The organism is Streptomyces sp. NPDC058685 (assembly GCF_042714725.1).
Taxonomy (GTDB): Bacteria; Actinomycetota; Actinomycetes; order Streptomycetales; family Streptomycetaceae; genus Streptomyces.
Window position 1 is genome coordinate 1 of the sequence record NZ_JBHXSL010000037.1, and the last position, 57,671, is coordinate 57,671.

41 protein-coding genes and 1 pseudogene (1 of these 42 running past the window's edge) are annotated in these 57,671 nt (G+C 71.5%); 22 read left to right on the forward strand and 20 right to left on the reverse strand.

All coding sequences use genetic code 11. The features are described from left to right. Positions 1-133: 133 nt before the first annotated feature. Positions 134-601, reverse strand: a complete 468-nt coding sequence (locus ACFWU3_RS25585; protein WP_384442006.1) for an RDD family protein — start codon at positions 599-601, stop codon at positions 134-136. Between the two features lie 231 nt (positions 602-832). Between ACFWU3_RS25585 and glnA the strand changes: the two genes are divergently transcribed. Next, complete coding sequence (glnA, locus tag ACFWU3_RS25590) at positions 833-2,242, forward strand: type I glutamate--ammonia ligase (protein ID WP_313946752.1); 1,410 nt, start codon at positions 833-835, stop codon at positions 2,240-2,242. A 240-nt stretch (positions 2,243-2,482) separates the two neighbouring features. On the opposite strand, the gene ACFWU3_RS25595 is transcribed toward glnA, so the two are convergent. The 5 genes from ACFWU3_RS25595 to ACFWU3_RS25615 form a co-directional block, all read right to left on the reverse strand. Further along, positions 2,483-4,321: a CHAT domain-containing protein gene (locus ACFWU3_RS25595; RefSeq protein ID WP_384442009.1), complete on the reverse strand. Its 1,839-nt coding sequence runs from the start codon at positions 4,319-4,321 to the stop codon at positions 2,483-2,485. Between the two features lies 1 nt (position 4,322). Continuing rightward, positions 4,323-4,745, reverse strand: a complete 423-nt coding sequence (locus ACFWU3_RS25600) for a hypothetical protein (protein ID WP_384442012.1) — start codon at positions 4,743-4,745, stop codon at positions 4,323-4,325. A gap of 176 nt (positions 4,746-4,921) precedes the next feature. Continuing rightward, complete coding sequence (locus ACFWU3_RS25605) at positions 4,922-6,748, reverse strand: choline/carnitine O-acyltransferase (RefSeq protein ID WP_384442015.1); 1,827 nt, start codon at positions 6,746-6,748, stop codon at positions 4,922-4,924. A 13-nt stretch (positions 6,749-6,761) separates the two neighbouring features. Next, complete coding sequence (locus ACFWU3_RS25610) at positions 6,762-7,619, reverse strand: class I SAM-dependent methyltransferase (protein WP_384442018.1); 858 nt, start codon at positions 7,617-7,619, stop codon at positions 6,762-6,764. 113 nt (positions 7,620-7,732) lie between these two features. Continuing rightward, a complete protein-coding gene (locus ACFWU3_RS25615) occupies positions 7,733-8,602 on the reverse strand; it encodes an arpA protein (protein WP_384442021.1) in 870 nt (289 codons plus the stop codon). Positions 8,603-8,786: 184 nt separating this feature from the next. Here ACFWU3_RS25615 and hemC point away from each other — a divergent pair, with 184 nt between their 5' ends. Then, on the forward strand, positions 8,787-9,722 hold the full coding sequence (gene hemC, locus ACFWU3_RS25620; protein WP_384442024.1) for a hydroxymethylbilane synthase: 936 nt from the start codon (positions 8,787-8,789) through the stop codon (positions 9,720-9,722). A gap of 92 nt (positions 9,723-9,814) precedes the next feature. On the opposite strand, the gene ACFWU3_RS25625 is transcribed toward hemC, so the two are convergent. After that, positions 9,815-10,963 carry a serine hydrolase domain-containing protein gene (locus tag ACFWU3_RS25625; RefSeq protein WP_384442027.1) on the reverse strand — a complete coding sequence of 383 codons (1,149 nt, stop codon included), beginning with the start codon at positions 10,961-10,963 and terminating at the stop codon, positions 9,815-9,817. Positions 10,964-11,116: 153 nt separating this feature from the next. On the opposite strand from ACFWU3_RS25625, the gene ACFWU3_RS25630 reads away from it, so the two are divergent. From ACFWU3_RS25630 to ACFWU3_RS25640, 3 genes are all read left to right on the forward strand, one after another. Next, entirely contained in the window at positions 11,117-11,710 is a 594-nt protein-coding gene (locus tag ACFWU3_RS25630) for a GNAT family N-acetyltransferase (RefSeq protein ID WP_384442030.1), read from the forward strand. 204 nt (positions 11,711-11,914) lie between these two features. Then, entirely contained in the window at positions 11,915-13,381 is a 1,467-nt protein-coding gene (gene rox, locus ACFWU3_RS25635) for a rifampin monooxygenase (protein ID WP_384442033.1), read from the forward strand. An 87-nt stretch (positions 13,382-13,468) separates the two neighbouring features. After that, positions 13,469-14,311 carry an MOSC domain-containing protein gene (locus ACFWU3_RS25640; protein ID WP_384442036.1) on the forward strand — a complete coding sequence of 281 codons (843 nt, stop codon included), beginning with the start codon at positions 13,469-13,471 and terminating at the stop codon, positions 14,309-14,311. A gap of 22 nt (positions 14,312-14,333) precedes the next feature. Here ACFWU3_RS25640 and ACFWU3_RS25645 read toward each other — a convergent pair whose 3' ends face one another. Together ACFWU3_RS25645 and ACFWU3_RS25650 are read right to left on the reverse strand one after the other, a co-directional pair. Then, the gene (locus ACFWU3_RS25645) at positions 14,334-15,680 is read right to left on the reverse strand and encodes a glycoside hydrolase domain-containing protein (protein WP_384442039.1); all 1,347 of its coding nucleotides are present in this window, start codon (positions 15,678-15,680) and stop codon (positions 14,334-14,336) included. Positions 15,681-15,875: 195 nt separating this feature from the next. Continuing rightward, complete coding sequence (locus tag ACFWU3_RS25650; protein ID WP_384442042.1) at positions 15,876-16,154, reverse strand: hypothetical protein; 279 nt, start codon at positions 16,152-16,154, stop codon at positions 15,876-15,878. Between the two features lie 121 nt (positions 16,155-16,275). Here ACFWU3_RS25650 and ACFWU3_RS25655 point away from each other — a divergent pair, with 121 nt between their 5' ends. Continuing rightward, complete coding sequence (locus ACFWU3_RS25655) at positions 16,276-16,641, forward strand: arsenate reductase family protein (RefSeq protein WP_384442045.1); 366 nt, start codon at positions 16,276-16,278, stop codon at positions 16,639-16,641. 193 nt (positions 16,642-16,834) lie between these two features. Here the strand turns inward: ACFWU3_RS25655 and ACFWU3_RS25660 are convergent, their stop codons facing one another. Then, positions 16,835-17,308: a carboxymuconolactone decarboxylase family protein gene (locus ACFWU3_RS25660; protein WP_340472711.1), complete on the reverse strand. Its 474-nt coding sequence runs from the start codon at positions 17,306-17,308 to the stop codon at positions 16,835-16,837. 47 nt (positions 17,309-17,355) lie between these two features. On the opposite strand from ACFWU3_RS25660, the gene ACFWU3_RS25665 reads away from it, so the two are divergent. After that, positions 17,356-18,771: a PLP-dependent aminotransferase family protein gene (locus tag ACFWU3_RS25665; RefSeq protein WP_384442048.1), complete on the forward strand. Its 1,416-nt coding sequence runs from the start codon at positions 17,356-17,358 to the stop codon at positions 18,769-18,771. A 159-nt stretch (positions 18,772-18,930) separates the two neighbouring features. Beyond that, positions 18,931-19,608 (forward strand): hypothetical protein, encoded by a 678-nt coding sequence (locus ACFWU3_RS25670; protein ID WP_384442051.1) that lies wholly within the window; start codon positions 18,931-18,933, stop codon positions 19,606-19,608. 266 nt (positions 19,609-19,874) lie between these two features. Here the strand turns inward: ACFWU3_RS25670 and ACFWU3_RS25675 are convergent, their stop codons facing one another. Then, positions 19,875-20,807 carry a Gfo/Idh/MocA family protein gene (locus ACFWU3_RS25675; protein ID WP_384442054.1) on the reverse strand — a complete coding sequence of 311 codons (933 nt, stop codon included), beginning with the start codon at positions 20,805-20,807 and terminating at the stop codon, positions 19,875-19,877. A gap of 184 nt (positions 20,808-20,991) precedes the next feature. Between ACFWU3_RS25675 and ACFWU3_RS25680 the strand changes: the two genes are divergently transcribed. The 5 genes from ACFWU3_RS25680 to ACFWU3_RS25700 all read left to right on the forward strand — a co-directional run bounded on the left by ACFWU3_RS25680 (position 20,992) and on the right by ACFWU3_RS25700 (position 27,642). Beyond that, entirely contained in the window at positions 20,992-22,431 is a 1,440-nt protein-coding gene (locus tag ACFWU3_RS25680) for a hypothetical protein (RefSeq protein ID WP_384442057.1), read from the forward strand. Further along, positions 22,428-23,567: a hypothetical protein gene (locus ACFWU3_RS25685; RefSeq protein ID WP_384442061.1), complete on the forward strand. Its 1,140-nt coding sequence runs from the start codon at positions 22,428-22,430 to the stop codon at positions 23,565-23,567. The genes ACFWU3_RS25680 and ACFWU3_RS25685 overlap by 4 nt, the downstream gene beginning before the upstream one ends. Before the next feature lie 70 nt (positions 23,568-23,637). Then, the gene (locus tag ACFWU3_RS25690) at positions 23,638-25,521 is read left to right on the forward strand and encodes a TIR domain-containing protein (protein ID WP_384442064.1); all 1,884 of its coding nucleotides are present in this window, start codon (positions 23,638-23,640) and stop codon (positions 25,519-25,521) included. Positions 25,522-25,651: 130 nt separating this feature from the next. Beyond that, positions 25,652-26,674, forward strand: coding sequence for a glutamine synthetase (glnII, locus tag ACFWU3_RS25695; protein ID WP_384442067.1), 1,023 nt, complete (start codon positions 25,652-25,654; stop codon positions 26,672-26,674). 359 nt (positions 26,675-27,033) lie between these two features. Then, positions 27,034-27,642: a winged helix-turn-helix domain-containing protein gene (locus tag ACFWU3_RS25700; protein ID WP_384442070.1), complete on the forward strand. Its 609-nt coding sequence runs from the start codon at positions 27,034-27,036 to the stop codon at positions 27,640-27,642. An 86-nt stretch (positions 27,643-27,728) separates the two neighbouring features. On the opposite strand, the gene ACFWU3_RS25705 is transcribed toward ACFWU3_RS25700, so the two are convergent. Both ACFWU3_RS25705 and ACFWU3_RS25710 read right to left on the reverse strand, forming a co-directional pair. Further along, entirely contained in the window at positions 27,729-29,141 is a 1,413-nt protein-coding gene (locus tag ACFWU3_RS25705; RefSeq protein ID WP_384442073.1) for a PepSY-associated TM helix domain-containing protein, read from the reverse strand. Between the two features lie 46 nt (positions 29,142-29,187). Next, complete coding sequence (locus ACFWU3_RS25710) at positions 29,188-29,871, reverse strand: hypothetical protein (protein ID WP_384442076.1); 684 nt, start codon at positions 29,869-29,871, stop codon at positions 29,188-29,190. A 199-nt stretch (positions 29,872-30,070) separates the two neighbouring features. Between ACFWU3_RS25710 and ACFWU3_RS25715 the strand changes: the two genes are divergently transcribed. Continuing rightward, positions 30,071-31,066 carry an NAD-dependent epimerase/dehydratase family protein gene (locus ACFWU3_RS25715; protein WP_384442079.1) on the forward strand — a complete coding sequence of 332 codons (996 nt, stop codon included), beginning with the start codon at positions 30,071-30,073 and terminating at the stop codon, positions 31,064-31,066. A gap of 759 nt (positions 31,067-31,825) precedes the next feature. Here ACFWU3_RS25715 and ACFWU3_RS25720 read toward each other — a convergent pair. Further along, the gene (locus ACFWU3_RS25720; RefSeq protein ID WP_384442082.1) at positions 31,826-33,982 is read right to left on the reverse strand and encodes an MMPL family transporter; all 2,157 of its coding nucleotides are present in this window, start codon (positions 33,980-33,982) and stop codon (positions 31,826-31,828) included. Positions 33,983-34,252: 270 nt separating this feature from the next. Here ACFWU3_RS25720 and ACFWU3_RS25725 point away from each other — a divergent pair, with 270 nt between their 5' ends. From ACFWU3_RS25725 to ACFWU3_RS25735, 3 genes are all read left to right on the forward strand, one after another. Further along, positions 34,253-35,521, forward strand: coding sequence for a sensor histidine kinase (locus ACFWU3_RS25725; RefSeq protein WP_384442085.1), 1,269 nt, complete (start codon positions 34,253-34,255; stop codon positions 35,519-35,521). Beyond that, positions 35,506-36,153: a response regulator transcription factor gene (locus ACFWU3_RS25730; RefSeq protein WP_313946726.1), complete on the forward strand. Its 648-nt coding sequence runs from the start codon at positions 35,506-35,508 to the stop codon at positions 36,151-36,153. Before ACFWU3_RS25725 ends, ACFWU3_RS25730 begins: the two co-directional genes overlap by 16 nt. A 167-nt stretch (positions 36,154-36,320) precedes the next feature. Beyond that, positions 36,321-37,862 (forward strand): DUF1996 domain-containing protein, encoded by a 1,542-nt coding sequence (locus ACFWU3_RS25735; RefSeq protein ID WP_384442088.1) that lies wholly within the window; start codon positions 36,321-36,323, stop codon positions 37,860-37,862. A 105-nt stretch (positions 37,863-37,967) separates the two neighbouring features. Here ACFWU3_RS25735 and ACFWU3_RS25740 read toward each other — a convergent pair whose 3' ends face one another. Then, positions 37,968-38,453, reverse strand: coding sequence for a hypothetical protein (locus ACFWU3_RS25740; RefSeq protein WP_384442091.1), 486 nt, complete (start codon positions 38,451-38,453; stop codon positions 37,968-37,970). Positions 38,454-38,555: 102 nt separating this feature from the next. Between ACFWU3_RS25740 and ACFWU3_RS25745 the strand changes: the two genes are divergently transcribed. The 5 genes from ACFWU3_RS25745 to ACFWU3_RS25765 all read left to right on the forward strand — a co-directional run bounded on the left by ACFWU3_RS25745 (position 38,556) and on the right by ACFWU3_RS25765 (position 46,549). After that, on the forward strand, positions 38,556-41,654 hold the full coding sequence (locus ACFWU3_RS25745) for an alpha-N-acetylglucosaminidase TIM-barrel domain-containing protein (protein ID WP_384442094.1): 3,099 nt from the start codon (positions 38,556-38,558) through the stop codon (positions 41,652-41,654). 55 nt (positions 41,655-41,709) lie between these two features. After that, positions 41,710-43,668 carry a hypothetical protein gene (locus tag ACFWU3_RS25750; RefSeq protein WP_384442097.1) on the forward strand — a complete coding sequence of 653 codons (1,959 nt, stop codon included), beginning with the start codon at positions 41,710-41,712 and terminating at the stop codon, positions 43,666-43,668. A gap of 124 nt (positions 43,669-43,792) precedes the next feature. After that, a complete protein-coding gene (locus ACFWU3_RS25755) occupies positions 43,793-44,677 on the forward strand; it encodes a metal-dependent hydrolase (RefSeq protein WP_384442100.1) in 885 nt (294 codons plus the stop codon). Position 44,678: 1 nt separating this feature from the next. After that, a complete protein-coding gene (locus tag ACFWU3_RS25760; RefSeq protein ID WP_384442103.1) occupies positions 44,679-45,740 on the forward strand; it encodes a PDR/VanB family oxidoreductase in 1,062 nt (353 codons plus the stop codon). An 83-nt stretch (positions 45,741-45,823) separates the two neighbouring features. Next, positions 45,824-46,549: a TetR/AcrR family transcriptional regulator gene (locus ACFWU3_RS25765; protein ID WP_384442105.1), complete on the forward strand. Its 726-nt coding sequence runs from the start codon at positions 45,824-45,826 to the stop codon at positions 46,547-46,549. Positions 46,550-46,597: 48 nt separating this feature from the next. Here ACFWU3_RS25765 and ACFWU3_RS25770 read toward each other — a convergent pair whose 3' ends face one another. The 5 genes and pseudogenes from ACFWU3_RS25770 to ACFWU3_RS25790 all read right to left on the reverse strand — a co-directional run. Beyond that, positions 46,598-48,193 (reverse strand): SpoIIE family protein phosphatase, encoded by a 1,596-nt coding sequence (locus ACFWU3_RS25770; RefSeq protein WP_384442108.1) that lies wholly within the window; start codon positions 48,191-48,193, stop codon positions 46,598-46,600. A gap of 69 nt (positions 48,194-48,262) precedes the next feature. Further along, positions 48,263-53,587: a pullulanase-type alpha-1,6-glucosidase gene (pulA, locus tag ACFWU3_RS25775; protein ID WP_384442111.1), complete on the reverse strand. Its 5,325-nt coding sequence runs from the start codon at positions 53,585-53,587 to the stop codon at positions 48,263-48,265. A 154-nt stretch (positions 53,588-53,741) separates the two neighbouring features. Next, positions 53,742-55,121: pseudogene (locus ACFWU3_RS25780) on the reverse strand (alpha-amylase family protein); the annotation flags it as partial. Between the two features lie 379 nt (positions 55,122-55,500). Then, entirely contained in the window at positions 55,501-56,574 is a 1,074-nt protein-coding gene (locus tag ACFWU3_RS25785) for a LacI family DNA-binding transcriptional regulator (RefSeq protein ID WP_384442168.1), read from the reverse strand. After that, positions 56,559-57,671: the 3' portion of a glycoside hydrolase family 13 protein gene (locus ACFWU3_RS25790; protein ID WP_384442114.1), read on the reverse strand. 558 nt of this gene lie beyond the right edge of the window; the window shows 1,113 of its 1,671 coding nt (coding positions 559-1,671); its start codon lies beyond the right edge, outside the window — the gene reads right to left on this strand; it ends in the stop codon at positions 56,559-56,561. Before ACFWU3_RS25790 ends, ACFWU3_RS25785 begins: the two co-directional genes overlap by 16 nt.

Genomic DNA, 57,671 nt, shown 5'->3' on the forward strand with positions numbered 1-57,671 from the left:
GCCGGGACATGTGTCCCGGCCGCCCCTTCTCGCCTGCTCCGCCGCCTGCGCCTGCTCCCCTGCTCTGCCGCCCGTGCCTGCTCGGTGTGCGCTTTTCAGTGCCGCGACAGGGCAGAGCCTGCCGGGAGCGGCACTAGATCCGGACCTGGACGGCGCGGGCCAGGCGGTCGTGCAGTCCACGGCCGTCCCGGTCCCAGATGAGAGCCGGGATCGCGAGGCAGAGCAGTACGGTCCGCACGGCGACCCGGACGAAGCCCAGCCGGCCGCCCTCCTCGGACACGACACGCAGCCCGAGCAGCCGCTTGCCGGGGGTGAACCCGACCGTGCCCACGGTCAGCAGCCCCAGGGCGAGGAAGATGCCGAGGGCCCAGTTGCCGGCCGCCTGCCGGTCACCCTGGGCAAAGAGTCCGTATGCGATCAGGAGGCAGAGCCCCCAGTCGACGAAAAGGGCGCCGAAGCGCCGCCCGAGCGGGGCGATGGAACCCGGCCCCGACTCCGGCAGACCGAGTCGCCGGCCCCGGTGTCCGAAGTCGGCGCCCATGTCCTCGGCCGCCGCGCGGGGGCCGGACAGCCACGATCCGATTGCTTGCCTGTTGTCCACCCGTCCACGGTACTGCGCCCGCATTCACGCCTTTCCGCCCGGGCCCCCGGCCGTTCCGCGCGCGCATGTCACTCTCTCGATCCACCCCGCCCGGTTAACTTGGGCGAAACAAATGGGTCATGCTGGAGAAATCCCGTCTGCCTAAGGTCGGGTCCCAGCGTGTGCCACCGCACTGGCCGCACAACCGAGCTGCAACCCCGCCCCTCCCGGGTCGGGAGTAGGAGGAGTTGGATGTTCCAGAACGCCGACGACGCGAAGAAGTTCATCGCTGACGAAGATGTCAAGTTCATCGATGTCCGGTTCTGCGACCTGCCGGGCGTGATGCAGCACTTCACGATCCCCGCAGCGGCGTTCGACCCGGACGACGAGCTTGCCTTCGACGGCTCGTCGATCCGCGGCTTCCAGGCCATCCACGAGTCCGACATGGCGCTCCGCGCGGACCTGTCGACCGCCCGGGTCGACCCCTTCCGCCGCGACAAGACCGTCAACATCAACTTCTTCATCCACGACCCGATCACGGGCGAGCAGTACAGCCGCGACCCGCGCAACATCGCCAAGAAGGCCGAGGCCTACCTCGCCTCGACCGGCATCGCGGACACCGCGTACTTCGGCCCGGAGGCCGAGTTCTACGTCTTCGACAACGTCCGCTTCCAGACGTCGGCGAACGAGAGCTTCTACCACATCGACTCCGAGGCCGGCGCCTGGAACACCGGTGCGCTCGAGAACAACCGTGGCTACAAGGTCCGCTACAAGGGCGGCTACTTCCCGGCCCCGCCGGTCGACCACTTCGCCGACCTGCGTGCCGAGATCTCCCTGGAGCTGGACAAGAACGGCCTCCAGGTCGAGCGCCAGCACCACGAGGTGGGCACCGCCGGCCAGGCCGAGATCAACTACAAGTTCAACACGCTGCTGGCCGCGGCCGACGACCTGATGCTCTTCAAGTACATCGTGAAGAACGTCGCCTGGCGCAACGGCAAGACCGCGACCTTCATGCCGAAGCCGATCTTCGGCGACAACGGCTCGGGCATGCACGTCCACCAGTCGCTGTGGCAGGGCGGCGTGCCGCTGTTCTACGACGAGCAGGGCTACGCGGGCCTGTCGGACACCGCCCGCTACTACATCGGCGGCATCCTCAAGCACGCGCCGTCGCTGCTGGCCTTCACCAACCCGACGGTGAACTCCTACCACCGCCTGGTCCCGGGCTTCGAGGCGCCTGTCAACCTGGTGTACTCGCAGCGCAACCGCTCGGCTGCGATGCGTATCCCGATCACGGGCTCGAACCCGAAGGCGAAGCGCGTCGAGTTCCGCGCCCCGGACCCGTCCTCGAACCCGTACCTGGCGTTCTCGGCCCTGCTGCTCGCGGGCCTGGACGGCGTCAAGAACAAGATCGAGCCGGCGGAGCCGATCGACAAGGACCTCTACGAGCTGGCCCCCGAGGAGCACGCGGGCGTCCCGCAGGTCCCGACCTCGCTCCCGGCGGTGCTGGACGCGCTGGAGGCGGACAACGAGTACCTCCAGGCGGGTGGCGTGTTCACGTCCGACCTGATCGAGACGTGGATCGACTACAAGCGGACGAACGAGATCGCCCCGATCCAGCTGCGGCCGCACCCGCACGAGTTCGAGCTGTACTTCGACATCTAGGAAGACCCCGGGTCGGAGCGGGTTTCCGCTCGTCCGGGCCGTGTGTGGGCCGTCGGCCGTGCACTTCCCTCACGGGGAGGCGCGGCCGGCGGCCTTTCGCCTTCCGCCGGGGAGCCCCGCAACCGGGCCGCGCCTCGGAGCCACCCGCGGACCGGACTGTCCCGCACGCCCTACGGGCATGACCTCAATCGCCGGACGGGCCGGCAGTGCGGCCCATTGAGACGCCGCGCCCCCGTGCGTTCACGCGCCGAAGTGTGTGAACGACGCCCACACCGACGCAGGGACGCCCAGCTCGTGCGATCGCCGTATCGCCTGGCCGAGCGCGAGCGTCGCCGACGTGTGCGACAGCGCGCGATGCGTGTCGACCATCAGGTCCACCGTCTCGTCCTCGTCCGGCACCGGCCACAGCGCGCCGATCACCGAGCGGGCGCCCATCGCCAACAGCGCGGCCGGGAAGCCGAGCTGCTCGTCCGGGAGGTCACCGGCGATGCTTCCCAGTTCACAGGCGGACAGGACCACGGTCGCTCCCGGACGCAGGTCCCGCTCCAACAGGCTCGACAAGGGCAACCGGTCGTCGAGGAGCAGCGACGAGGTGAGCGGCTCGTCCGACTGAAGATCGCCGTGGCAGGCGAGATGGATCAACGACGCCTCGGACATGCGCCTGACGATGTCTTCCGGCACGCCACCGCTGCCGCCCGGGCCGGTCCCCGCGCCCGCCCCGCGAAACGTTCGCAACGGGTCTCCACCCGTGCGTGCCCGGTCTCCGGGCACGGTCTCCCCCGGCTCCCGGGACAGTCGCGGTTCGACACCGTGCGCCGCCGCGACTTCTCGTGCCTCGGGAACCGTCCGTGGAATCTCTCCCGCGCCGTACCAGGGATCCGCCGCCACGAATGCGTCCTTGCCGGCCGGGAGCGGCCACGTGGATGCCAGGAACAGAGCCCTGCCGGAGGGGACCACGGTCACATCCAGCAGGCCGCAGGCAGGCGTTCCGTCCACCGGGGAGAGAGGGGACGCGTACAACGGAAGCAGCGCGGAGTGCCCCAGCGGTACGAGAGCGATCCTGGCGTCCCGGAGATCCGGCCAGCCGCTGAGCATCGGCTCCCAGAACGCCGAGGCCACGCCGTCGAGGACGCTGCGGATCACCCTGGCGAGTGCCTTCCTGCCGATGCTTCCGCTCTGCGCCCCGGCGTACGCCTCCCGGATCCGATGCACCTGGCCGCGCACGGCGTCGATGTCCAGGCCGGGGAGTTCGACGCTTTCGCACATCTCCCGTTGGGCATCGGGAGGATTGATCCGCAGTGCGGCGCCGCTCCTGGGACCTGGGGCGAGATACACGAGGGTCCGCCCGCTGGAGGCTGCGGCCCGCACCGAGGCGACGGCAAAGGGTGAGGTGACCAACCCCTGTCTTCCGGCCGGTGCCTCCCGGGCCAACCAGTCCCGTTCGAACGTCTGCTGCATGATCTCCGGCATGCCGAGACCGGACTCCTTGGCCCGCTTCGCCGCTCTGCGGGTCTGACGGAAGGAGACATCCGGTTGCCGCACAAGCGCGTCCAGGAGCTGCTGGAGCGCCTCGGGCCCCTCGTCTTCGACGGTGGCCGTCAGCTCTCTCGCCACCATCCGGTCGCCGAGCGACAGCGAAGTGATCGCCTCGGCCACCATGACGCCCACGAGAGGCGCCCCGCAGCGATGCCCCGCGTAGGCGGCGAGCATGGCCACGCCGCGCATCTCGCCGAGAAGATCACGCGGCATGGATTCACCACGACGGCCGAAGAACGCCTCCGCGGACGCACATGCCGTGGCGAAGGCGAGTCCGGAGGTGGTGGCGCGAACCCAGTCCACGCCGGTGCTGCACTCGATCTGGAACGACAGGCGCGCGGCAGATTGCAGCGGCCCGGCGACGGCCGTGGACGGTGCGTCTCTGGCCAACTCCATGACCAGCTTCATCTGGAGATCCCAGACGTCGTCCCTGACGTCCTCCAGCCCCGTTCCGCCCGCCATCGCCGCGTTGAAGCGGTCCTGGATCTCTTTGTAGGCCCGCGCCGAGGCCAGGTACCGCGATTTCTCGGATCGGCCGAGCACCTCAGGCTGTCCGGTCCTCGCTGCGGCTTCCGCTCATCGCCGAGGCCAGCAGCCTGGCCAACGCCTCGGTGTCCGGTTCCGCCGCACTGTCGGCCGGTCCTGTGCGGGTGATGGTGACCCGGGACTCCGTGTCGCCCACTCGGACGGTGAGCTCGGCCGCGAACCCCCCGAGCGGCTCCGCTGCCCGCCGTCGGCCGCTCCAGGTCCGCACCTGCTCGACGAATGACGCGATGGCGTCCCGGCCCAGGATCACCGTGACCAGATTCGCCCCCACCCCCAAGCCCTGGTCCGCGACGGTGATGACTCCCTGTGCCACCTGCGCCCACTGGTCCGGGCTGCGGAAGGAATCGACTGAGTCGAAGTCCTCACGGTCCAGGAACTCCCAAAGATCCGCGGGCACTTGGACGTGCATCTGGTTCCCCATGGGCCGAAGCTAGCAGCCGTCGTCGCACCGACAGGGGCGAATGACAAACTGCCCACCGCCGCCGACAAGGGGCAGAGGCCGTGAAAGACGCATCGATGCTTCGATACCCGATGATCACGCGAGGGGGCCGCCACCCCCTTCGGGATGGCGGCCCCCTCGTCACCGGCCGATGCGTGTCAGCGCTCCGAACCCTCCGGTGACAGAAGCTCCCTCAGCTCCGCCACCACTCCCCGGAGCTCCTCCGCGAACGTCTCCATCTGGTCCGCCACCGCCCGTGGTGTGCTCAGGTAGAGGTTGAAGCGCTCCGGGAGCAGCACGTACGCGATGCCGATGCAGCGGCTGCTCGTCGAGCCGAAACCGAAGTACTGGATGTTGGCCGAGGGGGCCGAACTCGTGCTGAGGTAGTCGTCGCGCATCGTCAGCCAGCCCGGAGTGCGGTACAGCCCGGGCTGTACCGGTACGCCCAGTTCCGCGCCCCGGCGGCGCTGGATCAGTTCCAGCTCCCACAGGTGCTGTTCGGGGACCTGGCCCGCCTGGGACTCCTTCGCGCGGGTCACATGCGCCCGGGCAGCGGCGTGGAAGGCCGCGCGGCGGGTCGCGGTGTCCGTCGACGGGTCTTCCATCGTGTCCGTGAAGGTGACCATCTCGGGGGTGACGACCCGCATCGCCTCGGTGCGCCCGTACCGGTACTGCCGGGTGGCGATCGACTCGTACGTGGCGCCCAGGTGCCCCTTCGCGCGCCGGTGGGCGAGCTGGTAGGCGACCTGGACGAAGGCGTCCGGCGACACCCCGAGCGCTTTCGCCGCGCTGCTGCCGAAGTCCTCGAAGGACACGGTCCTGGTGGCCGTGTCGGCCCCGTACGCGGCGAACGCCTCGGCGGCCGCCCGGGCCCGGTCGCGCTGCGCCTCGTCCAGTTCGAAGACGATGGGCTCCAGGGCCGGCATGCCCTGCGGGCGGGCGCCCGACCGCCGGGACTGTTCCTCCGCCGGGGTGTTCAGCAGCGCGTCGACGAAGCTGAGGATGGTCGTCCCGTCCAGTTCGCAGTGCTCCACGTTGATACCGGCCCGGCCGTCCGCGAACACGATCAGGGACACGGCCTTGTCGAACCAGCGGTTGCCGCGGTCGCCGTACAGCAGTTCGTCACAGGCCTCCTGGATGCCCGCCGGGGCGAAGTCCTCCAGAGCGACGCAGAACAGCGCGGTCTCGATGTCCTCGATGGCCGCCGCGTTGACCGGGTGGCCGGTGATCAGGGACTCACGGGTGGCCGCCCACTCCGCGCGGGCCATGGTGGTGAAGTGCCCCGCCGAGGTGTCGGCGGAGGGCTCTCCCCCGGCCTTCATGACGGCGCACAGGCCCGCTTCGAGGTCCTCCAGGCTGTGCGGCGCCCCGTCCGGTCCGAGCACGTCCAGCCGGAACATCGCGCCGCGGAAGAAGACGACGATGTGCCGGGCCGGGGACGGCCCCGGGCAGGCGTCGGTGTACGGGGCGCGGACGGAGTCGAGTTGCGCCCCGGGGATACGGGTGGTGGAGAACAGGAAGGCGTTCTGCACCATCGACTGGGGTACGCCCCGCTGCACCACCGGCTCGATCAGCCCCTGGTCGAGCCGGCTCTTGTAGTCGAGGGCCCCGGCGATGAGCCCGGCCGCGCGTTCCACCTGCGGCTGGTCGGAGTCCTGGAAGAGGAAGAAGAAGTTGGCGTTGAGCGCGATCCGGTCCCGGCGGCCCAGGTAGCGGTACGGCCAGAAGGTGTCGAGCCAGCTGTGCACGCCCTCGGTGGCGTCGTACTCCTCCAGCGCGCCGTGCAGGACCCGGCCGGGGCCGTCCGGGCGGAGGAACTCGGCCACCTCCGCCCGCGTCGCCTCCAGTTCGCCGGCGGACAGCAGCGGCGCGCACCAGGTGAGGAACCGCTCGCAGCTCGCCTCGAGGGCGGGCAGCGGTACCCGCGGCAGGCTCTCCTCCTGGGCGAAGGTCGCATTGCCTGCTGCTTCCTGACTGATCTTCACTTCTGTACTCGATTCAGATCGTGGTGGGCACGGGTGGTGTGTCCTGCGGCCGGGAGAGATAGAGCTGTGCGTGGAGCCAGCCTTCCGCCTCCAGGCCCCGCGCATCCACCCCCGCGGCCGACATGCCGTCGAGGACGAGGGCCTGCTCCTCCGGGGAGGCGAAACGGCGCTGTTTGAAGACCTCGTCGACGAGGATCGTCCGGTAGCCGAGGCCCTCCAGGGCGCGTTCGACGGAGTCGAAGGGGAACATCCGCAGCACGAAGTGGGCCATCCACGGCCGGCCGCCCTCCTGCGCCTCGACGACGCGCAGCAGGGTGCGCTCGGTGACATAGCCGAGGCAGCCGGTCGAGATCACCAGGTCGGTCCCGGCGAACTGGGCTCGCTGGCGAGGGGTGGGCTCGTTCCGTTCGAGGTCGGCGTGGACGGCGTCGTCGAGGAAGCCGGTCTCCCGGGCGTAGTCGAGCGCGGGCGCCGAGGTGTCGAGACCGACCACGCGCAGGCCGTTGGCGGGCCGCCGCGACCGGGACAGCCCGCGGTCCCGTGCCACCAGTTCCTCCCGCGACCGTGTGTCCTCCTCGGCACGGGCCCGGTCCTCGTCGCCGCAGTAGCGGGCGTACAACTCGTCCATGGTGGCGTCGTACTTGAGCAGGGCGGCGTTGATGCCGTACGAACAGCCGATGTCCAGTACCTGGGGCACCTCGACGTGCCGGGCCTCCCGGTACTCCTTGATCAGCTTCTCGAAATAGGGCTTGGCCTGCTGGGGAACGCAGTAGCCGAGCGGGCGCAGCACGCTGAAGTAGGCGCGCGGGTCCGGCTGTGTGTAGATGTGGTCGAGCGTGACTTTTCCGGTCGCGTCGAAACGCACAGGCATGACTCCTCGATGGGTCGCCAGGGGGAAATGCGCCGGGGAAACGGCGGCGGGTCACCGCGCGCCGGGGCCGTACGCCGGCCGATCGGCTGCTCGGCCGGCATCCGGGCCGTACGTCAGTCGAGCAGCCGGTCGCCGCGGACCGCCCGGCCCTCCGCCTCGATGTGGTCGGGCAGCACCCGACCGAAGAGCTGGCGGGTCCTCGCCACACTCCCGATGACGCCGGGCCGCTCGCTGTACGCGAAGATCGCGGAGTGGCGGGCGAGGCCGCCGCGGACGGGGCTGACGCGGTGCAGCGAATAGCGGCCCTTGAACAGCTGGAGGTCGCCGGGTTGCAGCGGCAGCCGGCGGACGAGCCGTTCGCCCCGCCCCTCCAGCACGTCCCGTACGTCGTCGAAGCGTTCATCCTCGGCGGACCTGATGCCGGGGCAGTACTCGAAGACGCCGCCCGCCTCGGCCTGCTGGGTCAGCATGCTCACGGTGAACTCGTTCGTGTCGAAGTGCCAGGGGTGTTCCATACCGGGCTCGACGACATTGAGTACGAGACCGGACAGCGGGTCGGCCAGTTCGTGCAGTTCGGGCAGGCCGAAGCAGCGGGCGACGAAGGACTGGACGTCGGGATGGGTGTACAGCCGGCTGATGAGGGAGGCTTCGGGGACCCGGTCGCGGGCGACGAAGGCGTTGCCGCGCCGGAACGTCGTCCGGCCGGGGTGTCCGTCCGGGAGGTCGGAGTCGACGGCGATGTTGTAGACGTTGACGGTCTCGACGTCGAAGTGGGCGCGAGGGGCGATGTCCGCGCACTCCTGCCGGAGCACCTCGCGCAGGTCGGCACGGATGAAGTCCGTCAGTACGGTGCAGCCGGTGGCGGCGAGTTCGCGACGCGCGCGGGACACGACCGCCTGTCCTGCGGCGCCTTCGAGGTCGGACAGGGGGTAGCGGGCGGTGTCGACCACATGGTCGAGTGGCAGGGCTTCCAGGGTGCTCATTCGATCAGTCCCTCATCCTTGATCTCAACTCACCTGAAGAGCAGCAGAGTTGAAGCTCCCACAGCACCGCCGGGTTGTCTGTGACTCGTCACACTGCGCAGAGGGGTGTGGCCGGGCGGTGAACGCGCCGGGAGTCCGCCGGGAGTGGAACGATCGTCGAGCGGGACGCTCTATGGTGGTCGGCATGTCTGCGCCCGATCTCATCCGTATCGTCTCCCGCTCGTCGCCCATGGCACTCGCCCAGGTCGAGCGCGTCCGCGCCGAACTGACCTCGCTGCACCCCGGAATCCGTACGGAGGTCGTGCCCGTCACCACCTCCGGGGACCGCTGGATGGGGGACCTGGCCAAGCTTGGCGGAAAGGGCGCGTTCACCAAGGAGGTGGATGCGGCGCTGATCGCCGGGGAGGCGGATCTGGCGGTGCACTGCGTCAAGGACGTGCCCGCGGACCGGCCGCTGCCGGCCGGGACGACCTTCGCCGCCTTCCTGGAGCGGGACGACATCCGGGACGCCCTGATCCACCCCGAGGGACTCACCCTGGACGAGCTGCCGGCCGGGACCCGGGTCGGTACCTCTTCGGTGCGCAGGATCGCGCAACTGGCCGCCTCGCACCCGGAGCTGGAGTGCGTGCCGATGCGGGGCAACGCCAACCGGCGGCTGGAGAAACTCGCGGCCGGGGACGCGGACGCGCTGCTGCTCGCGGTGTCCGGTCTGGAGCGCATCGGGCGTGCGGACGTGATCAGCGAGGTCCTGTCCGTCGAGACGATGTGCCCGCCGATCGGTGCGGGAATCCTCGCGCTCCAGTGCCGCGAGGACGACACCGCGACGATCGACGCGGTGAGCGGTCTCGGCGATCCGGCCGCCCACCGGGAGGCGACGGCCGAGCGGATGTTCCTCCACGTCCTCCAGGGCCACTGCAATTCGCCGATCGCCGGGTACGCGCGGGCGGAGCGCTCCGGGGACCTGTCGCTGCGGGCGCGGGTCTTCACGCCCGACGGCAAGCGGGTGCTGAACGCGCACGAGTGGGCGGGCCCGCTGGACCCGGCGACACTCGGGACGTCGGTGGCGGTCGCGCTGCTGCGGCAGGGTGCACGGGAGCTGATCGACGGGATCGCGCACTGAGGTCCCACCGGGGCGCGTGACGGAGGCGTACGCGCGGGGCCCGGCGCCACGGCCCGTACGGCGCCGGGCGCCCCGCCCCGAACGGCCGCGGCTCAGGCGTCGGCCGCGTACCGCCAGAACTCGCGCATCAGGGCCGGCGGGGTCGGCCCGCCCATCTCCCGCTGGGTCAGCAGGATCGAGACCGTGCCGGTGGACGGCGTGATGTGCGCCGCCGTCCCGGTGCCGCCGACCCAGCCGTAGCGGCCCGGTACGTTCCAGGGATCGACCGGTGCGACGTCGACCGATCCGCCGAACCCCCAGCCCTGACCCTCCAGGAACAGGTGGCTGTCCGCGCGCTGGGACGCCGTCAGATGGTCGGTGGTCATCTGCCGCACCGACGCTGCCGACAGCAGCCTGCGGCCGTCGACGGTCCCTCCGGCGAGGAGCATGCGGCCGAAGGCGAGCCAGTCGTCGGCGGTCGAGACCAGCCCGCCCGCACCGGAGGGGAACGCGGGCGGGGTGCTCCACTGCCCGTCGGGGGCGTCGATCAGGTCGAGGCCGCCCGACTGCCCCTCCCGGTAGGCGGAGGTGAAGCGGTCGAGTTCGCCGGCCGGGACGGCGAAGGCGGTGTCCCTCATGCCGAGCGGGTCGAACAGCCGCGTGTGGAGGAACTCGGGCAGCGGCCGGCCGGACGCGCGGGCGATCAGTACACCGAGGATGTCGGAGCAGGTGTTGTACAGCCAGGTGTCGCCCGGCTGGTGCAGCATCGGGATACGGGACAGGGCCGCCATCCACGCGTCCGGCCCGGCGACGGTCTGCGGCTGCGGCGGGCCCTGCTTGAGATCGCCGAACAGCGGGGCGACCGCCGGCAGGGAGAAGTCGGACGGGAAGCCGTATCCGGCGCGGAAGGTGAGCAGGTCGAAGAGGGTGATCGGCCGGGCGGCGGGGACCACGTCGTCGACCGGGGCGTCCGGGGTACGCACGACGACCGGTGACGCCAGCTCCGGGAGCCACGCACTGACCGGCTCGTCGAGCGCGACGAGGCCGTCGTCGACGAGCATCATTGCCGCGGCCGCGACGACGGGCTTGGTGATCGAGGCGATGCGGAAGATCGAGTCCCGGGCCATCGGGGCGGTGCCCTCGGCGTCGAGGGACCCGGCGGTCCCGACCTCGACCCGGTCGCCGCGGGCCACCAGAGCCACGGCTCCGGGCACCGATCCCTTGTCGACCTGGTCCTTCAGGATGTCGTGCAGGCTGGTCATCGCTCCGCCTTCTGCTCGCCGGGTGCCGTCGCAGAGACAGACTTCCACCGCGCCGGAGAATCATCGGCGGGCGCGTCGTCACACCTTCCCGCATTTTGCACTAGTGCGATCACATGTTGCGGCTAGTACATAATCCGGCTAGCGTCGGTGCGCATGCCTGCCACGATGCCCGCGCCCGTCACGCTGACCGGCCACCATGTACGCCTCGAACCGCTCACCACGGCCCACCTCCCCGACCTGTTCGCCGCGGGCGGCGGTGACGACGAGGTCTGGCGCTGGCAGGGCGGGCCGACACCGCACACCCAGGACGCCCTGGGCGAGAAGCTCGACGCTCTGCTCGACAGCGCCGCGCGCGGCACGTACATCCCCTTCGCAGTCGTCCACCGCCCCACCGGCCGGGCGGTCGGCTGGACCACGTACATGGACATCGACGTGGAGAACGAGCGCCTGGAGATCGGCTGGACCTGGTACGGCCGCGCCTTCTGGCGTACGGCGGTCAACACCGAGACGAAGCTGCTGCTCCTCACCCACGCCTTCGAGGAACTGGGCATGGGCCGCGTCCAGTTGAAGACCGACCACATGAACCTCCGCTCCCAGAAGGCGATCGCGCGCCTCGGGGCCCAGCGGGAGGGAGTCCTGCGCCGTCACCGGCTGCGCCCGGACGGCACCTGGCGGGACACGGTCTACTTCTCGATCCTGGCCGACGAGTGGCCGACGGTGAGGAAGGGGCTCGCGGCCCGCCTCTGAATCGATCGAAGGACGCCCGGAGACGACGAAGGGCAAGGAGGGTTCGACTCCTTGCCACTCTCAACGTATAGCGCACCGGGGGGCTTGCGGCAAGGCCCCGGTCGTCCCGCAGAATGATCCGCCGAAGCCAGGACCTGCGGAAACAGCAGATGCGCGCTCAGCGCGCGGACGGCCGGAATCCAGTCTCGTTGAATGGGCGTTTCGATGATTGACGTGATCGTGGTCGGCGGCGGACCGACCGGTTTGATGCTGGCCTGCGAGTTGCGGCTGCACGGCGTGCAGGTGGTCGTGCTGGAGAAGCTGAACGAGCGCACCGGGGAGTCCCGCGGGCAGGGTCTGCACGCGCGCAGTGTCGAGGTCATGGACCAGCGCGGCCTGTTGGACCGGTTCCTCGCGGTCAGTGAGAAGTTCCGGGTCGGCGGTCTCTTCGGCGGCATCATGAAGCCGTGGCCGGAGCGGCTGGACACGGCGCATCCGTACGGTGTCGCCACCCCGCAGCCGGTCACCGAGCGGCTGCTGGAGGAGCGCGCCGTCGAGCTCGGCACCGAGATCCGGCGTGGCTGCGAGGTCGTCGGGCTGAGCCAGGACGAGCACGGGGTGCGTGTCGAGCTGGCGAGTGGGGGCGCCCCCGCCCATGAGGGCGTAGCCGGCGGGGGACGCACGCACCTGCGCTCGCGCTATGCCGTCGGGTGCGACGGCGGCCGCAGTGCCGTGCGCAAGCTGCTCGGCGTCGGTTTCCCCGGCGAGCCGTCGAGGGTCGAGACGCTGCTCGGCGAGATGGAAGTGGCCGAGGACCCGGCGACGATCGCTGCCGTCGTCGAGGAAGTCCGCAAGACCCAGCTCCGCTTCGGCGTCGCCCAGGGCACGGACGGGGTGTGGCGGGTCGGTGTCCCCGCCGAGGGCGTTGCCGAGGACCGCGCGACCGCACCGACCCTCGACGAGTTCAAGAAGCAGCTGCGGGCGTACGCGGGCACCGACTTCGGCGTGCACTCGCCGCGCTGGCTGTCCCGCTTCGGCGACGCCACCCGGCAGGCCGAGCGCTACCGCGTCGGCCGGGTGCTGCTGGCCGGCGACGCGGCGCACATCCACCCGCCGACCGGCGGACAGGGGCTCAACCTGGGTGTGCAGGACGCGTTCAACCTCGGCTGGAAGCTGGCCGCGGCGGTCGACGGCTGGGCGCCGGAGGGCCTGCTGGACAGCTACCACACCGAACGGCACCCGGTGGGCGCCCGCGTCCTGACCAACACGCGGGCGCAGATGACCATGCTGGGAAGCGATCCGGGCGCGACCGCCCTGCGGGAGCTGATCGGGAGGCTGATGGACTTCGAGGAGGTGAACCGGTACGTGACCGGGATGGTCACCGCGGTCGAGGTCCGCTACGACTTCGGCGAGGGACATGACCTGCTCGGCAGCCGCCTGCGGGACGTACAGCTCAAGCGCGGCCGCCTCTACGGGCTGATGCACGAGGGCCGCGGCCTGCTGCTCGACCAGACCGGCCGCCTCTCGGTGAAGGGCTGGGCGGACCGGGTCGACCATGTCGTCGACGTCAGCGAGGAACTGGACGCGCCCGCGGTCCTGCTGCGACCGGACGGCCATGTGGCATGGGTGGGCGAGGACCAGCGGGACCTGGTGGCCCGGCTGCCGCGCTGGTTCGGCGCGCCGACGGGCTGAGCCCGGCTCGCGGGCGGGGCCCGGGCCGTACCCGGCCTCGCCGGTCCCCGTCCACTCCCCCGGCACTCGCCCGTACGATCGGACAGCATGGGGATCACTGTGCAGAAACTGACGTACTACCCGGTCAAGGGCTGTGCCGGGACGGACGTCGAGTCCTCCCGGGTCGGGGAGACGGGGCTGGAGCACGACCGTACGTTCATGGCCGTCGACGCCGTCGACGGGTCCTTCCGCAGTCAGCGGACGCTGCCGGCGATGGCCACCGTCCGGCCCGAGATCGTCGACGGCGGTGCCGTGCTGCGGCTGTCCGCCGACGGGGTCGGGAGTCTGCTGCTGGACGTCGACCACGACGGTGAGCGGCGGCCGGTGAGCATGTTCGGGCGCGACATCGGGGAGGGCGCCGATCAGGGGGACGACGTGGCGGAGTGGTTCTCCGAAGTGCTGGGGGCGAAGTCACGGCTGGTGCGGGTGCCGCCGGGGCTCGACCGGGACGGGTGGGGCGAGACGCCCGGCAAGGTGGGGTTCGCCGACGCGCATGCCGTCCTCGTCGCCTCGCAGGCTTCGCTGGACGGTCTCCACGCACGGATCGAGGCCGCCGGGGCCGCGCCCGTTCCGATGGACCGCTTCCGGCCGAACATCGTGCTCGCCGGCTGCGACGCACCGCACGCCGAGGACGACATGCGGCAACTGGACATCGGTACGGCCCGACTCGCCTATGCCGTACGGGCGGCGAGGTGCGCGGTACCGATGGTGGACCAGCGCACCGGGCTGCGGGCCGGTCCCGAACCGATCCGTACGCTCGCCGGGTACCGGCGGGAGCCCGCGTACGACAACAGGGTGAGCTTCGGCATGAAGGCGGCGGTCGTACGGCACGGCACGCTCGCCGTGGGCGACACCGTGGTGGCGGCGACGGCGTCCGGCCCGGCTGTCTGAACTCACCCTGCCCCCACCGGCGTCAGCAGCGCGGCACCGGTTTGCTGTAGGTCGTGTTGCTGGCATTGGACACGTAGTAGTCGGAGACGTAGCGGCCGTTCTCCGTACGGTTCCACACCGATGTCGTGCCGACGGCCGAGCCTGCCCGCTGGCAGTACACCCAGGCCAGTGACCCGTTCGCGAGGACCGCTCCGGCCGGGAACGACGTGCCGGGACCGGTGCGTTCGGCGACACCCGTGGTCGTCTGGAACGGGTACGTGCACAGCGGCAGCGGGCGGCTGTAGCCGGTGTTCGACGGGGTGCTCACATAGCGGTCGGTGACATAGGTGCCGTCGGCGAGCTTGTCCCACACCGGGGAGCCGCCGACAGCCGGGCCGGGCGTCTGGCACACGACCCTCACCGTGGTCCCCGGCGCATAGGACTTCGCCGCCGGATAGGTCGTCGACGGGCCGGTCCGGGCGTTCAGCGCGGTGGTGCTGGTGACCGAGTAGGGGTACGCCACCGTGGCGACGGGCGAATCGAGCCGGTCGGTGTCGATGTTGATCGTGACACCGCCGTACGTCTCGTTGTGGCCGCCCTTGAACTGCTTGGCCCGCTGGTGCAGCGGCCACCGCACATCGGGGATGTTCGTCCAGCCCTTGAGGGAGTCGACCGAGTCGTAGCGGGCGATCCACAGCGCGTCGGGACGGGCGTACGAGGTGGACGTGTAGACGTCGGAGAGCTGCTTGGCCCCGAAGTTGAGGTTCATGTACACGCCCGAGACATAGCCGAGCCGGTGCAGCTCCTTCGTCCAGGCGGAGACGAACGCCAGCACACCGGTCCGGCAGGTGGCGTCGGTCTGGGTGTAGTGCTCGATGTCGTTGTAGACGGCGCTGCCGGGGACCATGCCGAGCGCCTTCGCCTTGGCGACGGCGTCGGCCGCCGCCGCGGTGCCCTGGCCCCGGGCGGTCGCCGCGGCACGGCTGATCTTGGCGTCGGTGGGCTTGCCGCCGCACGGCGGCTGAAGTCCCTTGTAGATGGGCAGCAGACGCCACTGGAGCGCGGATACGGACGCCACCCACGGAGCGGTGAGCTGCGGTTGGGCGCAGGTGCGGGTGATGCCCCCGATGTAGACGCCGACGGCGCGGTACGGCGAGGCGGACCATGCCTGGATGGCCGACAGCGGCGGTGCGGTGCAGGTGTCGAAGGCGAGTCCGGAGTAGCGCGTCGCGCTCGCGCCCGCCGGATAGGCGGCGGGCGTGGCCGGTTCGGCGGCTGCGGACGGGGCGAAGGCGAGCACGGTGCCGGCGACGAGTGCGCCGGCGGTCGGCAGGACGCAGAGTCTTCGGATTCCGGGAAGTCGGGGAAGGATGCGGGACGGGTGCGGCATGGCGGCCCCCCTGAACGGTTCGAACCGAGTGGCATCAGCATGCTCCGCGGGCCGCCAACTGTGCCCTCAGCTGCGCGCTTTGTTGCGGGAACCGGACAAACCGCCCTTGGGGGGCGGGAAGGAGCCCCGCCGTCGTCACCGAAGTGACGACGGCGGCGCCGTGGGCGGGGGCGGCGGTCGCGACAGCCGCGCCGGTCAGCGTCCGTAGCGGATCAGCGCACGCACCATCCGGCACGTCGTGTCCGAGGGCGGGTGCACTCCGATCTGCTCCGCAGTCGCTCGTATCCTCGTGTTGTCCGCGGTCGCCGGGTGGTAGATGCCCGAGTCCAGCAGGGCGATCGTCAGCCGCATGGCCTTCAGGCGGCGGTTGTGCGTCACGTACCACTCGCGCGGCTGTCCGGCCGGCAGTGGCTTCCTCGTCGCCTGCGGGAACTCGGTGTCGGCGGGCTTCCTCATGAGTCTGGCTACAGCCATCGGCAACCTCCTGGCACGGTGGCGGGACCATCCCGAACTACTGTTCATTCTACTGGCCGCCACTGACAATCCCCCCTGGCCAGACGGTGTTTGAGGGGCTGGTGAGCGGTACCGTGGCGGGATGGAGATCTGGATCAATCCCGCCTGTTCGAAGTGCCGCAGCGCGGTGAATCTGCTCGACGCGGAAGGCGCTTCGTACACCGTCCGCCGCTACCTCGACGAGGTGCCGACCGAGGACGAGATCCGCGCCGTCCTCGGCCGGCTCGGGCTCGAACCGTGGGACATCACCCGGACGCAGGAGACGGAGGCGAAGGAGCTCGGGCTCAAGGAGTGGGCCCGGGACGAGAGTTCACGCGACCGGTGGATCGAGGCGCTGGCGCGGCATCCGAAGCTGATCCAGCGGCCGATCATCACGGCGGACGACGGGACCGCCGTCGTCGCGCGGACGGACGAGGCGGTACGGGACGCGCTGGGGCGCCACGGCTGAGACCCGGTCGCGCCCGGGCCCCGCGCCGCACGGTCGCGGGGCCGATCCGGGCGGCCGGGGCGCCCGTTCCGCCCCGGGCCCTGCCGCAGGACCGAAAGCCCCTCCCCGTACCGCCGTGGGCCCTCCGCACGACTGAACGCCCCCTCCCCGTACCCGTCATGGGCCCTCCCCACCACCGAGGCTCCCTCCGCGGTCAGCGTTCGTCCGTGCCGGCCACCTTCCCCGTCGCCAGCGCGATCCTGTTCCACGTGTTGATGGTGAAGATCAGCGCGAGCAGCTGAGCCAGCTCCCGCTCCTCGAAGTGCTCGGCCGCCCGGGCGTACACCGCGTCCGGGACCCCGCCGTCGGCGACCAGCGTGACCGCCTCGGTGAGCGCCAGCGCCGCCTGCTCCTTCGCCGTGAAGAAGTGCGCGGCCTCCCGCCACACGGCCGTCATGTGCAGCCGCTCCTCGCTCTCGCCGGCCTTGCGGGCGTCACCGGTGTGCATGTGAAGGCAGTAGGCGCAGTGGTTGAGCTGCGAGGAGCGGATCTGCACCAGCTCCACCAGCGTCGGATCCAGTCCCTCGCGCGCCGCCGCGTCCAGGCCGATCACGGCGCGGAACGCCTTCGGGGCCAGCTTGGCGAAGTTGATGCGGGCGGCGCTGCGGTTGATCTCTGTCGTCGTCATGTGTACGAATCTAGTGAGACAGAAGACCGGTGACAGGGTGCATTTTCATGGCAGATTCATGGGTCAATCCGGCGGAGATCCTGGGTGCCGACCTGCATCTGGAACTCACCGGCGGCGGCAGCCGTCGTGCGGCCCTGATGCGTGCGCTGCGGGACGCGATCCGGACCGGGCGGCTCGCGCCGGGCACCCGGCTGCCGCCGTACCGCTCGCTCGCAGCCGATCTCGGTATCGCCCGCAACACCGTGGCCGACGCCTATGCCGAACTGGTCGCGGAGGGCTGGCTCACCGCGCGACAGGGCTCGGGGACCCGCGTCGCAGATCGCACGGAACCCACCACGCCCGTACGCAGGCCACGCACCGCGACACCCGAACACCGGCCGGCGTACGACCTCACGCAGGGCCGCCCCGATCCGTCCGCCTTCCCCCGCGCCGCCTGGCTGGCCTCCGCGCGCCGGGCGCTGACCGCCGCACCGCACGACACCTTCGGGCCCGGTGATCCGCGGGGACGACCTGAGCTGCGCGAGGCGCTGGCGGAGTATCTGGGCCGGGTGCGCGGGGTGCGGACCGACCCCAGCCGGGTCGTCGTGTGCTCGGGTGCCGCGCATGCGCTGCGTCTTCTCGCGCGGGTGGTGGGCGGGCGGTGGGGCGTCGAGGAGTACGGGCTGCCCTTCCACCACGCGCTGCTGACCGACAGCGGGGTGCGGACCGTGTCGCTGCCGGTCGACGAACACGGTGCGGACATCGCCCTGTTGCGCAGGGAACGCGCCGTCCTGCTCACTCCGGCCCATCAGTTCCCGACCGGCGGCCCCTTGCACGCCGAACGGCGCTCGGCCCTCGTGGACTGGGCACGGTCGTCGGGCGGTCTGGTCCTGGAGGACGACTACGACGGCGAGTTCCGTTACGACCGCCGGCCCGTGGGCGCCGTGCAGGGCCTGGACCCGGACCGAGTGGTGCTGATGGGGTCCGTGAGCAAGAGCCTCTCCCCCACCCTGCGGATCGGCTGGATGGTGCTTCCCCCGCAGCTGCTGGACGACGTCCTGGCGGCGAAGGGCGAGCGCGAGCAGTACTCCAGCGCCACCGAACAGCTGACGCTGGCGGACTTCGTCCGGTGCGGCGCGTACGACCGCCATGTCCGCAGGATGCGGCTGCGGTACCGCCGCCGGCGCGATCAGCTCGTCGCGCTGCTGGCGAAGCGGGCGCCGCAGGTACGGGTGACGGGGATCGCGGCCGGACTGCACGCCGTCCTGGAGCTGCCGCCGGGAACGGAGCGGGCCGTGGTCAAGGCGGCGGCCTGGCAGGGGCTCGCGGTCGAGGGGCTCGCCGACTTCCGCCGGCCCGGTGGCGGCCCGGGTGAGGCGGCGGGCACACGCCGGGACGGTCTGGTCGTCGGGTACGCCACCCCGCCCGAGCACCTGTACGCGGGAGCCCTGGACGCCCTGTGCCGCGCGCTGCCGCCGGCCTGACGCGCGCTGCCGCCGGCGTGATGTACGGCGGCAGGAACACCCCTCCCACCTGGCCCAACCTTAAGAAAAGTTAAGGAAGTCGCGGGTGAGGGCCTTGAGTCGGACGACCCGCCTACTCGTACGTAGGGGCACACGGAACCGACCCGACAGGAGTCCCACGTGTCCCGCAAGAAGACCCTCACCGGTAAGAAGAAGATCGCTCTGCTCGTCGGCGCAGCAACCGTCGTCGGCGGTGGGGCTTTCGCGATGACCGGCACCAGCCAGGCATCGGTCGCCTGCGACGGGCTCGTCACGGCCCTGCAGAACAACGAGCGGTTCATCGCCGACCAGCGCGCCAACCCGGACGCGCAGTCCGAGGCGCGTATCGCCAACCGGCAGGCCGTCATCGAGGAGATCAAACGAAAGCAGGCCGCCTCGGGTTGTGAAGTCGGCACAGGGGGCGGCGAGGCGGCCCAGCCGCCCGCGCAGCAGCCCCCGGCGCAGGAGCAGCCGCCCGCCCAACCGCCCGCGGAGGCCCCGCCGGCCGAGGAGCAGCCGCCCGCGAACGGCGGCGGCGAGGAGGCCGGCGGCGGTGACGCCGGAGCCGTGGGCGAGGTCGTCTGCGCCGGTTCGACCGTGACGCTCTCCGGCGAGGCCGGCGAGCCCGCCGCCTCCAGCAACCAGTTCCCGATCGGCACCACGCTCAAGGTGACCAACCTCGACAACAACAAGTCGACGACGGTGAAGGTCGCGTCCCCCTCCGGCAGTTGCGCGCTGCTGAACAACGCCGCCTTCGAGCAGGTACGGGAGCCGGGCAAGTTCCTGATCCGCAAGGCGCGCATCGAGCGCGTGGGCTGACCCGGCGCAGTCCGGGCCGGTGCCCGTCCCTCCTTCGGAGCGGTCATCCGAAGCGTCCACGCGCTTCGGGTGACCGGACGACCCGTTCCGCGCTCATGCGGCGGGGCGCTGCCTGCCCCCGCCTCCGGGAGTAGCGCCCGTGCGGAACGGGACAGACGGACGCGGCACCGCCCGGGCGCGCGCGGGGGGTGACCCGTGCGCGCCCACCGGACGAGCCGCGGTTCGCCACCCCCGACGAGCCGCGGCTCCCCACCCGTCAGGTCCCCTCACGGGAGCCGCGGCTCCCCCTCACGGGCCGGCAGCTGCGCCTCCGCCTCGGCGAGGATCTCGGTCAGCCGCAGTCCGAACGCCAGGTCACAGCTGTGCGGCCGTCCCGTGCGCGCCGACTCCACCAGCGCGTCCAGCGCGGCCCGGAACGATCCGACCGCGTCCCCCCACTCCGGCAGCGAGGCCGTCCCCGGCTCGCCCACGAGATCGATGCTCACGCCCGAGGCGCTCACCGGCGCGCTCAGCCCCAGGGTCGCCGTGCTCGAAGCGCCCGACGCGTGCCGCAGCACCAGGTGCACGGTGTCCTCGGGCCCCCGGGCGGCCGTCACCCGGGTCACGTCGCCGAGCACGGGGATCAGCACGGACAGCACATGCGGGCCGACGTCCCACAGCCCGCCCTTCTCGCGCCGCCAGGGCGAGGCGGCGTACGGGCTGTCGCTGTCGTGCGCGAACAGCGAACCGAGCCACCGCGCATGCGCCGTGTACCAGCCCTTCGCCGCGGCCCGGTCCTCGATCCAGGCCGCGGTGTCGGCGGCGAAGCGCAGCGTGCAGAACACCACGGACGCCACCCCGGCCCGCTCGGCGGCCTCCGCCGCGGCCCGGGCGGCGGCCACATCCGTCGCCACCGGCTTGTCCAGCAGCAGATGACAGCCGGCCGCGGCGGCCCGCACGGCGAGCGGCGCCTGGATGTCCGGCGGCAGGGCGAAGGCCGCGATGTCGCAGGAGGCGAGAAGCTCGTCGGCGCCGTCCTCTCCGGTGTACGCGGCCGTGCCGTGCGCCGTGGCGATCACCTCGGCGGCCTCGGGCCGCCTGGCCCAGACTCCGGCGAACTCGACACCGGGATGGGCGGCAATGGCCGGCGCCTGGGTGCGCTCGGCCCACGGGCCGGCGCCGAAGAGTCCGATACGCAGCTGTTTCGCGGGAGTCGTCATGCGGCCCAGTGTGCCCGGCGGGGAAAAAATCCGGGGGACCGGAGCGGGGGCGGTGTTACGTTTCCGCTGCCGGCCGCGGGACTCCGGTGCGACTTCCGAGACATGCTTCTGACGCAGTGATTTCGCCGTTCGCACCCCCATTCCCCGGCCGGCTCCAGTCTTGTGGGACCCGGGGGGGGAGACCATGGCGGACGCCGCCGAGACATCTGCCGATCTGGTCGCGGCCGAGGACGTGCTCCTCTTCGTGAACGCGGCGATCACGGCGACCGGACAGCGGGAGTTCCGCTCGACGGCCGCCGAGCAGCGGCTCTCCCTGTCCTTTCTGCACGAGTACGTGTGCACCAACTACCGGACCGTGTACGCGGCGGCGCTCGCTCTGGACATCAACGACCACAACGCGGCCTCGATCATCGAGCGCCTGCTGCGCACGGCCGGTGACGCCGACCGCCCGCAGAAGCTCGCCGAGGGCCGGCTGATCGCCGCGCGGCTGGCCTCGCTGCCGCCGCAGCGCGTCTACCGGCTGTTCCGCGCGCTGCGGACCGCCGGGGTCAACAACCGCCGCACCCGGGCGATCCAGCGCGACTGGCTGCGGGCCCGCCCCGATCTCGGCCATGACGCGGTGAAGTACCGCGCCGGGCTGAGAACAGCCGTACGGCACACGCATCTCTCGTTCGGGGAAGGCGCCCTGGACACGGAGTACGGCGATTTCCTCTTCCGCCCCGGCCGGCGGATCCGGTACGAGGACGCCTTCCTGGACGCCTACCGACGCGCCCACTACGAACGGGAGGCCGTCTACGAGCTGCCGTTCACCGTGGCCGAGGGCTTCGCCGCCCGGCACGGGATCCCGCGCGGGGTGTTCCTGGAGCGGATCGCGCCGCGGATGACACGGCTGGAGCGGTTGCGTACGCGGGGCTCCGGCACGACGGCGGATCTCACCGTCATGCCGCTCACCCGGCTGTGCCTCTACGTCCTGTCGCTCACTCGGCAGGAGCGCGTGGACCGGCGGGCGGAGCTGACGCGTGCCCTGCGTGCGGCGGCGCTGCGGGCCGCGGGTCCGCACGCCGGATCGTGGGGCAGGGTCGCGGCCGTGCTGGACGACAGCTACTCGTCGTACGGCTCGGGGGTGAAGCGCCGCCGGCCGCTCGCCGTGGCACTGGGGTCGCACTTCCTGCTGGAGGCGCTGGCCGGGTCGTACCGCGCGCACTGGACCTCGGGTGCCGGGGATCCGCTTCTGGTGCGCCCGTGGGGGCCGAGCCCCATCGGCACCCGTGTCCTCGACGCGCTGGAGCACTCCCCCGACCGCCTGGTGATCGTTTCGGACGGCTGGGACAACGCGCCGCCCGGGCTGGCGGGCGAGGTGCTGCGCGTCTGGCGGACCCGCCTCGATCCGGACCGGCGCACAAGTGTCGTGCATGTGAACCCTGTATACGACGCGGACGGGTTCGACGTTCGCCGGCTCGCACCGGGCGTGCCGACAGCGGGCATCCGCGACGCGGAGGACCTGGCGGCGCTGGTGGAGATCGCGCAGTTCGCCGAGGGCCGCACCCGGCTGGGCGAACTGCAGGCCTATCTCGACCGCCGCTGCGGGCAGTTCCTGCACCGGCATCAGGAGGGGGCACGATGAACAAGCTGGACATGACCGGTCTGACAGCGGCACCCGGCCAGACGTGGGGCGGCATCCGCCTGGTGCCCCTGCTGCGCGACAAGCCGGTGGACGGACTGCGGCTGCGCCACGAGATCTACGGTCCCGGATACGGCGAGGTGGAGACCGCGCGCCGGACGTCCTACCTCTCCTACGTCCCGCACGGCTTCGTCGCCGACTGGTCGGGGGACGGCGGCCGGTCGGCCACGTACGGCACCCAGCTGGGCGACGGCTGCCCGGTGACCATCCCCGTCCGCCGTCACCACCGCCTCGCCAAGCGCCGCTCGGTGAAGGGCGTCAGAGAGCAGCGGCTGCGCTTCCTGCCGCTGCATCTCGCCCTGGACGGCTATCTGGCGCTGCACTTCAACGGGCCGTCCGTCGTCTGGGACGAGTGGTCCCAGCAGGCGGTGCGCCGAGGGCTCTCCCCCCGCGCGGAGGCGGCCTGGGCCGGGTGGCAGGTGCGTGGTCTCGCGGACGCTCTGCGGCTCTTCGAGATCCATCCGGACCAGTGCGGCGTGCTGGTCTACGCTGCGGACTCGCTCGCCGCGGCCTTCGTCGTGCCGCACCCCGAGGACTACCGTGCCCTGCATCCGTCGCTGATCGAGGATCTGTACGGCGAGCTGGTGCACCAGTACGCCTTCTTCGCCGCCGCGGTGCCCGCCTTCGAGGCCGGCATCCGCGACAGCCGCCATCTCACGACGCTCGCCGATCTGCGCGCGGCAGCGCTGGCACAGGAGCGCAGCTGGACCGCGGCCCACGCCGGCCTGTTCGCGAACCGGCTGCTCGACCCGTCGTACCTCTACGAACGGGTCCACAGGATGGAGTCGTTCGTGCTGTGGCGCTTTCTGCCGTCCTTCACCCGCGGCGAGGCGGAGCAGCACATCGGCGAGGTCATCACGGACCACAAGGGCCGGGTCGCCTATCTGAAGACCTTTCGTCTGTCCGAGGCGCAGATCCGCCGCGGCCACCTGCTGAACCGGCTGCACGACCACGACTGGCATCTGGGCCGAACGGCGCAGTCGCTCGGCACCACCGAGGCCGATCTCGTGCGCAGAATCCGTGACGCGGGCTTCTCGTCCCTGCTCAAGCACGGGGTCGAGAGGGTGGCCAGGAGCTAAAATCCGGGCTCCACGGGGGGCGGCGCGGACGGGCGGCGCCCGCGGCAGGTGAGCGGCAGGAGCAGCCCGCATGACGCGCGTGTTCATAGCTTCGTCGACGGAGGGTCGGCCGTTCGCGCAGGCCGTGGCGGCCGTGCTGGCGCGGCAGGGGGTGGAGCCGCTGCTGTGGTGGAGCCAGCAGTGTTTTCCGCCCGGGATGACCCTGCTCGACTCGCTGCTGCGGCTGCTGAACGAGGCGGACGGCGCGCTGATCATCGCCACTCCGGACGACCGGACGACCCGGCGCGGGGCGACGAGTTACGCCCCCGCGAGCAACGTCCTGCTGGAGTACGGGCTGTTCACCGGACGCCTCGGCCAGGCACGCGTGGCGATCGTGACGGTGGGGGACCCCGATCTGCCCTCCGACCTCGGTGGCGTCGTCCATCTGCGGCTCGGCCCGCCGGACGCGCACCAGGACCCGTCGGTGTACGAGTCGGTGGAGATCGAGCCGCGGATCGTGCCGTGGCTGCGCACCCTGGACGCGGTGAGCAGCAACGGCGCGCGGATCGCCGGTCTGCTCACCCGCCTCGCCCCGCAGGCCAAACCGCGGGACCGGGTGCGGCTCAAGGCACGGGTGCTGTGCGACCAGCTGGACTCTCGGGCCTTCCCCAAACTGCCCGAGCCGCAGGTCCTCGACATCCTGCGGCGCTACGCCCTCTCGTACGGGCGCGAAGAGCGAGTCGGACATACGGTCAAAACGCCGGTCGCGGGCTATCTCGATCTGACGCGCGTCGCTCCGGAATCCCTCGACCAGCGGGTCCTGGCAGGCCACCTGGCCTACCATGTGGCCGAACTGGTCAGCCGAAAGGTAATGCGACCGACACTGCTCGCCGTTTCCAAGGTCGCGGCCACCGGTATTCTGAGTGCCGCAGCCGACTTGCTACCCTTTCCAGCCGTCTACGTCAGTCCCTACGGCCCGAACCGCGACAACCCCGTCGAGGGTTTTTTCGAGAAGGGCGATCGCGCAGTCCTGTTGCACGATGTGGCCCTGAGTGGACATCATCTGGTCGATTGCATGACCGCTCTGAGGTCCGCAGGCATCAATGCCCGACACATTGTTGCGCTCGCCGAACACGACGGTCAGAACGAGGCGCTCGATTCATTGCTCGAAGAAAACGGGATCATGATGCACACCGCCGTGAAGTTCACCCCAGGCACCGGACGCGGCCCGCAGGCGGTGGAGACCATCCAGCCCCTCGGCATCACCGGCGCCCCGGAGGCGGAGACCGCCCCGCCGTGCCTGTTGTGCGATGTGCTGCACGACGCCGACACCACGCCGTTCCGTGGCCTGTTCGAGCGTGCGGAGCTGCCGCGCGAGTTGTTGGCGGAGACCGACGGCTTCGTGGTCGTCGCCGACGTCGCCCCGCTGACCCGGGGGCATGTGCTCATCGTCCCGGACGAGCACGCCCTGTCGATGTCCGCCCTGCCGACCGCGTCGCTGGAGACGCTGGAAATGCTGCGCAGGCACGTCACCTCGGTCATCCGCGAGGGGTACGCCTCGGAAGTCGTCGCATTCGAGCACGGAATGTGCGACCCCGCGGTGCGTTCCTCCTGCGGAATCGACCACGCGCATCTGCATGTCCTGCCGCTGGAGCAGTCCGTCACCGAAGGCTTCCGGGAACGCTTCGCCTGCCGGGAAATCGGATCCCTGTCCGATCTGCCGCAGGCCAACGAGGCACAAGAGGAATACCTTCTGCTGATCGACCAGGAGGGCACGCACCATTTCGCCCCGACCCAGGTGTCGACGAGTCAGTACTTCCGCAAGATGATCGCCGACAGAACCGGCGAGCTGCTCTGGAAATGGAACGACAAAGTTCTGCTGGGAGACCGCGGGGAGACCCGCGACCGGATTCTGGAGCTGCACCGTGTCTTCGGCGTACTCGGCGAATTCGGCGTATTCGGCACCGTCGACTGACGGAACTCACCCGCCGCCGGGCCGGACCACCGGTCCGGCGTAACACGGGGTTCACAGTCGGGCAACGGCCGGGAAATCGCGTCTTGCCAAGCTGCGCGGCATACCGCTGGACCCGCAAAGGATGAGGCCCGTGACCTTCAAGGCTGAGTACATCTGGATCGACGGCACCGAGCCGACGGCCAAGCTTCGCTCCAAGACGAAGATCCTCACCGAGGCCGGCGGCGAGCTGCCGATCTGGGGCTTCGACGGGTCCAGCACCAACCAGGCCGAGGGTCACGCCTCCGACTGTGTCCTGAAGCCGGTCTTCTCCTGCCCCGACCCGATCCGCGGCGGCGACGACCTGCTGGTGCTGTGCGAGGTCCTCAACACGGACATGACGCCGCACCCCTCCAACACCCGGGCGCAGCTGGCCGAGGTGGCCGCGCGGTTCACCGCGCAGGAGCCGATCTTCGGCATCGAGCAGGAGTACACGTTCTTCAAGGGCAGCCGCCCGCTCGGCTTCCCGGAGGGCGGCTTCCCGGCCGCGCAGGGCGGCTACTACTGCGGTGTCGGCGCGGACGAGATCTTCGGCCGTGACGTCGTCGAGGCCCACCTGGAGAACTGTCTCGCGGCGGGTCTCGGGATCTCCGGCATCAACGCCGAGGTCATGCCCGGCCAGTGGGAGTTCCAGGTCGGCCCGCTCGCCCCGCTGGAGGTCTCCGACCAGCTGTGGATCGCGCGCTGGCTGCTCTACCGCACCGCCGAGGACTTCGAGGTCTCCGCGACACTCGACCCGAAGCCGGTGAAGGGCGACTGGAACGGCGCCGGTGCGCACACCAACTTCTCGACCAGGGCGATGCGCGAGGGCTACGACGCGATCATCACCGCCTGCGAGTCGCTGGGCGAGGGCTCCAAGCCGCTCGACCACGTCAAGAACTACGGCGCCGGCATCGACGACCGGCTCACCGGTCTGCACGAGACCGCCCCGTGGAACGAGTACAGCTACGGCGTCTCCAACCGCGGCGCCTCGGTACGCATCCCCTGGCAGGTCGAGCAGGACGGCAAGGGCTACATCGAGGACCGCCGCCCGAACGCCAACGTCGACCCGTACGTGGTGACCCGTCTGCTGGTGGACACCTGCTGCACCGCACTGGAGAAGGCCGGACAGGTCTGATCCCGCCCGTCCGCACCAGGGGCGCCCGCCGGCATCGGCGGGCGCCCCTTGCCGTCCCCGTCACCGGGCGGCCGGGCCGTCTCGCGAGATCTCTGTCTCGATCTGTGAGAGAGCCCCTCCTTCGCACGCCGTTCATCTGATTCAATGGGCCCATGGCCAGCCTTGAGACCCCCGCGACAGGTCGCACCGACCTCGAGCCGTTCTGGCCCTCCCGGCAGCACCACGACTTCGACCGGGTGTGTTGCCGCGCGGTGAACGCGCAGGCCCTCTAAAGCCGTTCCGGCCTTCGGCCAGCGCGCACGACGTACGTCCGTCTCTGACGACTCGACGACTCCTCCGCGCGAAAGAGCTGACCTCTCATGGCGAACTCCCGTTCCTTCTCCGCCGTCCACTCCCCCGCGGCCACCGCCGCCCGAACCGTGCAGGGCACCGGCTCCGGCGCCCTGCACCCCGGCCGTCACCGGCTGCGCGCCATCGACCGCGACGAGGTCGTGCCGCTCGGCAGCCTCGTGGACGTGACGGACTTCCTGCCGCCGGGCGCCACCTGGCTGCCCGCCCCGCAGCACAATGTGGCCGGGCTGCCGGGCCGGCCGCCGATGCTCGGCTATCTGGTCCTCGTCCCGGCCGAGCAGCAGGCCCCGGCCGCGCTGCTGCCGGAGCCCGCGCGCCTCGACACCGGCGAGGGCGCCGGTCCCGTACGGATCGACGCGTCCGAGCGCACCGCGTACGTGGACGGGCGGACGCTCGACCTCACGTATCTCGAATTCGAGCTGCTGGCCCACCTGGTGGCGCATCCGCAGCGGGTGCACACCCGCGACCAGCTGGTGACCACGGTATGGGGCTACGGCCATGTCGGTGACGGCCGGACCGTGGACGTCCACGTCGCCCGTCTGCGCCGCAAGCTGGGCGCCGACCACCGTCGCACGATCCAGACCGTCCGGCGGGTCGGCTACAAGTACGCGCCCTGATCCGGCGGCCCCACCCGGGTGCCCGGGGAGAAGCCGAGGGGCCCGGCCCGCCGTGCGGCGGGCCGGGCCCCTCGGCATGAGACCCCTCAGGTGCGCGCCCTGACCTTCCGTACGGCGCCGACCGCCGCGTCGACCAGCACGAACGCCAGCAGGGAGATACCCAGCAGCGGCACGAACCAGCCGACGAGCGCCGTGGCCGCGGCGAGCGGCAGCAGGGCGGCGACGGGCGCCTTCCGCCAGGCTCCCCGCGCTATCGGCCGGCCACCGGCGAGTGTGCGCCCCTTCGTGGGCCGGCGCAGCCACCACATGCGGTAGCCCCACAGGATCAGCAGGATCAGCGCGAGGGCGAGGGCGGCCAGGGCCAGCTGGTTGGCCAGGCCCAGGAAGACGCCCATGTGGGCGTCGATGCCGAAGCGGGTCAGCTTGGCGAGCACCGGGTAGTCGGCGAACCGGAGCTCATCGATGACCTTGCCGTTCGCGGGGTCGACGGCGACGGAGTCGAGGTGGACGGGGAACACGGTGTCCGTCTCCTTGACCACATAGCCGGTGCCCTCGGCGGGCATCGTGATCGCCAGCTTGCCGTCGATCCCCGCCGCCTGTGCGGACCGGAGGGCCTGGTCCACGCCGACGTCCGCACCCTGGTGGGCGTCTCCGGCGCCGCCGCCGTGCCCCGCGTGTTCACCGCCGGCGGCGGCGCCGGGCTCGACGGCCGCGGAGACGGCGGGGGTGGCACCGCCGAGCTGGTCCTGCACCGCACCGATGTTCTCGCCCGCGTACCGCGACCAGGTCAGGCCGGTGGCGGAGAGCAGCACCAGGCCGATCACGGCCCACAGACCGACGGTGCCGTGCCAGGAGAGCGTCCTGCGGCGGCCCTTGGTCCCGCGCTCGGGCACGAACAGGGCACGCTTCGAGCTGCGCCGGCGGCCCAGCCACAGCAGCAGACCGCCCAGCGCGACCACCCACAGCCAGCTGGCGGCCAGTTCGCTGTAGTGGCGGCCGACGTCGCCGAGGAGGAGGTCGCGGTGCAGGCTGTCGATCCAGCTGCGCAGCGGAAGGGCGCCCGAACTGCCGTAGGAGGGCAGCTCGCCGCGGACCTCCGCGGTGTACGGGTCGACGAAGACGGCGAGGGACTTGCCCTCCTCGACGCCGGGTGCGTCCATCAGGACGCGGGTGGTGGCGCCCTCCTCGGAGCTCGGCCAGACGCCGGTCACCGTGCCGTCGGGCCGGGCGTCATGTGCGGCCTGGACCTGGGTGCTCAGCGGCAGGGCACGGTCGCCGACCGGGACCTCCAGCTCGTGGCTGTAGATGACCTTCTCGGCCTGGAACGAGAGGGCGTAGAGCAGTCCGCTGGCGGCCGCGGCGAGAAGCAACGGCGCGATGAGCAGACCGGCGTAGAAGTGGATACGGAGCACGAGGGGTCGCAGGGCGCTCCAGGTGGAGCCCGTCGGGGACTCCTGCTCGGTTTCGGTTCTGCCGTGCGAGGGGGCGTCAATGGCCATGATGGTCCCGGGGAGTTGGTGTCGACATGGGGGAATCGGCCCCAGGTCAGACGGCTGCTCCGGGGGCCGTGGCGCGGGGTGTGAGGAGCGCGGGCGGCCCGCGGCGCACCAGGGTGTGGCCGAGGACGACGCTGCGGCGGCGAACGGCGTCGGACCGGCGGCGCGCGAGGGGCCGCGGCGGTTCGGGCAGCGCGGGGACGGCGAGCAGGAGCCGCAACGGCGTGAAGGCCAGCGCGCCGACGGCGGCGGCGACCCGGAACACGGCGGTCTCGCCACGGGCGAGCCACAGGGCGCAGAGGACCGCGGCGAGGAGGTGGGCGGCGAGCATGCCGCCGGAGGAGTGTCCGAGGAGGCCGTCGACCGTGGTGTCCACAGCCATGGTCTCGGCGGACAGGGAGCCCGGTGGTGTGGGGCCGGCCACCATGGTTCCGGCGGACGTGCTGTGCTCGTGGGTGTGTGCGGGACCGCCCGTGTGCGGCTGGGCGCTGCTGAAGAGCAGATGCAGCGCACCCTGCACGGTGAGCACACCGGCTCCGATGGCGAGGCCACCCCTGCGGCGGGCGCCCGCGAGCCAGGCCGCCGCCGCGGTCACGGCGAACGCGGGCAGCAGGACGGCGAACGGGATGTCCTGCCCAGACATGAACGAATGCCCCATCGCGGCCAATGCGGTGCAGACAGCCGCGAAGAGTGCGGCCCGCAGGGCGCGCATCGGCGACCGGGCATCTGTCATGGTCCGCACATGCTGCCATCCCGCACCGGGAAATGCGCACCCGCGGGCGGAATTGGTCCCACCGGCCCGGGCGTTCGCGGGCCCGAGCCGGCCGCGTTCGCCCTGCTCCGCCGCCCCGTTCCGGCGCGATCCGCGTGATTTCTCTTCTACCGGCAGAACTCCTGGTCAGCGCCGACAGGGTGCAGGCAGAGTCGGGTGCATGAGACTTCTGATGCTCGGGGGTACGGAGTTCGTCGGTCGCGCGATCGTCGAATCGGCCCTCGCCCAGGGCTGGCACGTGACCGTCTTCCACCGCGGGCGGCACCCCGCCCCGCCCGGGGTCACGGAGCTCCTCGGCGACCGCACCACGCCGGACGGTCTCGCGGAACTCGCCGAGGGCCGGTGGGACATGGTCGTCGACACCTGGTCCGCCGCGCCGTCGGTCGTACGGGACTCGGCCCGGCTGCTCGCCGGCCGGGTGGACCGCTACGTCTATGTGTCGAGCTGTTCGGTGTACGCCGCGCCCCATACGGCCGGTTACGACGAGACCGCGCCCGTGGTCGACGGCTCGGCGGACGCGGGCGACGTGGCGTACCCGGAGGCGAAACGCGGTGGTGAACTCGCCGTCGTGGAGGCGTTCGGCGAGGACCGTTCGCTGCTGGTGCGCGCCGGGCTGATCATCGGGCCCTGGGAGAACATCGGCCGGCTGCCGTGGTGGCTGCGGCGGACCGCCCGCGGGGGCCCGATGACCGCGCCCGGCCCGAGGGACACACCGTTGCAGTACATCGATGTGCGCGACCTCGCCGACTGGACGCTCTCGGCCGCGGAGAGCGGGCTGAGCGGACCGTACAACCTGGTGAGCGAGGCGGGGCACACGACCGTCGAGGGTCTGCTGGAGGCGTGCGTCCGGGCCACGGGAGCGGACCCGGAGCTGCGCTGGACTGATCCCGAGGTGATCCTGGCGGCGGGGGTCGAGCCCTGGACCGACCTGCCGATCTGGGTGCCCCGGGAGCAGCTGCCGGAGTTGCACCACGCGGTGCACGGGGTCGGGGTCGCCAAGGCACTGGCGGCGGGCCTGCGGTGCCGACCGGTCGGGGAGACGGTGGCGGACACCTGGGAGTGGCTCCGGTCGATCGGCGGCGAGGCACCGCAGCGACCGGACCGGCCGGTGGTGGGCCTGTCGGCGACCGCGGAGGCGAAGCTGCTGGGCACGTGAACGCGCCGGCGGGGCTGGGTTGCAGCCCCGCCGGCGGCGGTTGGGGGTGCCGGGGGTCGGATCGGGCCGGGTGTCCGTGGCACGGGGCCCTGGGTCCCGGGTCGGGGCCGCGTCGGGTATCCGGGCCCAGGGGCCCTGGGTCCCGTTCGAGCCACCGAACCCGGCGCTCCGGATGGGGCGTCCGTGGCGCCGGATTCGGGCCCCCGTGGGGGCCCCGGGCGCCGGGATTCGGCCCCGGATCAGGTATCCCGGGTGCCGGGATTCGGCCCGGGATCCGGCATCCGGGCACGGAGGTTCGGGCGCGGACCGGATCCGGCATCCGGCATCCGGCATCCGGCTTCAGGCGCCGAGGGGGCCGGGGTTCGAACCCGATCAGGCGTCCGGGTCGGCCCGCGTCGAGCATCCGGCCCAGGAACCCCGGGGTCCCGTTCGAGCCACCGAACCCGGCGCTCCGAATGAGGCCCGGGGCGCCGGGCCGGCCACGAGAGTTCGGGCTCGGGCGCCGGGGGTCGACCCGGATCAGGCGCGCGGTCCCGGGTACGGGCCTCGGCTCGTACCCGGGACCGGAGCCTGCCACGAGGGTTCGGGCTCGGGCGCGGAGTTCGTCCCCGATCAGTCGCCGAGGGCACGGGGTCGGCCCGGATCCGGGTCCGGGGCCCGGAGGGCGTCCGGGCCCCGGATCAGGCTCCCGCGGTCACGCCCGGCCGCCGTGCACGGCCCCGGGGCCCGCGCGCCCCGCACCCCGGTACCGAGTCGGCCTCAGCGTCCCGCCGGCACCGGTGCCGCGTGCCGGCCCTGGCCCGCCATCGGCTGCCCCTCGCCGTGGTCCATGGTCGGCAGCCACCGCAGCCCCCTCGGCGTACGCCAGTTGCGTTCCCCGAGCAGCGCCATCACCGACGGCAGCAGCACCATCCGGACGACCGTCGCGTCCAGCAGCACCGCCACCGCGAGGCCCACGCCCATCTGCTGCATGTCCTGCATGGACAGCGTGCCGAAGACCGCGAACACCGCCACCATGATCGCCGCCGCACCCGTCACCGCGCCGGCCGTCCGGCGGATGCCCTCGCTGATCGCGGCGCGGGTGTCCGCACCACGGTCACGCGCCTCGCGGATCCGGGACACCACGAACACGTGGTAGTCCATCGACAGTCCGAACAGCACCACCAGGACGAACAGCGGCATCCAGCCCTCGATCGCGCCCACGGCCTCGGTGCCGAGCGCGGAGGCTCCCCAGCCGTGCTGGAAGACCGCGGTCATCACGCCGTACGCGGCCGCCACGGAGAGCAGGTTGAGCAGGATCGACGTCACGGCGATGACGTACGAGCGGAAGCACAGCAGCATCAGGAGGAAGGTGACGGCCGTGATGAAGACGAACACCGGCACGATGCCGCGCTTCAGCTGATCGTTGAAGTCGACGGACCCCGCCAGCTCACCGCCGACGTGGACCTGTGCGCCGGTGCCGCCGAAGGCGGCCGGGACCGTCGTGTCGCGCAGTTCGGCGAGCGCGGCCTCGGAGCGGTCGTCGCTGCCGTTGCCCGGGAGGCTCACCTCGATCTCGGCGATGTTCTTCGCCGTGTGCACGGTGACATGGTCGAACCCGGCGAGCGCTTCGCGTACCGGCGCGGCGGTGATGTCGTCGGCCTTGACGACCACGAGCGCCGGTTCGGGACCGACCGGGAACGCCTCGGTGATCTTCCTGTGCGCCACCGAGAGGGCGGAGTCGGAGCCGAACTGCTTCTCCATGCCGAGCTGTTCGGTCTTCATACCCAGCGCCGGGGCGGCCAGCACCAGAAGCACGGCCACCGCGCCGAGGGCGAACAGCTTGGGCCTGTTCAGGACGGGCTTCAGCACCGCGCCCGCGATCGCGCCGCTCTCGTGCACGCCCTTCTTCTTGCGACGGTTGAGGAAGGGCAGCCGGCCCGCGTCGATCCGGTCGCCCAGCCAGGCCAGCAGGGCGGGCAGGACGGTCACCGAGCCCAGCATGGCGATGAAGACGACGAGGATCGTGGCGAGGGCGAACCCCTTGAAGAGCATCAGCCCGGACAGGAACATCCCGGCCATCGCCATCATGACGGTCACCCCGGAGACGAGGACGGCGCGTCCGCTGGTGGCGGCGGCGATCCGCAGGGCGGTGTCGGCGTCGTGGCCGGCGGCCCGCTCGTCGCGCTCCCGACGCAGGTAGAACAGGCAGTAGTCGACTCCGACGGCCAGTCCCATCAGGAACATCACGGAGTACGTCGTCTGGAACAGATGCAGCTGGTGGCTGGCGAGGGAGAGGAGCCCGAAGGCCGCCATGCACGCCGTCAGTGCGAGGGCGACCGGCAGCAGGGCGGCGACGACCGCGCCGAAGGCGACCAGCAGGATGCCCAGCGCCAGCGGTACGGCGGTGAACTCGGCCTTCTGGAAGTCCTCGGAGAGCAGGTCGCCGAGCCACTTCTCGGCGCTCGCCTGCCCGAACTGGTGCACCTCGACGCCGTCCCGGCCCGCTGCCGTGTCGCGTACGGCGTCGAGCACGGGCTGCACCCGGTCGGCGGCCGTTTCGGCGTCGCCCTTGATCTCGAAGCGGATCAGGGCCTCGCGGTCGTTCGCGGAGGCCAGCGGCCGCTCGATCCTCGTGGCCTCGCCCGTCTTCCCGATCGCCGCGGACAGATCGCGTGCCGTGTCCTTCCAGCCGCCCGCGGTCCGGCTGCTGACCAGGACCAGTTCACCGGCCGGCCGGTCGAGGCCCGCGTCGTCGAGCATCTGCTGGGCCCGGGCGGAATCGCCCGTGCCCTGCTCGGACTCGGACATCTCGACCATGCCGGAGGCCCCGCCGGCGACGGTGGCCAGGACGACGAAGAGCAGCCAGCCGATGATCGCCGTTTTCCGGTGGTGTGCGCTCCACACACCCATACGTGCTGCGAGGTTGCGCCTCATGACGTTTTCGCCCCCATGGTCCATCGAGTCACGCGCCGGGCCGGCGGCGAGACATGCCGAAAACACGTCGGAACAAGCCGAACAAGACGAGTACGACGCTAGGAACCGGCGGGCCCGCGCCCCAGCCGTCAGGACCCCCGTCCACGGAGCCGTAGGGCGAGCTCAGGGGGGTGGTGCTGAGTACACCCTCGTTCGGGGTCCGGACCCAGTGCCCCGGCACATGGGCCACGGCCACACTGGTGCCTGAGACCGATCAACGAGGGGATCCCGATGAAGTCGACGAAGGCACGAGAAGCGGTGACCGCCGGCGCCCAGGGGCTGGCGCTGAGCCTGATGGCACTGGTCGGATCGATCACGCTCTTCGTCCTGGCAGTGGTCTCCATCTCCCTGATCCCGATCGGTGTAGGGGTGTTCACCACCCCGCCGATACTCCAGGCGGTGCGGGCGCACACCAACCAGCGCAGACTCCTCGCCGCCCAGTGGTCACGGACGAGAATCCCCGTCCGGTACCGCCCGTTCCCGCGCGATCTGCGTGGTGGCATCACCGGTCAGGTCGAGCGCTGCACCGTGATGCTGAAGGACCCCGCGACCTGGCGGGACCTCCAGTGGATGCTGGTCGACATGACGGCGGGTGCCATCGTCGCGCTCCTCGCGCCGGGGCTGCTCCTGGAGGGCGTCTTCGGTCTGCTGCTCGCCGCCGGTCTGTGGAATCCGGTCGTCGACGCGGGAGGCACCTACTGGTACGCCTTCATCCCCGTCACCGGCTGGGGCACGGCGGGCCTCGCCGCCCTGCTCGGCCTGTTCTGGCTGCACCTCGCCCTCAGGGTCAACCCGGTACTCGTGCGCACCCACTTCAGGATCGCCGGATCGGTGCTGGTCCCGGGCCGCGAGGACGAGTTGGAGGAGCGCATCGACCGGCTGACCGAGACCCGGCACGACGCCCTGGACACCTCGGCGGCCGAACTGCGCCGCATCGAGCGCGACCTGCACGACGGCGCCCAGGCACGGCTGGTCGCGATGGGGATGAACCTCGGCACCATCGAGGCGCTCATCGAGAAGGACCCCGCGCAGGCGAAGGAGCTGCTCTCCAAGGCCCGGGAGTCCTCCGCGGAGGCGCTGACCGAGCTGCGCGACCTGGTCCGGGGCATCCACCCGCCGGTGCTCGCCGAACGCGGTCTCGGCGACGCGGTGAAGGCGCTCGCCCTGCGGCTGCCGGTGCCGGCCGAGGTGGACGTGGAGTTGCCGGGCCGCGCGGACGCACCGGTGGAGTCCGCCGCGTACTTCGCCGTCAGCGAGGCCCTGACGAACGCGGTCAAGCACGCGGGGGCGGACCGGCTGTGGATAGACGTGTCGTACGCGGACGGTTCCCTGCGGATCGCCGTCACCGACAACGGCGGTGGCGGGGCGCGGATCGGTGCCGGATCCGGTCTGAGCGGCATCGAACGGCGACTCGGTACATTCGACGGAGTACTCGCCGTCAGCAGTCCCGCGGGCGGCCCGACCATGGTCACCATGGAGATCCCTTGCGAGTTGTTCTAGCCGAAGACCTGTTCCTGCTGCGTGACGGCTTGGTGCGCATGCTCGAGGCGTTCGGCTTCGAGATCCTGGCCGCGGTGGAGAGCGGGCCCGAACTGTCCAAGGCACTCGCGGAGCTGGAGCCGGACGTCGCGGTCGTCGACGTCCGGCTTCCGCCGTCCCACACGGACGAGGGGCTTCAATGCGCGCTGGCCGCGCGCCGGGCGAGGCCCGGCCTGCCGGTGCTGGTCCTCTCCCAGCATGTGGAGCAGTTGTACGCGCGGGAGCTGCTGGCCGACGGCAACGGCGGCGTCGGCTACCTCCTCAAGGACCGGGTGTTCGACGCGGAACAGTTCATCGACGCGGTCCGGCGGGTCGCGGCAGGGGGCACCGCGATGGACCCGCAGGTGATCTCCCAGCTGCTCAGCCGCCGGGCCCGGGACGAGCCGATGGGCGGTCTGACCCCGCGGGAGCGTGAGGTCATGGAGCTGATGGCGCAGGGCCGGTCCAATGCGGCGATCGCCGCCCAACTCGTCGTCACGGAGCGGGCGGTGGCCAAGCACACCTCCAACATCTTCGCCAAGCTGGGACTTCCGGTCTCGGACGACGACAACCGCCGCGTCCTCGCCGTTCTGGCCTACCTCGACCACGGCTGAGGGGCCCCGCCCGCCTTCCGCTCGGTATGCCGGATTTGGCGATGGAGATTTCTACGAATCCCGGATCGCTTTGAACACCCCATGAGCCCCACCCGTATGGAACGTTGCGCTTCTCCCTCTGCCGGGACCCCCCAAACCCACACCCGGCAACGAAGCAGAGGAGTTCCATGGGACGCAATACGAGAAAACGCTCAACGCTGGCGAACCGGGCGATCGTCGCCTCGGCCGCTCTGATCCTGGGCGGGGGTGGGCTAGTGGCGGTCAACTTCTACGCATCCGCGGGTGAAGGCTGGTCATCCGGTCCGCGAACGCAGCGGGCCGAGAATGCCGGACAAGTGTCCACCATTGACTGCCCCGAGGTCGCCAACGAACTTCCCCGTGAAATGCCCAGGCAGGCACGCGGAGAAGTCGACCGTGAACTGGCGGCGATCGACAGCCAGATCACGGACGCGTACAAGAAGTTCGCTGATCAGAAGGAACAGATTCAGCGTGATCCGCAGTTGGCGGACAACGCGATTCTCAATCCTCTGAAGGACAAGCGTCAGGCGAGCATCGACCGGATCGCGAACGCCATCGGTCGAGGTGGCAACAAGCCTCAGGGCATGAACAACCTCGCCCCCTGTTCGCTGCGTGATGACGGCAACGACCAGGGCGACGGCCAGAACCAGGGAGACAACCAGGACGGCAACCAGGACCAGGGCCAGGACGGCGGTCAGGACCAGGGCAACGACCAGGGTCAGGACCAGGGCCAGGACGGCGGGCAGGACCAGGGTCAGGACAACGGCGGTCAGGACGGCGGCCAGGACAACGGCGGCCAGGCCGGCAACGGGCCCCAGGACGACGACTTCGTCGACATCCAGTCCATCGAGCCGAACGTCAATGAACCGCAGGAGGGCAATGACGCCTCCACGGGCTCCTTCGCCACCGACTGCGGGGTGAACGAGAACGGCAAGTTCAACCCGGACAACGTCATCGTCGCCCCCGGTGTCGCCAATGGCGCGCACCATATGCACGACTACGTCGGCAACCAGGCGAATGACGCTTTCGCGAGCGACGACGATCTCGCCAACGGCGACACCACCTGCCAGAACCAGGGTGACAAGTCGACCTATTACTGGCCGGTGCTGCGTCTGCAGAACGGTCAGAACGAGAACGACGCCAATGCGGACGGCGGCGGCAACGACCAGAACGTCGGTGAGATCCAGCAGCCTTCCGAGGTCACGCTGAACTTCGTCGGCAACCCGGTCAGCAAGGTCACCGCAATGCCGCGGTTCCTGCGCATCATCACCGGTGACGCCAAGGCGTTCACCAATGGTGACGCGAATGCCAATGCCTCCTGGAGCTGCACGGGATTCGAGGACCGTCAGCTGAAGGACAAGTACCCGATCTGCCCCGAGGGCAGCCAGGTGGTGCGCTCCTTCAAGTTCCAGAGCTGCTGGGACGGTCAGAACATCGACAGTGCCAATCACCGCACCCACGTGGCGTTTGCGAACGAGGACGGCGAGTGCGGTGACGGCTTCCAGGCGATTCCCCAGCTGGTGCAGCGGATCGTGTACGACGTGCCTCCGGGCCCGGGCTTCGCGGTCGACTCCTTCCCCGAGCAGCTGCACAAGCCGATCACGGACCACGGTGACTTCATCAACGTCTTCGACGACAACGTGATGGACGAGCTCGTGGACTGCATCAACAACGGTCAGAAGTGCCAGTGACCCTGCCCGGGTGACCCAACCCGGACCGGCTGGAACGGCCCCCCTGAACAGGGGGGCCGTTTCGTGTGTCCGGCCCCCCTGCCGCTGCCTCGCGGTCGCGCGCGCTCAGCCGCCGTGGTGCCCGGTGTGCCCCGAGTGGTCCTTGCTGGGCTCGCCGCTTCCTCCGCCGGAGCCGTGCTGGACGCCGGTCTCCACCGAGCCGCCGAGCCGGCCGCGCAGCGCGGTGACGACCTTCGCGTCGCCGACGGCGATCCACTTGCGGCCCACGAGGTAGGAGCCGCCGTAGTCGTTGGCCTCGTTCAGCCATTCGCGCTGGCCGCGGTCGGTGGCGAAGGTGGCCAGCACGTACTTGCCGTCACCCGTGGTGCAGTTCGCCTGCCGCAGCTCTTTCGCGTTCGTCTGGATGTTCGGTTTGCACTCGGCCTTCGCCGCGATCTGTTCGAGCGTGCCGGTCGCCGTCTTGGGGACCTTCTCGTCGCCACGCCCGTCACCGTCGCCGGAAGATCCGCACGCCGTGGCCAGGGTCAGGGCCAGAACTGCCAGTGCCGCGCGGGCTGTACGCCTCGCGCCGTTCTTCGTACTCGTCCGCATCCGGCCATCGTGCCCCTTCACCACCGATCCGGGGAGTCGAACGGCGGGTAACCTGCGCCACGCACGCACCGCTTGTGACGTGGGCAACACGGAGGATTGCTGATGTTCGAGCCGTCGAGACGTACCGTGCTGGGCACCGCGGGGGCGATCGGTGCGGGTGCCGCCCTCGCCGGGCAGGTCCCGGCGGCCGCCGCACCGCTGCCCGCCATGCCGCCCGCCTCTCCGCCGAGGAGTGCGTCGCCGTCCGGCCCGGCCGCTGCGTACGCGGCGCTGCGGCGGCTGCTCCCCCGCCATGCCGACCAGTTCTCGCTGCGGCTCCTCGACGGCCCCGAGCGTTTCCGGGTGACCGGCTCCGCCGGCCGCGTCGAGGTCGCGGGCACCTCCGGCGCCGTCCTGCTGACCGGCGTGCACTGGTATCTCAAGTACGTCTGCCGGGCGCACATCTCCTGGTCCGGGAGCAACCCCGCGCTGCCGCACCGGCTGCCCGCCCCGAGCCGGCCGCTGGAGCGGGCGGCGACCGTCCCGCACCGGTTCGCGTACAACGACACCCACGACGGCTACACCGCTCCGTACGCCGACTGGGCACGCTGGGAGCGGCTCCTGGACGTCCTCGCCCTGCACGGCTGCAACGAGGTGCTGGTGACTCCGGGGCAGGAGGCCGTCCACCACCGGCTCCTGATGGACTTCGGCTACTCCGACACCGAGGCCCGCACCTGGCTGCCCGCCCCCTCCCACCAGCCGTGGTGGCTGCTGCAGAACATGAGCGAATACGGCGGGCCGCTCTCGCAGGCGCTCATCGACCGCCGCACGGACCTCGGCCGCCGCATCGCGGACCGGATGCGCGAGCTGGGCATGCACCCGGTGCTGCCCGGCTGGTTCGGGACCGTCCCCGACGGCTTCGTCGCCCGCAATCCCGGTGCCCGGGTCGTGCCGCAGGGCACCTGGAACGGACTGCGACGCCCCGACTGGCTCGACCCCCGCACCACGGTCTTCGCCGAGGTGGCCGCAGCCTTCTACCGGCACCAGGCCGAACTGTTCGGCACCGCAGCCCACTTCAAGATGGATCTGCTGCACGAGGGCGGCAGCGCCGGGGACGTGCCGGTGGCCGACGCGGCCCGGGCCGTGGAGAAGTCGCTCCAGACCGCGCACCCGGGCGCGACCTGGGTGATCCTCGGCTGGCAGTCCAATCCGCGGCCCGCGCTGCTGGACGCCGTCGACACCGACCGGCTGCTGATCGTCGACGGACTCTCCGACCTGGACACGGTGACGGACCGGGAGAAGGAGTGGGGCGGGGCGCCGTACGCCTTCGGCACCATCCCCAACTTCGGCGGCCGGACGACGATCGGCGCCAACACCGACCGCTGGACGGCCAAGTTCACCGCCTGGCGCGACAAGCCCGGCAGCGCGCTCGTCGGCACCGCCTACATGCCGGAGGCAGCCGAGCGCGACCCGGTGGCCCTGGAGCTGTTCAGCGAGCTGGCGTGGCGGGAGGAACGGATCGACCGGCGCGAGTGGTTCGAGGAGTACAGCCGCTTCCGCTACGGCGGCGACGACCCCGCCGCGCGGGCCGCCCTCGGCACGCTCGCCACGACCGCGTACCAGCTCACCAGCACGGACGGACGGCCGTACGACTCGCTGTTCTGCCGCCGGCCGGGGCTGTCCGGTGCCATCGGCACGGCCTTCGACCCCCCGGCCTTCGACCGGGCGTTCACCGCGCTGCTGGACGTGCGGCCCGAACTGCGCGACACGGACACCTACCGCCACGATCTGACGGATGTCGCCCGGCAGGCGCTCGCCAACCGCTCCCGCACCCTCCAGCTCCCGCTGCGTGCCGCGTATCTGCACGGGGATGTGGACACCTTCCGCGCGCTGTCCTCGCTCTGGCTGAAGCTGATGCGGTTGAGCGACACCATGGCCGGCTGCCATCGCGCCTTCCTGCTCGGGCCCTGGCTGGAGGACGCCAAACGGCTGGCCACCAGTGCCGGTGAGGCGGTGGAGCTGGAGCGCACCGCCCGCGCCCTGATCACCACCTGGGCCGACCGTCCGGCCGCCGTCCAGCTCAGCAACTACGCCAACCGCGACTGGCACGGGCTGATCAACGAGGTTCATCTCCCGCAGTGGGAGGCCTATCTGGACGAGGTGGCCACCGCGATGGCGGAGGGCCGCGCGCCCACGCCGTTCGACTGGTATCCGGCCGAGGAAGCCTGGACCCGGGACCGCCGGCCGCATCCGGTCCGGCCCACCGCGGACGCGTACCGCACCGCCCGCCGCGTCCACGACACCCTGGCCTCGGCCCCCTTCCAGGGCTTCGTCGAGGTCTCGGTGGACCCGCCGGCCTTCACGCCCGGCAGCGAGGGCACGGTCACGGCCGCCTTCCGCAACCTCAACGGGCTGCGCGGCACCGGTCGCGTCGACCTCGACCTGACCGGCCCGACCGCCGAACCGCAGGGCGTCACCTGGCTGCCCGGTGTGCAGGCGGGCGGGACCGGCTCGGTCCGCTGGCGGGTGACGGCGCCGCCGGAACCGCTCACCGAGCCGCTGCACGCCCTGCCCTACGAGCTGCGCACACGGTACGGGCCGCGCGGCCGGGAGCGGGTCGCCGTCACCCAGAAGGGCGCCCTGCACGTCGCCGCGCCCCTGGGACCCGAGTGGCGCACCTTCACCAGCAACGCGGCCGTCTTCGGGCAGCTGGACGACCGGTTCGCGGTCAACGGTGCCGGCAACGACCTGTGGCGTGGCACCGCCCAGTTCGGCACCGCCTACCGGGAGGGCGCTCTGACGCCCGGCAGGAGTGTGCTGCTCCGGGTGGACGCCCAGGACAACACCGGATCGTGGGCCCGCGCCGGCATCGTCGTCCGCGACAGCCTGGCCACCCCCGGCGACACCGGCTTCCTCAACCTGGCCGTCACGCCGTCCCAGGGCGTCGCGCTCTCCTACGACACCAACGGCGACGGGACGCTGGACACCTACCGGCGTGTGACGGGTGTCCGCGCCCCGGTGCTGCTGCGGCTGACCCGGGGCACGGGGACGTCGTTCACGGGCGCCTGCTCGACGGACGGCGGGACGACTTGGCGGACCGTCGCCACGGTCTCCGTGCCCGGGGCCGCCGCCGTGCAGGACGTGGGGCTGTTCATGACGGCCATGAACGGTGGCAGCGGGGCCCGCGGCACGGTGCGGTTCAGCGGATGGTCGCTCCGCTGAGGCCGTCTCGCGGCCGGGGCGGTGACCATACGACCATTCGCTCGTTCTGCTGAACGTGCGCCCACAGGATGTCGTCACCCCGCCTGCCCCACCGTCGCCCGCTCCGACCGGCCGGGTGGAGCTCGACCAGGCCGAGGCGGCGCTGGTCGAGCACTACCCGCGCCTCGTCCGGATCGCCTATCTGGTGCTGCCCCCCACCCTCGGCCGCAACCGCCGTGTGCTGACCGCGCACGCGCTCGCGCAGCGCTCGCTGCCGCGCGGCCGGACCGTCCCCTCGGGCGCCGGCGCCATCGCCGCCGCCCGCGCGGCCGGCGGGCCGGAGAACGCCGCCGACCCCGGTTATCTCTACGTCCGGGGACGGGTGCTGCGCCAGGCGCTCGACGCCGGACTGCCGCTGCGGCGGTTCGCCCGGCCGAAGCGGGCGCAGTTGCCGCCGCTGCTGCCGCACGTCTGGGGTCTGCGGGTCTTCCCGCGCTCCGGTGGCGCCGACGAACTCGCCCTGGACCAGCGGCTGTCGGCGCTGACCGGCCCCGCCCGGGCCGCGTACGTCCTGCGGGCGCTGGAGGACCTGCCGGACACCGAGGTGACCCAGGTGCTCAGCGACGCCGGGGTGGACGATCCGCACGCGGCGCTCGCGGAGGCCGACGGCATGACCGGGAGCGACCCGGCGCTGCTCGACTCCGCCGAGTTCGACCCGTGTTCGCTCCAGGCGCGTCCCACCGATCTGATGCGCCGCCGCCAGCACGCGAAGGCTGCGCTGGTTGCGGCCGCGGCGCTCGCCGTGTGCGGTGCGCTGCTCGGCCTGCCGGGTGACGGCTGGGGCCCGGACGGTGCCGCCGCACCGGCGTATGCCCGTAACCCCTCGGCGGAGGCGGCCCTCGACCCCGGCCGGCTGGTGCGGGTCTCCCCCACGGCGTGGCAGTACTCCGCCCGCAGGGATTTCTCGGTCTGGCCCGCCCGGGGCGGGCTCACCGGCGACGACGCCCTGCTGCGCCGGGCGCTCGCCGTCTGGGCCAGGCCCGGCAGCACCGTTCAGACCTCGGCCACCCCCGCCACCCCGCCGGGGCCGCCGATGGGCCCGCCGCAGTTGCTGTACGCCGGAGTGGTGGACCGGGCGCGGGTGGTGCTGCTGCACGACGGACTGCGGGTGGTGCGGTACGCCGAGCCGAAGGAGGGCACCGGCGGGGTGGCGCTCGACTTCGCGCGCACGGACGACGCCGACTCCGCGTCGGCGAGCGCCCTGGTGGCCGGCCGCACCGACGGCAACGTCCGCTATCTGTCGGCTCCCTGGGTCCGGACCACGTCGGTGCGGGACCTGCTCACCCCGGAGGGCGGGGCGCGTCCGCTGCGCCGGGACAAGGACGGCCTGACGAGCCCGCTGCCGAGTCCGGCCCAGGCGCGGGACTGCCGCTCCTGGGACGTGCTGGAGCTGCGTGACTCCGCGGCCGACCGGCTGCTGACCGACCTCGGCGAGCTGACCCCGGCACGCCTCACCTACGGCACTCCGTCGGCGCCCAAGGACCTCGGTGGCGCGGTGGAGCGTGCCGCCTGGGCGCGAACGGCCTGTCTGCTGCCGGGAGTCGCCTCGCACGGCGTCCGCAGCGTCAATCTGTGGCAGTACGCCCAGCAGTCGCTGCCCGAGGCGAACGGCACGGCGGCCTGGCTGTGTACGCGGGCGGAGACGTGGCGCGGGCCGGGCAGCCGGGTCATGGCCCAGTTCCACGCGCCGGGGACATCGCCCGGCGCGCCGGGCGCGATCGCCGCGCGGGCCGAGGACTCGCCGGCCTGCGGGGTGCGGGACCCGAAGGTGCTGGCCGGGGTGCTGTGGAAGTCGCGTGCGGGCAGTTGGTACGTCCTGGCGGCGGGCAGCGGGCAGTTCGCCTCGCTCGCCACGTCGGGCGGGGTGGACGGCAGTGCCACGGGCCGGCTGCTGGCGGTGCGCGCGAAGGCGGGTGCGCGGGCGGAGCTCAACGGCGTCCTGTCGGACGGGAACCGGGTGGGCGCGCTGCACTGAACGGGCGCTCCGGGGAAGGGCGTCATGAGCGCTCTCCCCGGGGCGGACGCGGTTCATGTGGCGCGGGCCGGAAATCGGGTGCACACCTCTGTCGCCGGAGCTTACCCGTCAGTACATTGACGCCATGTCTAATACGCAGCCTGCGCCGGAGGCTTCGGAGCGGATGGCGCTCAAGGCCCGCAAGGTCTCCTTCGACTGGCAGGAGACCCCGCTCCACTGGGTCCCCGGCGACCCGTTCGCGACCCACACCATCAATGTGCTGCACCTCCTCCTGCCGGCCGGCGAGCGCTGGTTCGTACACGTCTATCAGCAGGTCCTGCCGTACATCACGGACGAGGAACTGCGCGCGGACGTCATCGGCTTCATCGGGCAGGAGGCGATGCACTCCCAGGCGCACGACGACGTGCTGCCGCATCTGAAGAAGCTCGGCCTCGATCCGACGCCGTACACCGCGCAGGTGGACTGGCTCTTCGAGAAGCTGCTCGGCGACCGCACCCTGCCGCCGGGCAGGCCGCGTGAGTGGTGGCTGATGGAGCGGGTCGCCATCATCGCGGCGATCGAGCACTACACCGCCTTCCTCGGCAACTGGGTGCTCAACGCGGACGAACTGGACCGCCGCGGCGCCGACGCCACGATGCTGGATCTGCTGCGCTGGCACGGCGCCGAGGAGGTCGAGCACCGTTCGGTGGCCTTCGAGCTGTTCATGCATGTCGACGGCGGCTACCGGCGCCGGGTGCGCACCTGGGCGACGGCGTTCTCCGCGCTGGTGTTCCTGTGGCAGCGCGGTGCGCGCTTCTTCATGGAGAACGACCCGTCCCTCGAGGACGGCCGGGCGAGCCTTCCGCAGTTCGTCCGCGCGGGACGGCAGGGCGTCCTGCCGTCGACGTCCGCGATGCTGCGCTCCGTTCCGCGCTATCTGAGCCGCGGCTACCACCCGTCGCAGGAGGGCAGCACGGCGCAGGCCGTCGCCTATCTCGCCATGTCCCCGGCCGCGAACGGGGGCCACTGAGATGGCGCCCCGCCTCAGTACCGTCGCCCTCGTCGCCGGCGCGGCGCTGCTCACCCGGCGGGCCCTGCGCCGCCGGATCGGGACCTCGCCGTTGTGGCCGCTGCCCGCCCTGGAGGAGCCGGTGTCGGGACGCGGCCGCGGCGCCACGGCGACCCGGCGGGCGCTGGTCACCGAACGGACTTCCGTCGCCGAGGGTGTGGTCCGACTGCGGCTGGAGGGCACGGATCTGCCGCCCTGGGAGCCCGGTGCCCACCTCGATCTGGTGCTGCCGTCCGGCCTGGTGCGCCAGTACTCGCTCTGCGGCGATCCGGCCGAGTCCGGCACCTACACGGTGGCCGCGCGACTGATCGAGGACGGCCGGGGCGGTTCGCGCGAGGTGCACGAACAGCTCCACGAGGGCACCGAGATCGAGATTCGCGGGCCCCGCAACCGCTTCGCCCTGGTCCGCTCCGCCGCCTATCTCTTCGTGGCGGGTGGTATCGGCATCACGCCCGTACTGCCGATGCTGCGGGCCGCCGAGGCCGCGGGCGCCGACTGGCGGCTGGTGTACTGCGGGCGCTCCCGCGCCTCGATGCCGTTCCTCGACGAGATCGAGAGGCTGGGCGCGGACGGCGGCCGGGTCACGGTCGTCGCCGAGGACGAATCCGGGCTGCCGGACCTCGCGTTCCTCGCCGGCACCCCGGAGGAGACCGCGGTGTACTGCTGCGGCCCCAATGGCCTCATGGACGCGGTCACCCGACTGCTCCCGGAGGGCAGGGGGCCGCATCTGGAGAGGTTCGCACCGGGAGCGCAGGAGGGCGGCGGCCCCTTCGAGGTCGAACTCCGCCGTACGGGACGGACCGTTCGGGTCGCCGAGGGACAGTCGGTGCTGGCGGCGGTCCGCGCCGAGGTGCGAGACGTCTCGTACTCCTGCGAGCAGGGCTTCTGCGGCACCTGTCAACAGCGGGTCCTGGCGGGCGAGATCGACCACCGGGACGAGCTGCTGACCGACGGCGAGCGGGAGGACTCGATGCTCATCTGCGTCTCGCGCTGTCACGGCGGACGGCTGGTGCTCGACCTGTAGAAGCCTTCCGGAAGGACCTGCGGGAGGTCTCCGGGGAGACCTCGGGAACAGGTGCTCGGGAGTGCAGTCGGTAGGCTGTCGGCATGACGACCGGGGTACGCCGCAGGATGGGCGTCGAGGAGCGCAGGCAGCAGCTGATCGGTGTGGCGCTGGAGCTCTTCAGCGCCCGCTCCCCCGATGAGGTGTCCATCGACGAGATAGCCGCGGCGGCGGGAATCTCGCGGCCTCTCGTCTACCACTACTTCCCCGGCAAGCAGAGCCTGTACGAGGCCGCTCTGCGGCGCGCGGCCGACGAGCTGGCCGGCCGGTTCCTGGAACCGCACGAAGGGCCGCTCGGTGCGCGGCTGCTGCGGGTGATGCGCCGCTACTTCGACTTCGTCGAGGAGCACGGGCCGGGCTTCTCCGCCCTGATGCGTGGTGGTCCCGCCGTCGGATCGACCACCACCAACGCGATGATCGACGAGGTGCGGCAGGCCGCGTACGAGCAGATCCTGGCGCACCTGGGCGTCCGCCGCCCGCCCGCGCGGCTCGCGTTGGTCGTCCGCTCCTGGGTCTCCCTCGCGGAGTCGACGGCGCTGATCTGGCTGGACGGGCGCCGGATTCCGCGCACCGAGCTGGAGTTGCAGCTCGTGCACGACTTCGCAGCGCTGTGCGCGGTGAGCGCGGCCTACGACGAGGAGATGGCCGGCATCCTGATCGGCGTTCTGAGGGACGAACCCGCCGAGGGGCCCTTCGGTGATCTGGTCGGCCGGCTCATGACACTGGCGCCCGCGCTCGTCGGCGCGGTGCCGTCCCAGCGCCGGCCGTAGGACCACACCGGACGCTCGCGGCCCCCGGCCTGGCCACAGGGCCCCCGGTCAGAGCCCGGTCATCCGCAGGGCCAGCAGCGCCACATCGTCCTCACGGGTGCCGAAGCGGTCGAGCAGGGAGTCGCAGAGCGCCTCGACACCCGGCGGCGCCTGGCAGGCCGCGTGGCGCAGCCGGTCCATGGAGACCGCGAGGTCGGTCCCCCGGGTCTCGATCAGACCGTCGGTGACCATCAACAGCCGCTCGCCGCCGGCGAGCCGGACCTGTCCGGGCGGCGGTCGCACCAGCCCCAGGCCGAGGAGCGGACCCGACACCTCCGCGTAGCGGGCTCCGCCGGCGCCGTCGACGATCAGCGGGCGGATGTGACCGCCGTTGGCGATGCGGGTGCGCCCGGTGGCCGGGTCGATCAGGGCGAGGCAGACCGTCGCCGTCGCCTCCGGGTGGTAGCGCTGGAGCATACGGTCGAGCCGGTGCAGCAGGACGGCCGGATCGGTCTCGTCGGTGGCGTACGCCCGTAGCGCGTGGCGCAGTTCGACCATCACGGTGGCCGCGTCGAGGGAGTGGCCGACGACGTCGCCGACGCCGACGAGCAGTCCGTCGGCGGTGGCCAGGGCCACGTAGAAGTCGCCGCCGATCTCGGCGTTGCGCGAGGCGGGGACATAGCGCAGGGCCAGTTCCGCGCCCGGCAACGCGGGCGGCTGCTGGGGCAGGAAGCTGCGCTGGAGGGTGAGGGCGACATGGCGTTCCTCGGCCGCGGTGCGCAGCGTACGGGCCGTGAGGGCGGTGGTGTGCGCGAGCCGTCGCAGCAGCAGTGTGGTGTGCGGGTCACGGCGGGGGCCGGCCGGGTACGCCAGGCAGACCGGCGGCTGGTCGGGGCCGCCGCGGGCGAGCAGCAGGGCAGCGCCGCCGGGGGCTTCGGGGCGGAAGAAGCCGCCGGGCCACAGCGATGGCGGTATGACGAGGGCTTGCACCCCGGTGCGGCCCTCCGTGCACTGCTCCATCAGCCGGGCCACCACCGCGCGTTCCTCGACGCCCGGCAGACGTCCGTACCGCAGGGGGCTGCCCGCGTGCAGGGTTTCGTCGGCGCCGAACACGAAGGCCGCCGCGGGGCCGCCGGTGAGCGAGCCGACCGCGCCGGCGGCGAGGTCGGCCAGCTCCTGCGGGCCGTGGGCACAGTGCAGTTCCGTGGTCACGGCGGCCAGCCGGTTCAGCCGGTCCGCCTGGGCCTCGGCGTCGTGCAGGGAACGGGCGCCGCGCAGGGCCGCGCGGACGACCGCCTCGATCTCCTCGGGCTCGACGGGGATCGTGAGATACGCCTCGGCGCCGGAGTCGAGACCGCGGGTGCGGTCGCGCGGAGTGACCGCCGCGGCGCTGAAGTGCACCACGGGAATGGCGGCGATCTCCGGATGGGCCTTGATGCGGCGGCAGAGCTCGAACCCGCTCATGTCCGGCAGCCCGATGTCGACCAGTGCCGCGTCCGGCAACGCACCTGATCTGAGCCGGACATCCAGCTCGATCAGGGCGTCGCCGGCACACGCGGACGGCACGACCAGGTGTCCCGCTCTGCGCAGTACGGCACCCATGGCATAGCGGTTGGCCTCGAGATCGTCGACGACCAGGACCGTGGTGCCGTCCGCTTCGTTCATCGTGCGCTCCCGTCGAACCGGGGAGATGGTTCCTCTCCGTAGTCGGTCCACTACGCTAGCGCGCTCGGCTCAGCTCCGGGTGAAGACGGCGACTGTTCGCCCGGGTACCGAGAAGGTGCCCGAACTCCTTTCGTAGGCAGAACCCTTGGTCACGGCGTCGGCGCCGGATGCCTGGACGGGGTGCAGGGCGTACGGGGCGCCGGTCAGGGCCTCGATCCGCTGGGTCCGGCGCTGCGGGGTGGAGTTGAAGACCACGACCAGGTCGCCGGCCCGCATGGTGATCACGCCCGGCGTCTCGTCCTTGCCGGACAACGGGAAGGAGACCGCGGACCGGACCTGCTCGGCGGTACCGAGAGAGAACGCCTTCTCGGTCGTGCGGATGATGAGCAGATCGCGGTAGGCGGCCGACGCTCCCGTGATCTGCGGGCAGCCCACCGTGAGAGCGGGGGCGGTCAGCAGCGGTTTGGCGTAGGGCCACTTGGGCCGGTTGTCGGCCGCGGGCGGCAGTCCGCGGCCGAACCCGTTGCCGTCCCGGCAGTCCCAGTGGACGGCGTTGAACCAGTCGCCGCTGTCGTAGGAGTTGCGGTCCAGCGACTTGGAGCGCAGCAGGTCCGTGCCCGCCTGGGAGAGCGCGGGGCCCTGGGAGAGCGCCGCCGTGGCCATCGCCAGCACCTGCATACGCGCCCGGTCACCGGGTGAGGTGGTGGCGGGGAGCTTGAAGGCGAGGGCGTCGTACAGCGATTCGTTGTCGTGGGCGTCGGCGTAGGCCAGTGCGTCACCGGGGGCGGCCGCGTACCCGGCGGGTGCGCCGTTGTAGTCGACCTCGGAACCCTTGACGCGGCGGCCCGAGCTGTCGGTGAAGGTGTACTCGGCGAGGTTGCCGGTCAGACCGACCTTGATCAGGTCCTGGTAGTGGAGCAGCCGTGCCTTCTGCTGGGCCTCGGTGCCGTTGGCGGGCGAGGAGTTGGGGTCGGTGAACAGTCCGGAGGCGAAGCCCTGCACGCCCGGGTCCTCGTCGAACGGTCCGCCGCCGCGGACCGCGTCACGGGCCCGGTCGGAGAAGGTCGCGATGCCGGTGCCGGCCATGTTCTTCTGCGTCGCCTGCACGAACCGGGCGTCGTCGGCGATCTCGCCGAAGTTCCAGCCCTCGCCGTACAGGACGATCTTCTTGCCGTCCACGCCGTCCCGTGCGGGGGTGAGGGCGTCGAGTGCCTTGCGGACGGCCAGGATGTTGGCCTTCGGGTGGTGTCCCATCAGGTCGAAGCGGAAGCCGTCGACCTTGTACTCCTTCGCCCAGGTGACGACGGAGTCCACCACCAGCTTGCCCATCATGGCGTTCTCGGGCGCGGTGTTGGCGCAGCAGGTGGAGGTGGCCACGGTGCCGTCCTCCAGGAGGCGCTGGTAGTAGCCGGGCACGATCCTGTCGAGTACGGACTTGTCGGCCTGGCCGCTCGCCACGGTGTGGTTGTAGACGACGTCCATGACCGTGCGCAGTCCGGTCCCGTTGAGGGCCTGGACCATCTTCCGGAACTCGACCGTGCGGCGGGTGCCTTCGGGGTCCGAGGCGTACGAGCCCTCCGGCACGGTGTAGTGCAGCGGGTCGTAGCCCCAGTTGTACGCGTCCTTGGCGGCCGACGCGGCGACACAGGCCTGCTGCTCCTCCGAGTCGGGGGCGTAGACCTCGATGTCGCAGCCGGGCCTCGTCTGGTCGGCCCTGCGCTCGGGGATCGTGCCGATGTCGAAGGCCGGCAGGAGATGGACGTAGGACGTGCCGCTCCTGGCGAGGGTCGACAGGTGCTTCATCCCGGCCGACGCGCGGTCGGTGAAGGCGAGGTACTGGCCCGGGTGCCGTGAGGTGCGGTCCGCGACCGAGAAGTCACGGATGTGCAGCTCCTGGATCTGCGCGTTGCGCAGCGGGACGGCCGCGGGCTTCTTCAGGGTGCGCCAGCCGGCCGGGGCGAGCTCCGGGTCGGCGAGGTCGATGAGGAGGCTGCGGGCGGAGTCGGTGGTCAGGGCGGTGGAGTAGGGGTCGGTGACCTTGTTGGTGACCAGCTTCTGGACGCTGGGCGCCCAGACGGTGACGGCGTAGCGGTAGGGCTTGCCGGTCCAGGACTTCTTGCCGGTGACCGACCAGATGCCCGACGAGTCGTCCCGTCGCATCGGGACGCTCGTGCCGTCGAGTTCGAGGGAGACGGAGCGCGCGGTCGGCGCCCAGAGGGACAGGGAGGGGGTGCCGTGGCGGAAGACCGGCCCGAGGGCGGCCCTGGTGGCAGCGGGCGCGTACAGGTCGTCGAGGATTCCCGCGGTCTGCACACCGGTGGCGGCCAGAAGGGCTCCCCCGGCGGCCCGCTGGGTCGCGATGACCTGCCCGCGCAGGGCGTCGCGCACACGGTCCCGGTCGCGCGGGTCGACCGTGAAGGCCGGATAGTCCTTGAGGTGGGGGTACTTGGCCTTCTGCGCATCGGTGAGCGCGGCCGCGCCGAGCCGCAGCCAGCGGCCCTCGTCGCTCAGCGCGCCGTCGACGACGGAGATGCCGCCCTTCTCGGCGTAGACGAGTTGCTGGCTGGTCGCCTCGGTCGCCTTCACCTTCCAGACGACGGTGTTCCGGTCGATCCACTGGGCCTCGGACGTCCCGAGGTCGAGCGAGGGCGCTCCGCCGGTCTGCGGGAGGAGGTACTTCGGCTGTCCGGCGAGCAGCCAGACCTCGTTGCCGTACGTGGCGAGGTCCAGCGACTGGTCGGTGGGCAGGTCCTTCTGGTCACCCTTGTGGAGGATGTAGCTGAGTGAGCCGGCACCCGCGGCGAGCGGCACCTCGAAGGTCGCTCCGTAGGCGTCCGTGCGCACGGGCTGGAGGGGCTTGGACCAGTCGGTGGGGTTCGCGGCACCGGTCCAGGTGTGCAGACCCCAGCCGTCGTAGTCGCCGTCCGGGCGGTGGTAGTGCAGGACGGCCTTGGTCTTGTCCTGCGGCGGGTAGGCGCCGTCGGGGGCGCGGTCCGCCTGGGCGTCCTTGCCCTGGGCGATCCACACCTCGCCGGTGCGGGCCAGGTCGACCGTGCGCCGCGGGCCGTCCGCCGTGCCGTTCTTCTCCACGGTGTACGTCAGCGACGAGGCGCCGTCGTCGAGCGTGATCCAGGCGAACGCTCCGTAGGCGTCGCGGCCGGTGAACGCGGCGGTGGTGGAGCCGGACTTCAGCTGCCAGCCGTCGTAGTCGCCGTCGGGCCGCTGGTAGTGGACGACCGCGTGGTCACGGTCCACCGCTCCGGGCTTCTCGGGCGGCGGCGCCTGGCCGGTGGTCGTCGAGGCGAGCGCGCTCGCGGTGCGTCCCGCGGCGTCCACCACAACCGCCCTGTAGCGCAGGGCTGTTCCGGCGGGCACGGTGGCGTCGATGTGCTGGGTGACCTTGTACGGCGCGTGGTCGGCGGTGCCGAGGGTGCGCCACGGGCCGTTGCCGACCTGCGCGGCGAAGACGACGCGCGCGAGCTGCCCGCCGTCGGCGTCGGCGACGATCTCGACGGTGCCGGTGGCCCCGGCGGCCGGTGCCTTCAGGCTGATCACGGGCTTCGCGGCCGGCGCGGGCTGCGGCGCCCCGGCCCGGAGCACGACAGAAGACAGCGCGGGCACGGTGACGGTGACCTTGCGGGCCGCGTCGCTGCGGGTGGTGGCGCTGCTGCCGTAGATCCCGCGGAAGGCGGTGTCCGCCGAGCCGGTGGTCACCTCGACCGTCTTCGGCGCCGTGCCGTTGTTGACCGCGACCAGGTACTCCGTCTTCCGCCGGGTGTCGGTACGGGAGAAGGCGTAGACAGAACCCTCGGCAAACCGCTGCTGCTGGACGCCGTCCCGCAGCGCCGGATGGGCCGTGGTCAGCCGGGAGAGCGCGGCGATCGAGCGGTACAGCGGGTGCCCGGAGTCGTAGGCGTCCGAGGCGTGCGTACGGTCCGTGCCGAGCTGGTCGTCGTCCAGGTAGTCGGGAGTCCTGGAGGCGAAGAGCGTCTGGCGGGCGTCCTTGTCGCCGCCGGCTCCGGTGAAGCCCTGTTCGTCGCCGTAGTAGATCACCGGGTTGCCCCGGGAGAGGAACATCAGCTCGTTGGAGAGCCGGGCCCGGCCGAGCAGTTCGGCGTCGTCCGCCGTCGGGTTGTCCTGCTTCAGGAACGTCCCGATGCGGCCCATGTCGTGGTTGCCGAGGAAGGTCACCTGCTCATAGGCGTTGGCCTTGTCGGTGGTGTAGCGGTAGTCGTCGGCGAACACCTTCGCGAGCCGGTCGGCGGGCGCGCCCTGGGAGGCGTAGGCGCGGGCCGCGTCCTGGAAGGGGAAGTCGAGGGTGGCGTCGAGCCGGCCGCGGGTGACGTACGGCGAGGTGACGGCGGTGTCCGCGGAGAAGACCTCGCCGAACATGAAGAAGTCGTCCCGGCCCTGCTTCGCCGCGTACGCGTCGAGCGCGGTCGCCCACTGGGTCCAGAAGTCCATGTCGACGTGTTTGACGGTGTCGATACGGAAGCCGTCGATGTCGAAGTCGCGGACCCACTTCTGGTAGATCCGCTCCATGCCGGTGACGACCTCGGGCCGCTCGGTCCACAGGTCGTCGAGCCCGGAGAAGTCCCCGTACTCGGAGCTCTCACCGGCGAAGGTGGAGTCGCCGCGGTTGTGGTACATCGTGGGGTCGTTGAGCCAACTCGGCACCTTGGCCACGGTGTTGTCGCGGGTGACGGGGGTGTACGGGAAGGAGTCCGCGTCCACCGCGGGGACGCCGGCCCGGTCGTCGAAGGGACGGCCGGACGCGTCGAGGTGGGGATACGCGCCCTTGGGGCGGTAGCCGTACTTCTTCTCGGCGTAGTCGACGGTGTCGGCGGTGTGGTTGGTGATGACGTCGAAGAAGACCTTCATGCCCTTGGCATGGGCCTTGTCGATGAGGGTCTCCAGGTCCTTGTTGGTCCCGAAGTGCGGGTCGACCTGGGTGAAGTCGGTGATCCAGTACCCGTGGTAGCCGGCGGAGGCATCCTTGCCCTCGCCCTGGACGGGCCGGTTCTTGAAGATGGGCGCGAGCCAGATCCCGGTGGTGCCGAGGCCCTTGATGTAGTCGAGCTTCTTCGTCAGGCCCTTGAGGTCACCGCCCTGGTAGAACCCCTTGTCGGCGGGGTCGTACCCGGTGTCGAGCCGGTCCCCCTGGAGCCCGCCGCGGTCGTTGGCCGGGTCGCCGTTGGCGAACCGGTCGGGCAGCACGAAGTAGAACTGCTCGCGGGTCAGGTCGTGCCGGGCCGGTTCGGCGGCGAGCCGGGAGTCGGACGGTGGGCCGGGGGCCTTGGTCTCGGCCGCGACCGGCGCGGCGGGTACGAGCGCGGCGCACAGCGCCCCGACGATGCCGACGACGGCTCTGCGCGGTCGTCCGGTTCGGAACACGGTTGTTCTCCTTGGGTAGTCCTGCGCGCGCGGTGCCGCCCGGCGGGCGGGCCCGGGATGTGCGGGACCCGCCCGTGGGGACGTGCTGTGCCGACGCGCGGCGAAAGGGATCCGGCTCGGATGCCCGTCGGGTGCGGCTGTGTGCCGGTCAGCCGCAGCTGCGGGCGCCCGTGTGCAGCGCCACCGCGGTATTGGGGCCGAGCGTCGCCGTGAACTGGCCGGAGCCGTTCACCGTGACCGCACGTCCCGACTGGACGTCGCAGTAACCGCCCGCGGGCAGCGACGTCTGGAACGTCCGGGTCAGCGACCCCGTCTCGTGGTTGATGGCCACATACGCCTTCGAACCCCGCCCGAAGGCGATCTGGTCACCGCCGTTGTCCCACCAGTTGCTGACGGCCTGCCCGCGGGCGACGTTCCGGAAGGCGACCATCGACCTGATCTCCGGCCAGGCGTGCTGGCACTTCCATCCGTCCTGCCAGCACGCGTTCACCGTCCCGCCGTTCGGCGGGCCGGCGTCACGGTCGGAGAACTCGTAGCCGGAGTGCACGTCCGGGGAGCCGTAGGGCCAGGCCAGCATGAAGACGTTCGCCAGCGTGTAGTCGGCGCCGTTCTTGTAGCTGAGGGTGTCGCCGCCGCGCTCGGTGTCGTGGTTGTCGACGAAGACCGCCGACTTCCCCGACTCCATGTAGCCCCAGCCCTCGCCGTAGTTCTTCAGATAGGCGAGGTTCTCGCCTGTGAAGACACGCTTGAGGTCGCGGGCGTAGCGGAACTCCTGGACGTCGCCGTTGCCGAGGTACTCGCTCGGCGAGACGGCCTCGCCCGCGCCGAAGATGGCTTCCTGCTTCCAGTACACGGACGGCTTGCTGAGCCGGGACTTGATGTTCGCGAGGTCCCCCGCCGGCATGTGCTTGGCCGCGTCGATGCGGAAGCCGTCGACGCCGAGCGAGAGCAGGTCGTTGAGATAGGCGGCGATGCGCCCGCGGACGTAGTCCTCGCCGGTGTCGAGGTCCGCGAGGCCCACCAGCTCACAGTTCTGGACATTGCCGCGGTCCTGGTAGTTGCTGATGTGGGCACGGCAGTCGTCCATGTCGGCGCCGGACCAGATCCCGGGGTAGGTGTACTTCGTGTACGACGAGCCGCCCGTACCGGTGCCGTCCGCCGACGCCATGTGGTTGATCACCGCGTCGACGACGACCTTGACCCCGGCGGCGTGACAGGCGTTCACCATCGCGGCGAAGGAGGCGCGGTCGCCGAGCCGTCCGGCGATCTTGTAGCTGACGGGCTGGTACGAGGTCCACCACTGGCCGCCCTGGATGTGCTCCTGCGGCGGGGAGACCTGGACGTAGCCGTATCCGGCGGGGCCCAGGGTGCCGCTGCACGCGGTGGCGACCGATGCGTACTTCCACTCGAAAAGGACAGCCGTGACGTCCTTGTCCCCCGGCGGTGCCGCCTGCGCGGCGCCCGCCGGTGCAACCACACTCACCGCCGCACACGCCACCAGGGCGAGTGCCGCGGCCAGAGGTCTGCCGGCCATTGTTCCTCCTGCATGGGGGGAGGTGCGGGTGACGGAGAAGCCTTGTCCGGCAACGCGCCGTGCCCGTAAGGCCTATGAGGGTTCTTGCTGCAAGGCAGCAGAAAGTTATTGCGGTCGCGACCGTACGATTCCGCCGGTCCGCGGTCAACCCTTTGGACACACTGGTGTTGCACCGTGGAAATCTTGCGGTTTCCCAACTGCAAGCTCTTTCGCAAGACTTGCAGCGGTGTTAGTTTTCAGCCATGACTCCGGGCCGGTCGGCCGGGGGGCCGGCCCGTCCGGACCCCACGCGCCCGGCCGGCCGGTCCGGTCACGCGCCGGCACCCGGGCACACCTCGCGCGCGGCGCGCGGTGAGCCGAACGGGCCCTCGGAGCACGCCTACCGGCGCGCCTGCGCGGTGCTGCCCCGGACCACGAGTTCGGGCGCGAACACGTACTCCGTGCTCTGCACCGGACTGCCCTGGAGTTCCTCCAGCAGGGCGCCGACCGCGGCCGCCGCCATCGCCTTCACCGGCTGACGGATCGTCGTGAGCGGCGGGTCGGTGAACGCCACCAGCCGTGAGTCGTCGAACCCGACCACCGAGAGGTCGTACGGCACATGGAGCCCGCGCTCCCGGGCCGCCCGGATCACGCCGAGGGCCATCATGTCGCTGCCGCAGACGATGGCGGTGCAGTCCTTCTCCAGCAGCGCACCGGCCGCCGCGTGGCCGCCCTCGACACTGAACAGGGAGCGCTCCACGAGTTGTTCGGCCGCCGCGCGGGTGTAGCCGAGGAGGGAGACGAGACCGTCCAGAAAGCCCTCGGTCTTGCGCTGCGCCGGCACATAGCGGACGGGGCCGATCGCGAGGCCGATCCGCTCGTGCCCCAGCTCGGCCAGATGGTTCACGGCCGTCCGCATCGCCGCCCGGTCGTCGCAGGAGACGCACGGCGCGCTGATGTGCTCGCTGTGGCCGTTGATGAGGACGAACGGGACTCCCCGGGCCGCGAGTTCGGCGTAGCGCGAGTGATCCGCCGAGGTGTCGGAGTGCTGCCCGGACAGGAACACGATGCCGTTGACACCGCTCTCCTGGAGCTGCTCGACAAGCTCCTCCTCGGTGGCACCGCCGGGCAACTGCGTGCAGAGCACCGGGGTGTAGCCGTGCCCGGCCAGCACCTGCTCCAGAGCCTGGGCGAAGGCGGGGAAGATCGGATTGGTGAGTTCGGGCGTGAGCAGCCCGACGAGGCCCGCGCTGCGCTGCCGCAGCCGCACGGGCCTCTCGTAGCCGAGCACGTCGAGCGCCGCCAGCACCCGCTGCCGGGTGCCGCTCGCCACACCCGGCTTGCCGTTCATGACCCGGCTGGCGGTCGCCTCGCTGACCGACGCCTGGGCCGCGATGTCCGCGAGCCGCGGGGCGGCGGCGCCGGTCTGGACGGCGCCGCCCCGCGACGGAGGAATCGTCACACCGCCCACCAGACGGTGGTGTCCGCGGGCAGTCCGGCCTCGCCGTCGGTGATCCGCACGGCGCTGTTGGCGAGCAGGACACGGCCGGGAGCGGGGATGCGCACGGCCGCGCCCGTCGTGTTCACGGTGCAGACGAAGCCGCCCTCCCTGCGGAAGGCGAGCACGCCCTCGGGCGCGTCCAGCCACTCGACCGCGTCGCCCGCGCCCAGCGCCGGGTGCTCGCGCCGCGTCGCGAGAGCGCCGCGGTACAGCTCCAGCGTCGAGTCGGGGTCGCCGGTCTGCGCCTCGACACTCAGCGCCGCCCAGCTGTCCGGCTGCGGAAGCCAGCTGCCGCCTTCGCCGAAGCCGTACGACGGGCCTCCCGCGGTCCACGGGATCGGCACCCGGCAGCCGTCGCGGAAGCCGTCCTGGCCCTCGGTGCGGCCGAAGGCGGGGTCCTGGCGGACCTCGTCGGGCAGGTCGGTGACGTCCGGGAGGCCGAGCTCCTCACCCTGGTAGACGTAGGCGGAGCCGGGCAGCGCCAGCATCAGCAGGGTGGCGGCACGTGCCCGACGCAGCCCCAGTTCACGGTCGCCGGCCTCGCGGATCTGGGTGCCCGCGGGCGGACCGGCGAAGCGGGTGGCGTGCCGGGTCACGTCGTGGTTGGAGAGCACCCAGGTCGCCGGAGCACCGACGGGCCGCATGGCGTCCAGCGACTGGTCGATGACCCGGCGCAGCTCCGGGGCGTCCCAATGGGTGCCCAGGTACTGGAAGTTGAAGGCCTGGTGCAGTTCGTCGGGGCGCACGTAGTTGGCGGTGCGCTCGACCGTGGGGGTCCATGCCTCGGCCACGGCGATGCGGTCGCCGGGGTACTCGTCCAGGATCGTGCGCCAGCTGCGGTAGATCTCGTGGACGCCGTCCTGGTCGAAGAAGGGCATGACGTCATTGCCCAGCAGCTTCAGCTGGTCGCTGCCGCCGAGGTCGGGCAGGCCCTCGGCCTTGACCAGGCCGTGGGCGACGTCGATGCGGAAGCCGTCGACTCCCATGTCCAGCCAGAAGCGCAGGATCGAGCGGAACTCGTCCGCGACGGCGGGGTGTTCCCAGTTGAAGTCGGGCTGCTCCGGCGCGAA

What these genes read in the sequence shown, in the direction of transcription:
- ACFWU3_RS25610 (WP_384442018.1), bottom strand. Translation starts at nt 7,619, where the DNA reads ATGCCTGTGCGTTTCGACGCGACCGGAAAAGTCACGCTCGACCACATC.
- ACFWU3_RS25660 (WP_340472711.1), bottom strand. Translation starts at nt 17,308, where the DNA reads ATGACGACGACAGAGATCAACCGCAGCGCCGCCCGCATCAACTTCGCC.
- ACFWU3_RS25630 (WP_384442030.1), top strand. Translation starts at nt 11,117, where the DNA reads ATGCCTGCCACGATGCCCGCGCCCGTCACGCTGACCGGCCACCATGTA.
- ACFWU3_RS25645 (WP_384442039.1), bottom strand. Translation starts at nt 15,680, where the DNA reads ATGCCGCACCCGTCCCGCATCCTTCCCCGACTTCCCGGAATCCGAAGA.
- ACFWU3_RS25655 (WP_384442045.1), top strand. Translation starts at nt 16,276, where the DNA reads ATGGAGATCTGGATCAATCCCGCCTGTTCGAAGTGCCGCAGCGCGGTG.
- ACFWU3_RS25650 (WP_384442042.1), bottom strand. Translation starts at nt 16,154, where the DNA reads ATGGCTGTAGCCAGACTCATGAGGAAGCCCGCCGACACCGAGTTCCCG.
- ACFWU3_RS25765 (WP_384442105.1), top strand. Translation starts at nt 45,824, where the DNA reads ATGACGACCGGGGTACGCCGCAGGATGGGCGTCGAGGAGCGCAGGCAG.
- glnA (WP_313946752.1), top strand. Translation starts at nt 833, where the DNA reads ATGTTCCAGAACGCCGACGACGCGAAGAAGTTCATCGCTGACGAAGAT.
- ACFWU3_RS25640 (WP_384442036.1), top strand. Translation starts at nt 13,469, where the DNA reads ATGGGGATCACTGTGCAGAAACTGACGTACTACCCGGTCAAGGGCTGT.
- ACFWU3_RS25715 (WP_384442079.1), top strand. Translation starts at nt 30,071, where the DNA reads ATGAGACTTCTGATGCTCGGGGGTACGGAGTTCGTCGGTCGCGCGATC.
- ACFWU3_RS25705 (WP_384442073.1), bottom strand. Translation starts at nt 29,141, where the DNA reads ATGGCCATTGACGCCCCCTCGCACGGCAGAACCGAAACCGAGCAGGAG.
- ACFWU3_RS25680 (WP_384442057.1), top strand. Translation starts at nt 20,992, where the DNA reads ATGGCGGACGCCGCCGAGACATCTGCCGATCTGGTCGCGGCCGAGGAC.
- ACFWU3_RS25755 (WP_384442100.1), top strand. Translation starts at nt 43,793, where the DNA reads ATGTCTAATACGCAGCCTGCGCCGGAGGCTTCGGAGCGGATGGCGCTC.
- ACFWU3_RS25625 (WP_384442027.1), bottom strand. Translation starts at nt 10,963, where the DNA reads ATGACCAGCCTGCACGACATCCTGAAGGACCAGGTCGACAAGGGATCG.
- ACFWU3_RS25600 (WP_384442012.1), bottom strand. Translation starts at nt 4,745, where the DNA reads ATGGGGAACCAGATGCACGTCCAAGTGCCCGCGGATCTTTGGGAGTTC.
- ACFWU3_RS25740 (WP_384442091.1), bottom strand. Translation starts at nt 38,453, where the DNA reads ATGCGGACGAGTACGAAGAACGGCGCGAGGCGTACAGCCCGCGCGGCA.
- ACFWU3_RS25725 (WP_384442085.1), top strand. Translation starts at nt 34,253, where the DNA reads ATGAAGTCGACGAAGGCACGAGAAGCGGTGACCGCCGGCGCCCAGGGG.
- ACFWU3_RS25760 (WP_384442103.1), top strand. Translation starts at nt 44,679, where the DNA reads ATGGCGCCCCGCCTCAGTACCGTCGCCCTCGTCGCCGGCGCGGCGCTG.
- ACFWU3_RS25665 (WP_384442048.1), top strand. Translation starts at nt 17,356, where the DNA reads ATGGCAGATTCATGGGTCAATCCGGCGGAGATCCTGGGTGCCGACCTG.
- ACFWU3_RS25690 (WP_384442064.1), top strand. Translation starts at nt 23,638, where the DNA reads ATGACGCGCGTGTTCATAGCTTCGTCGACGGAGGGTCGGCCGTTCGCG.
- ACFWU3_RS25720 (WP_384442082.1), bottom strand. Translation starts at nt 33,982, where the DNA reads ATGAGGCGCAACCTCGCAGCACGTATGGGTGTGTGGAGCGCACACCAC.
- ACFWU3_RS25735 (WP_384442088.1), top strand. Translation starts at nt 36,321, where the DNA reads ATGGGACGCAATACGAGAAAACGCTCAACGCTGGCGAACCGGGCGATC.
- ACFWU3_RS25745 (WP_384442094.1), top strand. Translation starts at nt 38,556, where the DNA reads ATGTTCGAGCCGTCGAGACGTACCGTGCTGGGCACCGCGGGGGCGATC.
- ACFWU3_RS25675 (WP_384442054.1), bottom strand. Translation starts at nt 20,807, where the DNA reads ATGACGACTCCCGCGAAACAGCTGCGTATCGGACTCTTCGGCGCCGGC.
- ACFWU3_RS25770 (WP_384442108.1), bottom strand. Translation starts at nt 48,193, where the DNA reads ATGAACGAAGCGGACGGCACCACGGTCCTGGTCGTCGACGATCTCGAG.
- ACFWU3_RS25700 (WP_384442070.1), top strand. Translation starts at nt 27,034, where the DNA reads ATGGCGAACTCCCGTTCCTTCTCCGCCGTCCACTCCCCCGCGGCCACC.
- ACFWU3_RS25615 (WP_384442021.1), bottom strand. Translation starts at nt 8,602, where the DNA reads ATGAGCACCCTGGAAGCCCTGCCACTCGACCATGTGGTCGACACCGCC.
- hemC (WP_384442024.1), top strand. Translation starts at nt 8,787, where the DNA reads ATGTCTGCGCCCGATCTCATCCGTATCGTCTCCCGCTCGTCGCCCATG.
- rox (WP_384442033.1), top strand. Translation starts at nt 11,915, where the DNA reads ATGATTGACGTGATCGTGGTCGGCGGCGGACCGACCGGTTTGATGCTG.
- ACFWU3_RS25685 (WP_384442061.1), top strand. Translation starts at nt 22,428, where the DNA reads ATGAACAAGCTGGACATGACCGGTCTGACAGCGGCACCCGGCCAGACG.
- ACFWU3_RS25710 (WP_384442076.1), bottom strand. Translation starts at nt 29,871, where the DNA reads ATGACAGATGCCCGGTCGCCGATGCGCGCCCTGCGGGCCGCACTCTTC.